Here is a 54,668-nt window from a genome sequence, read left to right as displayed (position 1 = left end):
AGCCGCTGGATGACTGGCGGCCAGTGGCGGCCGAAGCCTTGAAGAACCCTGAAGTGATTGCTGCCGCGCCGCTGACCGAGATGGAAGGCATGTTGTCCTACAAGGGCTCGATGCAGCCGATCCAGGTCAGCGGCATCGACCCGGCCGAGGAAGGCAAGGTCTCGATCGTGGCCCAGCATATCGTTCAGGGTCGCCTCGAAGACCTCAAGCCGGGCGAGTTCGGCGTGGTCATCGGCGAAATCACGGCACGGCGTTTTCGCCTCAACGTCGGCGACAAGCTGACCCTGATCGTGCCGGAAGTCAGCAGCGCGCCAGGTGGCATCACCCCGCGCATGCAGCGCCTGAACGTGGTCGGGGTGTTCAAGGTGGGCGCCGAACTGGACGGCTCGCTGGGCCTGATGCACATGGCCGACGCCGCGCAGATGCAGCGCTGGGCGCCGAACCAGGTGCAGGGCGTGCGCCTCAAGGTCAAGGACCTGTACGCCGCGCCGCAGGTGTCCAAGGCGATTACCGCGAGCCTTGGCGAGCAGTACCGCGCCGATGACTGGACCCATACCCAGGGCAGCCTGTTCAGCGCCATGAAGATGGAAAAGACCATGATTGGCCTGTTGTTGCTGCTGATCATCGCCGTGGCGGCGTTCAACATCATTGCCACGCTGATCATGGTGGTCAACGACAAGGGCGCCGACATCGCCATCTTGCGCACCATCGGCGCGACGCCGGCGCAGATCATGGGCACCTTCATGGTCCAGGGCAGCCTGATCGGTATCGTCGGTACCTTGATTGGCGGCGTGCTCGGGGTGATCGCGGCGCTGAACGTCAGCCAGATCGTCGGCTGGCTGGAGCGCGTCAGCGGCCAGCATATCTTCACCTCGGACGTGTACTTCATCAGCACCTTGCCGTCCGAGCTGCAGTGGGGCGACGTGGCGCTGATCTGCAGCGCCGGCTTGATCATGAGCTTCCTGGCGACGCTGTACCCGGCGTGGCGGGCATCGCAGGTGGAGCCGGCGTACGCCTTGCGTTACGAGTGATGACAGGTGCGGCCGCGCTGCGGCCGATCGCCGGCAAGGCCGGCTCCCACAAGCGCCATTGTGGGAGCCGGCCTTGCCGGCGATGAGGGCTACACTGTCGGCAAGTCGACCACGAATCTGGTCCAGCCCCCAGCCGATTCGCCATGAATACTCCCCCCGTGCGCCTGCACGATCGAGCGGGTAATCGCCAGTCCCAATCCCGCATGCTCACTGCTGCCTTCGCGCCGCGCCGGATCCGCCCGGTAGAAGCGGTCAAACAACTTCGGCAGCAGCGCCGGGTCAATCGGCTCGCCACGGTTGGCCACCTGTAGCCGCACCAGGCCTTCCCGTTGTTCAAGCGTGACGCGAATCTCGCCACCGGCCGGAGTAAAGCGCAAGGCATTGTCGAGCAGGTTGGACAGCGCCCGGCGCAACATATGCCGGTCGCCTGCCAGGGGCGCCTGCCCCTCGCGGCTCAACCTCACGTCGGCGTCCTCGGCCAACGGGGCGTAGTACTCGAGCAAGGCATCGGCCTCGTCCTCAAGCGCCAACTGTTGGCGGCTGGGCATCAGCAGGCCGTGGTCGGCCTTGGCCAGGTAAAGCATGTCGTTGACCAATTGCGCCATCCACTGCAGCTCTTCAAGGTTGCTGTGCAGCGCTTCGCGGTATTCGTCCAGGCTGCGCGGCCGGGTCAGGGTCACCTGGGTGTGGGTCAGCAGGTTGGACAGCGGCGTGCGCAGTTCGTGGGCAATATCGGCGGAGAACGCCGAGAGGCGCTGGAAGGCATCGTCCAGGCGTTCGAGCATGGCGTTGACGGTCTGCGCCAGTTCCGCCAGCTCCACCGGCATCTGCCCCTCCGGCAGGCGGGTGGTCAGCGACCGCGCCGACACCCCGGAGGCCACTTCCCCCATCTGCCGCAACGGCCGCAACCCGCTGCGCGCAGCCCAGGCGCCGAGCAGGGCGGTAGCCAGCGCCGAGAGGCCGACGGTAAGCCAGATCAGCTGCTGCATGCGCTGAAGAAAGTGCTGGTGGTGGGTGATGTCGAGAAACAGCGTCAGCTGAGCTTTGCCGTTGTTCAGGTTGACGCACAGGCTGCGGTAGTCACTGGCGCTGGTGTGCAAGGTGCTGAGCCCGACTTGCTGCGGTGAATCGGGCAGGCCTGGCTGGCTGTCGAACCAGATGCGCCCGTCACTGCCACGGATGCGCACGGCAAGGTCTGCCTGGTGGCTGAGTTCGGTCTGCAGGGCAGGCAGGCGCGGTGCGAGGCTGGCCGGGTCATCCGCGCCCTCGAGCATCTGGCGCAGCAGCGACAGGCGGCTGTTGAGCAATTGCTGGTCGAGTTCGATGAAATGGGTTTCGCTGGCACGGCTGAAAAGGATGCCGGCGGTCAGCGAGACCACCGCAGTGCACGCGGCAAACAACAGCGCCAGGCGGCTGCCAAGGGACAGGCGGCGCATCAAGCGCTGCGCTCTTCAAGCACATAACCCATGCCGCGCACGGTATGGATCAGCTTGTTGTCATGGGCGTCGTCGATCTTCAGGCGCAGGCGGCGGATTGCCACTTCGATGACGTTGGTGTCGCTGTCAAAGTTCATGTCCCACACCTGCGAGGCAATCAGCGACTTGGGCAGGACTTCACCCTGGCGGCGCAACAGCAATTCGAGCAGGGCGAATTCCTTGGCGGTCAGGTCGATGCGCTGGCCGGCGCGTTCGACCCGGCGCCGGATCAGGTCCAGGCGCAGGTCGGCCAGGCCCAGGGTGGTTTCCTGCGCGGGGCTGCTGCCGCGGCGCAGCAGGCTGCGCACCCGTGCCAGCAGTTCGGAGAAGGCGAAAGGCTTGACCAGGTAATCGTCGGCGCCCAGTTCCAGGCCATGCACGCGGTCTTCCACCGCGTCACGGGCGGTGAGGAACAGCACCGGGATATCCAGGCCGGCGGCGCGCACGGCTTGAAGGATCTGCCAGCCATCGCGGCCGGGCAGCATGACATCGAGGATCAGCAGGTCATAGTCGCCAGTCAGGGCCAGGTGCTGGCCGGTATTGCCGTCGCTGGCAAGCTCGGTGGCGAAGCCCGCTTCACTGAGGCCCTGGCACAGGTACTGGCCGGTCTTGGTCTGGTCTTCGACGATCAACAGTTTCATCGGCAGGCTCTTTAGCGTGGATTGCCGGAGGGTTATACCGCGCCGGGTGTGTCGGGTGGCCAAGCTGACAAAGTTGTAATCTTTTTGTCAGGTGACTGCCAGCGGCGGTTTTCTACAGTGAAGCCTGAATCGTCGCAACCCTGGAGTGGGCTTGAATGAAACACCTTTTTATCGTCGGCGCCCTGGCGCTGTTCAGCTTGCCAGCGCTGGCTTCACCGGCACATTCCTATGCTTTTGGTCAGCCGGCGGCAGCAGCAAAGGCTACCCGCACCGTCGAAGTGGTGATGGGCGACATGTACTACGCGCCGCGCAGCCTTGCGGTCAAGGCCGGGGAAACGGTGCGCTTCGTGCTGATCAACAAGGGCGCAGTGGCGCACGAGTTCAGCTTGGGCGATGCCGTGATGCACGCCAAGCACCAGAAAGAAATGCTCGCCATGCAGGGCCAGATGGACCATTCGGCCATGGGCCACGGTGGCATGGAGCATGGCGCAGCCATGCAGCATGACGACCCGAATACGGTGATGGTCGAACCTGGCAAGAGCGCAGAGCTGACCTGGACATTCAGTCAATCGACGCCGATCGAGTTCGCCTGCAACGTACCCGGTCACTACCAGGCGGGTATGGTCGGCAGGCTGACCATCGGCCAATAACAGCCGATTACCCAATGCATGGCCTAAAACCGATAAACTAGGCGCATTTGCTCCTACAGGTTTTAGCCATGCATCCTGCCGCCGAACATTCTCCGCTGGGTAAATCCAGCGAATACGTCGCCACCTACACACCTTCGCTGCTGTTCCCGATTCCGCGGGCGGCGAAATGGGCCGAGCTGGGTGTCAGCGCCGAGACCCTGCCATGGCTGGGTGTCGACTTCTGGAACTGCTTCGAGCTGTCCTGGTTGTTGCCGTCGGGCAAGCCGGTGGTGGCCATTGGCGAGTTCGCCATCCCGGCCGATTCGCCGAACATCATCGAGTCGAAGTCCTTCAAGCTTTACCTCAATTCGCTGAACCAGACCGTGTTCGAGTCGCCAGCGGCGTTGCAGGCGTGCCTGGTCAAGGACCTCTCCGCTGCTGCCGGCAAGCCGGTGGGCGTGCAGATTCGCAGCCTGGCCGAGGTCGAAGGGCAGGGTGTGGTCGGCTTGCCGGGGGTGTGCATCGATGAGCTGGATGTCAGTATCAGCAACTATGAGCAGCCGCAACCGGAGCTGCTGCGTTGCGACAGCAGCCACGTTGTCGAAGAAACCCTGCACAGCCATTTGCTCAAGTCCAACTGCCCGGTTACCGGTCAGCCTGATTGGGGCAGTGTGACGGTGCATTACCGTGGCGCGGCGCTGGATCACGCCAGCCTGCTGACCTACCTGATCAGCTTCCGCCAGCATGCCGACTTTCATGAACAGTGCGTCGAGCGTATCTACCTTGACCTCAAGCGCCTGCTCAACCCTGAGCACCTGACGGTCTATGCCCGTTACGTGCGCCGCGGTGGGCTGGATATCAACCCGTACCGCAGTACTTCACAGGTGACCCTGGAGAACCTGCGACTGGTTCGCCAGTAACGAAAAGCCCCGTTCGATGACGGGGCTTTTTTATTTGGATGGGCTTAGATGCCCATGCTGTGCAAGCTTACGGCAAGCCTGCGCAGGATGCCGGTCAAACTGGGGTGGTTGGCTTCGAAGGTTTCCACAGCCAGGTTGACGCTATCGATCAGATCGTTGTCAGGGCTTGCGGCTTCCAGTTCGAGCTTGGCCTCGATTTGCTGCATCAGCTCACGCAGGTGTACGCGCTCTTCTTCTGAAAGCGGCGGGTTTTGCTCCAGTTGCTCGCGCAGCTCGTTGAGTTGCTGTTGCAGTTCGCGGGCAGGCATGGGTGTTCTCCCTCTATGAATAGGCACAGTCATGGACCCCGGCAGTGGGTGAAAGGTCCATGCCCTGTCTACTAGAGTAATCCACCGGCCAGTGCTTTGCATGACCCTGATCAATGGCGCTGTTTCAGGGCTTTTCGCCTTTGCGCCGGCGTTGGCCGATATCCGCCAGGCAATCGGCCAGGGCTTCAAGGTGGTCGACCACTGAGTGCACGCCCAGGGCAAACAACTGCAACGTGGCCTGGCCGCGCTTGCGTTCCTGCTCCTTGGGGCTCAGGGCTTGCCACTGGCTGCTGGGCCCGCAGGACGCCAGACCGATGGTCCACAGCCCGGCATTGAGGCCCGATTGCAGCAGGCGCGGTTCGTCACTGACCAGCACACAACCCTCGAGTTTACCCGCCTGCAGGTGCATCAACGCCTGCCAGCAGGCATCTGGCGCAGGCCAGGGGGTGTTGCCGCCGGGGTAGCCATTGAGCCAGGCAGGCAGGGGGCGCGCCAGATGGTTGCCCTCGGCGGCCGGGAGCTCATCGAGCCAGGCGCAAGGAACCTTTTGTTGATGCAGCCAGTCAAGGGTGGGCAGCGCACCGGGAGTCGGGCAGGGAGTGCGGGCATCAGCGCCCGGGTTCACTTCGACAAGGCAGCCGCGCAAGCCGAACAGCAGGGCTGTGATGGCGGGGGAGTCTGGCATGGCAAGGTCCCTGAAATACCTTGCAGGCTACGCTTGGGTTGTTACCTTTTGGTGACGCTGCCGATACACAGTTATTCACTTTTTTGCGGCGCTGTTTATGCCAAGCTGCTTAACGGCAGCAGAGGCCTTATACTTGCTTCATTTTTCGGCGTAGGACGCGCAGCGTCTGCCCCAGTTCGAGGAGTAACTCTATGCGTAGGATCGGCCTGATCGATCGGATGACCCGGGCCTGTATCTGTGCCGGCGTGCTGTTGGCACCTGTAGTCGCGGCCCAGGCGGCGACCGAAGAAGATCCATGGGAAAGCATCAACCGGCCGATTTTCCGCTTCAACGACACGGTCGACACCTATGCCCTCAAGCCGCTGGCGCAGGGTTACCAGGCGGTCACCCCGCAGTTCCTCGAAGACGGCATCCACAACATGTTCCGTAACCTGGGCGACGTCACCAATCTGGCCAACAACGTCCTGCAGCTCAAGCCGCACGCGGCCGGTGTCGATACCGCACGGCTGATCGTCAACACCACCTTCGGCATCGGCGGCTTCTTCGACGTCGGCACCAAGATGGGCCTGCAGCGCAACGACGAAGACTTCGGCCAGACCCTCGGCTACTGGGGCGTGGGCAGTGGCCCGTACGTGATGCTGCCGTTGCTCGGCCCGAGCACCGTGCGTGATGCCATCGCCAAGTACCCGGACACCTACACCGAACCCTACCGCTACATCGACCATGTGCCGACCCGCAACACCGCCATGGCCGTCGATGTGGTCGATACCCGCGCAAGCCTGTTGTCGGCAGAAAAGCTGATCAAGGGCGACAAATACATCTTCATTCGCAATGCTTATCTGCAGAATCGCGAATTCAAGGTCAAGGATGGCGAAGTCGTCGACGACTTCTGATCCGCATAGGCAAACAAAAGGCGACCTTCGGGTCGCCTTTTTTGTGTCTGCATTTATTTCATGCTGAGGATACGCAGGCCAAGCTTCTGTTCGCCGCCAGGCTGGTCGGCGATCCACACCACCTCGGTGCTTGCTTCCAGGCCCTCCAGCGCCGGGTACTCGGAATCGATACGCACCTCGAGCCTATCGCCGACCTTGAACTGGCGTGGCGCCTGGACCTGCATGCCGCTGCTGGAGAGGTCCAGGCAGATGGCAGCGATGACTTGACCTGCGTGGATCAGGCTGACATCTGCATCCACCCGCATGCGAATGAAATCGCGCTTCTCGCTGTAGTCCGTGTGCACTGAACTCATGTCTGCATCCTTCCATTGCGTTGCGGTTGGAGGGGTTTTTATAACTCCCGGTGCTTTCAGCTGTAAAGAGCATCGGCGACCATCGGTGTGCCCTTGAAACGCCCGGCGGATGGGAGTACCGTCTGCGCCTTACAAGGCACCTCTGCTATTTGCCGGACAGGTTTTGATGTCCTACAACTCATAGAAGAGTAGCTCGAAGTGAATCCAGTACGTGGGCTCCGCTCACCTACGCCCAACCTATTCCTGGCGCCGTTTGCCCACATGCAGAAAACCAGTGCAACGCTGCTGATAATCGATGACGACGACGTCGTACGTGCGAGTCTTGCCGCCTACCTGGAAGACAGCGGTTTCAGCGTCCTGCAGGCAAGCAATGGCCAGCAGGGCCTACAGGTCTTCGAACAGGAACACCCTGATCTTGTGATCTGCGATCTGCGCATGCCGCAAATGGGCGGCCTGGAGCTGATTCGCCAGGTGACCGAGCGCGCGCCGGAGTTACCGGTGATCGTGGTATCGGGTGCCGGGGTGATGAACGACGCCGTCGAGGCCCTGCGCCTGGGCGCGGCCGATTACCTGATCAAGCCGCTGGAAGACCTCGCCGTACTCGAGCATTCGGTGCGCCGGGCACTGGATCGCGCACGGCTGGTGCTGGAAAACCAGCGCTACCGGGAAAAGCTCGAAACCGCCAACCGCGAACTGGAGGCCAGCCTGCACCTGCTGCAGGAGGACCAGACCGCAGGGCGTCAGGTGCAGATGAACATGCTGCCGGAAAGCCCCTGGGTGGCCGACGACCTGTCGTTCGAGCACCAGATCATTCCGTCGCTGTACCTGTCGGGCGACTTTGCCGACTATTTTCGCGTCGATGACAGGCGAATCGCGTTCTACCTGGCAGACGTTTCCGGGCATGGCGCCTCGTCAGCCTTCGTCACCGTGCTGCTGAAGTTCATGACTACCCGTTTGCTGTTCGAATTCAAGCGCGGCGGCACGTTGCGCGACTTCAAGCCCTCGGAGGTGCTCGGGCACATCAACCGGGGCCTGATCAACTGCAAGCTGGGCAAGCATGTGACCATGGTCGGCGGCGTAATCGACGAAGATACGGGTATCATGACCTACAGCATCGGCGGTCACCTGCCGTTGCCAGTGCTTTACACCCCGGGCCAGAGCCGTTACCTGGAAGGCCGTGGATTGCCGGTGGGGTTGTTCGAGGAGGCTGTCTACCAGGACCATATCCTGGAGTTGCCGCCGCAGTTCAGCCTGACCCTGCTATCTGATGGCATTCTGGACCTTTTGCCGGGTGAGACACTCAAAGATAAAGAGGCGGCCCTGCCTGAAATCATCAAGGCCGCAGGCGGTAGTCTGGATGGGCTGCGCCAACGATTCGGATTAGCTACGCTTGGGGAGATGCCGGATGATATCGCCCTATTGGTGTTGAGCAGGAACCTTCAATGAGTACGGGTAGAATCCAGTTCGCCGAGCAGAATGGCACCTTCGTGCTGAAGTTTGTCGGTGAAGTGCGCCTGACCTTATGTTCGGCGCTGGATGCGACGATTGAAAAAATCTTCACGGCGCTGAATTTCTCGGCGATCGTCATCGATCTGACGGAAACCAACAGCATCGACAGCACCACCCTGGGCTTGCTGGCCAAGCTCTCGATCCTGTCGCGGCAAAAAGTCGGGTTGCTGCCAACGGTGGTCACCACCCATGCCGATATCACCCGTTTGCTGCAGTCGATGGGTTTTGACCAGGTGTTCAACATCGTTGACCGGCCGATCCCGTGCCCGGAGTGCCTGACCGACCTGCCGTCCCAGGACCAGAACGAAGACGTGGTGCGCTCCAAGGTGCTCGAAGCGCACAAGATCCTCATGGGCCTGAACGACTCCAACCGCGAAGCCTTCCACGACCTGGTCAACGCCCTCGAACGTACCTGACCGTCGACCCGGGCGCCGTTCTGGCGCCGGTCAAACCTCTTTCAAGTCAGCTTCCCGTGGTGGAAACTCAGTCGCCTCGCTGCCATCGGCATTGAGCTGAAAAATCCGCGCCGGTTGCCCCTGTTCGTTGAAAAACACCTGGCCCAGGCCCGCGCTGTTCCACAGCCGCTCGCCGGCCTTGCTGTGGGCGGGTGTACGCGGGATCACTTGCATTTGCCGACGCTTGGTAAACCAGTTGAGCGGCGAGCGTGGCGAGTACAGCCAGCGGTTGAGGCGGTCGAAGGTATCCAGCAGGCGCTTGGGAAACTGGTTCTTGATGCCGCTGCTGGTGATCTGCCACAGGTGCGGGGCGCGCTGGCGGTGGCGGATCTGCACCTCGTAGACGAACGAATAGTGCACGTCACCGGAGAGGATCACGTAATGCCCCGGCGTGCGCGAGTGGCGGAAGATATTGAGGATGACCTGCGCGGCACCGCGATGGGCCATCCAGTTCTCGGCATCCACCAGCAGCGGATAACCCAGCCAGCTGAACACCCGCTGCACGGTTTCGATCAGCTTGACGCCGAAGATCGGCGCCGGCGAGACGATGATCGCCGAAGGATGGTCGAGCAGCGCTTGTTGCAGCTCGCTGAGGGCTTCCCAGTCGAGCAGGCCGGAGGGACGCTTGAAGTTGCTTTCACTGCGCCAGCGCCGGGTGCGGGTGTCCAGCACCAGCAGCGCCGGGCTGCTCGGCAGGACGAACTGCCAACCCTGAAAGCGCAGCAATTCGTTGATCAGCGAGTCCTGCAGCGGCGTGTCGAGGTAGTCATCGGCATCGGCGCTGTGGCTGCAAGCCTGGCAGTGCTCCAGCAGCCCGCTGAACGCCTCAGGGTTGTTGCCCCAGCCCTGGCAGAGCAGGTAACCGAGCAGGGCGTTGCCGATGATGCGCTTGGAGAACGGATGGCCATAGGCGGTTTCTTCCCATTGCGCCGACAGGTTCCAGTCATCGGTGATGTCGTGGTCGTCGAAGATCATCAGGCTCGGCAAGTGTGCCAATACCCGCGCAACCCCGCCCAGGCCGCTGGCAAAGCCGTTGATCAGCTGTTGTTCCTGGCGGTAGCGCACCTGGCGCTCGGTGGTGAGGCCCGCCGGCATCTGTGGCTCGATCAGGCTCCAGGGCACCGGCGACCAGACCAACAGGTACATGGCCATGACTTCGGCGAAGGTCACCAGGTGGTTGTCGGCGTTGCTGCTGGTGAAGATCGGCTTGCGCGTGCCACCAAAAAATCGCTCGCGCAGGGTTTCGTTGCTCTCCAGTGCTGGCAGCAAGTCTGCGCGATGGTAATAGCTGGCCGGGTGCCGGTAGAGCGCGGCGCTGTCATTGACCACCGCACCTTGCAGGTGCTCGCCAAACAGCCCCAGGCGCTCGATCAGCGCATGAATGGCGCGCAGCATCGGGCCAGCGACATCGTCGGCATAAACCTGGTCGCCGCTCATCATCAGCAGGGCAGGGCGCTGCAACGGCGCGGGGTGTTCCAGCAACAGGCGGTCGGCGCACAGCAGGCCGTCTGCTGCCGGGTGATGGGGTTTGCGGCATGAGCCGTGGAGCAGTTGCTCAAGGTGCGAGCGCAGGACGAAGTTCGGCCGTTGCGCGCCCGGGTAGAGCAGGTGCGGGGCGTACTGGGCGATGCTTTGGGTGTTGAGGATCAGGTCGTAGTCGATCTGCGCGTCGCACGGCAGCGGGCTGTCGAGGTTGATGTCGAGCAGGTGGACAAAGGCGTGGCGACCGATCGGGACAACCGTGCAGTTGATGTCGGCGCTAACGCCTGCGCAGCTCAGTTGCAGCTCGGCCTGTAGCGGCTCGGAGGCTACCAGCCAGAACACGATCCGCGTGGGTTCGAGGCGGCGCAGCAACGGGCCGGCCAGTACTGCGGGTAATTCGGAAGATTCAGACATCAACATCTCTGAAAGCAAAGTCGAAAGCATCGCGGGTCAAGCCCGCTCCCACTTGATGGGTGGGAGCGGGCTTGACCCGCGATGAGGCCGTGAAGGCCGATAAGATGCTCTACGCTGCGCCCCTCACTGGCAAACCCAGATTTGTATCAGGCCTTTGCCGCCAACAACGCCTCGAGCTTCTCCTGGTCCCGGGCAAACTGGCGAATCCCCTCGGCCAGCTTCTCGGTGGCCATGGCATCTTCGTTCGATGCCCAGCGGAACTGGCTCTCACTCAGGTGCTGACGCGCCTCGCCGTTTTTGCCAGGCTTGAGGATACGCGGCAACTCGCCCTGATCCTCGCTCAACTGCTGCAGCAGCTCCGGGCTGATGGTCAGCCGGTCACAGCCGGCCAGTTGTTCGATCTGGCCGATATTGCGAAAGCTCGCGCCCATGACCACGGTCTTGTAGTCATTGGTTTTGTAGTAGTCGTAAATGCGCGTTACCGACTGCACGCCCGGGTCTTCGGCGCCGACGTAGTCCTTGCCGGTGGACTTCTTGTACCAGTCGTAGATGCGCCCCACGAACGGCGAAATCAAAAACACTCCGGCGTCGGCACAGGCCTGGGCCTGGGCGAAGGAGAACAGCAGGGTCAGGTTGGTCTGGATGCCTTCCTTCTCCAGTACCTCGGCGGCGCGGATGCCTTCCCAGGTCGAGGCCAGCTTGATCAGCACCCGGTCGCGGCCGATACCGGCCTTGTCGTACAGCGCGATCAGTTGCCGGGCCTTGGCCAGCAACGCCGGTTGGTCGAAGGACAGGCGGGCGTCGACCTCGGTGGAGATACGCCCCGGAATCACCTTCAGAATGCCGGCGCCAACCGCCACGGCAAAGGCGTCACAGGCAAGGCCGACATCGCCCTTGCTGTGCTCGACCGATTGCTTGAGCAGCTCGGCATAGCCGGGCATGGCGGCGGCCTTGAGCAGCAGGGAAGGATTGGTGGTGGCATCGACCGGTTTCAGGCGGCTGATGGCATCGATGTCACCAGTGTCGGCAACCACGGTGGTGAACTGCTTGAGTTGTTCCAGCTTGGAAGTCATGGGCGTGCTCTGTCCTGTGCAATGGCTCGACATTACCCGAGCGCCGCCAGCCGCTCAAGGGCTGGCTGGCAGGCGGGGCGAAGGGGATAAGCCTTCGAGTGCCGAACCGGCCACAGGTTCCGGAACTAACGCCCCTGCAGCAGCTCGCCGGCCTGGTCGAGCAGGGCCAGCGGGTCCTTGCTCTTGTGGATATCCACCGACAGCAACTGGCGGAACTTGCGCGCCCCCGGGAAGCCCTGGCCAAGGCCGAGAATGTGCCGGGTGATGTGGTGCATGGCGCCACCGGATGCCAGGTGCGCGGCAATATAGGGGCGCAATTTGGCCAGCGCCGCACTGCGGCTGATCACCGGCGCGGTGCTGCCGAACAGCTGCTGATCGACCTCGGCCAGCAGGTACGGGTTGTGATAGGCCTCGCGGCCGAGCATCACCCCGTCGAAAATCTTCAAGTGTTCCTGGCATTCGGCCAGGGTCTTGATACCGCCGTTGAGCACCAGCTCCAGGTCGGGAAAGTCCGCCTTCAACTGCGCAGCGACGTCGTAACGCAGCGGTGGAATCTCGCGGTTCTCCTTCGGCGACAGACCTTCGAGAATCGCGATCCGGGCATGCACGGTAAAACTGCGGCAACCGGCGTCGCGCACCTGGCCGACGAAATCGCACAGCTCGGCATAGCTGTCGCGGCCATTGATGCCAATGCGGTGCTTGACCGTCACTGGGATCTGCACCGCATCCTGCATCGCCTTCACGCAATCGCCGACCAGCGCCGGATGGCCCATCAGGCAGGCGCCGATCATGTTGTTCTGCACCCGATCGCTCGGGCAGCCGACATTGAGGTTGACCTCGTCATAGCCTGCGGCCTCGGCCAGCTTGGCGCACGCGGCCAGATCAGCCGGCACACTGCCGCCCAATTGCAGGGCCAACGGATGTTCGGCCTCGTCATGGCGCAGGAAACGCTCGGCATCACCGTGCAGCAGCGCGCCGGTGGTGACCATTTCGGTGTAGAGCAGGGCGTTGCTGGAAAGCAGGCGCAGGAAGAACCGGCAATGGCGGTCGGTCCAGTCCATCATAGGTGCAACGCTGAACCGACGAGACGGCTCAGGGCGCGGGTTTACTGGGGTTGAGGCGAATTCTAGGGGCATTTTCGGTTACGTGTTTTGTACCATTAGCTGGGCGTTTTTTGATGGATCGTGGGTACGATGTACCACCTCGCCAGGATCCGTATCAAAAACAAAGGTGCCATAGTCTACCAAGAGTGCCAGGCATTCGCCCGCAAGCAGGCTGCCTAGGCCTGGGCAAAGCGACGAGAGACAAAGATGGCTGAACCTGGAATGCCAAGCTCAGCTATTCGACAGGTTACGCGCAAGTAGCTAGGCACAAGAACGCTTGGTAGGTTTTATAGGTGCCATATGCAAAGGCGGATATTGAAACCAAACCCAATGCGCCGCAGGTGGCGTGTAAGGTAGTGGCGACGTTGTTGTGCCACTTTACAGCGCTGTCAAAGGCCATCTGCGAAAGATACGTCAAGCAAGAGGTGATGCCGATAGCCAATGCCCCGATTACAAAGGCTGTTAGCGAATATGCGAAGTCTGGGATGGCGCTGCTGTTGTTGTCTGAGAGTTTGCCAATGAAGGCGAGCAGGGCAATCGCGGCTCCTCCATTCAGTAGCAGCATCGTCTTGAGTGCGTTTTGCCCTGATTGGATAATGCTTTTGAACATTTCCAAATTGGCTGACAGGTTGTGTTTGTGCGCGTCCAGGGAAAGCTGGAGTCTCGCCTTGAGTACTTCGCTGTTCTCCTCGGGGTTGTTGTCTGTTGAGGTGGCTTCGACAACCCTATCGATATACGTTATTAACTTGTCGCAATTGACTGTTTCATGACCCTGCGATTTAACCTCGCTAATAGAGGTCTTCAGTGCTTTCGCGAATGCGTTTGCGTCCATTACTCAATGCTCGCTTGTTTGACCAGTTGACTCAGTTTCCAAAAGGAGCACGCTGAGCGGATGCGTCAACATCCCATCCGCCCACCGAACCCGCAACCCCTCCCACGACGTGGACCCACCGTACTGGAGACAGTCGAGGTTTTTCAGGTGGTTTGTCCAGTGCGCTCTTATCTTTGGCTTGCATCCCCCATTTGGATGGATATTCTAGCGAGCCACCACGCAACGACAGGGACGGTCATTCATGCAATCCAGTTTTGGTAAAGGCGTTGTTTTTGCGCTTTCCGCCGCCGCGTTGAACGCGACAATCGGTGTGCTGAGCAAAGTGCTCATGGAAAACGGCTTCACCGCCAGCAGTGTCGCTGTGATCAAAACCATTCTAGGTTGCCTGCTGCTGTCGGCCTTGGTGCTGTTCATCAGGCGCCCGCAAACGACGGCGAAGTGGACCCAGGCTGCGATTTGCGCGTTTCTCGGAATCTTCGTGCTGTTCCACTTCGAAACATCGGCCTACCGCCATTACGCCGCCGCGGGCGTGGTGGTGATGCTGATGGCCAGTGCGTCTATTTCCTCGATCCTGTTGGGGCGGATTTTCCTGAAAGATCCCATTACCGCAAACGCTACCGTTGGCGCCGCCTTGGCCATCGCCGGCATTGCAGTGATCTTTGGTGCTGACCTGCAACAGGGGTTCACCCTGCAAGGCGCTACCCTGGCTGCCATGGCCGGCTGCGGATACGGGGCGTTTTCAGTGGCCATGAAGCATATGGGCGTCTCCGGGGGGCTGCACTTCACTCGGCAATTGTTGTTCTTCGGCAGCCTATACCTGCTGATGCCGGCTGCGGCCGATGGCTTTGTGATTGGCGAGCTGTCGCCCCTGGCGATTGCCGCATTGCTGGCGCTGGCCACGTTACCGACCATCCTGGGCTTCTTTTGCACCACCAAGGCCATCGAGTACCTGAAACCATCCCAGGTGCAGGCGCTGGAGCTGACCGAGCCCCTGTTCGCTGCGCTGCTGGCGTTCCTGGTCCTCAATGAGGTGCCGCGAGAAAGCCTGTACGTGGGTGCGGGGCTGATCATCACCGGCCTGTGTTTCTCCAACGAGTTGATTTCCCTGGGGCGCAAAGCACCGGCTCAATCCCATACATGATCCCCGGCGGGGCGGGGGCATGCCCGCCGGTTCAACCGCTAACTCGTGTGGCGTCGCAGTCGATCATCAACGCAGGCCCGCAACTGGGAAGCGCAGCGCGCCGCTCAGATCGAACGCTGGCCAACTCGCTTTGACAACGCCTCTGCCGATTCCTTGCGCTCGGAGTAGCGGTCCACCAGGTAATCGCTGCGCCCGCGCAGCAGCAGGGTGAACTTCACCAGCTCTTCCATCACGTCGACTACGCGGTCGTAGTAGGCCGACGGCTTCATCCGGTCGTTGCCGTCGAATTCCAGCCAGGCCTTGGGTACCGAGGACTGGTTGGGGATGGTGAACATGCGCATCCAGCGCCCCAGTACGCGGAGCTGGTTGACCACGTTGAACGACTGCGAGCCGCCGCACACCTGCATCACCGCCAGGGTCTTGCCCTGGGTCGGTCGCACTGCGCCCATGGCCAATGGCACCCAGTCGATCTGCGCCTTGAACACCGCCGACATCGCGCCATGACGCTCCGGCGAGCACCACACCTGGCCTTCGGACCATTGCATGAGTTCGCGCAACTCCACGACCTTGGGATGGTTGTCGGGCGCGTCGTCAGGCAGGGGCAGGCCGCTGGGGTTGAAGATCCGCGTTTCGGCGCCGAAGTGTTCGAGCAGGCGCGCGGCTTCCTCGGTCAGCAGGCGGCTGAACGAGCGTTCGCGGGTTGAGCCATAGAGCAGCAGGATGCGTGGTTTGTGTCCGTCATGTGCGGCGTTGGCCGGGATCAGGTCGAGATCGAGATTGGGTAGGTGGTCGCTCATGGGGGCTCCGTTTACAAAGTGCCGATGCGGTCGATTTCAGCCTGCAACTGGTCGCGGCTCAGGCGCTCGAAGGGCAGGGCAAGGAAGGTTTTGCAGCGCAGTGCTATGCGCGCCAGGGTGGCGTCAAAGGCGGCATCGATCTGTGTATCGCTGCCGTGGACCTCGGAAGGGTCTGCCAGGCCCCAGTGGGTTTTCAGCGCTGGGCCGAAGTACAGCGGGCAGGCTTCGCCAGCGGCGTTGTCGCAGACGGTGATGACGATGTCTGGCGGGTTGTCGGCGAAGGCGTCGTTGCCTTTGCTGGTCAGGCCGTGGATGGCGATGCCGGCGCGTTGCAGGGTCGACAGGCTGCGAGGATGCACCTGGCCCTTGGGAAAACTACCGGCACTGACCGCGTGGAAACCGGCCGGGGCCAGGTGATTGAACTGCGCTTCGCAGAGGATGCTGCGACAGCTGTTGGCAGTACACATGAACAAGACTCGCATGGGCTGATTCCTCAACAGCAGGTCGCACGGACAGGACGATCACCCATTGCCTCGAGGCGCTCGCTGACGTCGCTGAGCCACTGGCCATTGGCCTCAAGGGTCAGCTGCAGCACCTCGTTCACCCAGGCTGGCAGCTGCGGGTTGAGGCGGTAGTACACCCACTGACCCTGGCGGCGGTCGAGCAACAGGCCGCAGCTGCGCAGTTGGGCCAGATGGCGGGAGATCTTCGGCTGGCTGTCGTCGAGTGCGCACATCAGCTCGCACACGCACAGTTCGCCTTCGCGGACGATCAACAGCGTGGCGCGAACGCGGGTTTCGTCGGCCAGGCATTTGAACAGGGCGGCAGGGGTAAGCATCGAATCGGTCCGGGCTTGATATATGGAAATTCGAATATACGGATCTCCATATGTAAATGACAAGCCCGCTGTGCCAACCGGACTTCGAGAAGTTCCAGGGGTAGAATGTGCGCTCACCTGAAACGGACTTCATCATGAGCGCACCGCTGCACGCAGCCTTTCTCTCCCTGCTGGCCTTGCCCGGCGCTACCCAGGCCACGACGGCAGAACCGGTACCCTTGTACCGGCACCTCAAGGACTGGGTGGTGGGGTGTGACAACACCCGCCACTGTACGGCGCTGGCGGCCGATGAAAGCGTCGACGGCATGCCGTTGGGTATTCAGATCGTGCGTGGCGCGGGTCTGGAGGGGCCGTTGCAGGTAACGATTTACAGCCAGAGTTCGCTGGAGGGGCCATTGCAGCTCGATGGCAAGCCTCTGGCGCTGGCACTGCATGAAGAACAGCACAACGGCGTGGTGTCCTGGCGGGCGAGTGGCGAGCAGGCCGTGGCCCTGGTCAAGGCCTTGCGCAATGGCTCGCGGCTGACCTCGGCGAGCAATGATGGTGAGCTGGGGAGTTCGCTCAATGGCCTGAGCGCCTCATTGTTGCTGATCGATTCGGTGCAGGGGCGGCTGGGCCACCGCAGTGCCTTCATGCGTGCAGGTGATGCGCCAGACAGTGCCGTGCCGCCTGCGCCGGCGCTGCCGAAGCTGGCGCCCTTCGCACGGCCCGAGCCGCTGGGGGAAGCAGAGGCCAGGCACATTGTCGCCGCCGTGCATGCAGCCAGCGCTGATGCCTGGCAGGACGTGGGTGATGACTGGCAGCCCGATACTGCCCAAGCCTATGCGTTGAGTGGCAAGCGTGCGCTGGTCAGCTTTCGCTATGGCTGTGGCGCCTACAACTGCGAGTACGCCTTGTTCACCACTTCACGGGCGCATCCGCAGCAGGCGCAGGCCCTGCAGTTCGCGGAGTTTCCCGGGCTGGAGCAGTGGGGCGACTTTGGTGGCTCGGTCGAGTACAACGCAGACACCGGAGTGCTCAGTAGCTTTACCAAGGGGCGCGGCATAGGTGATTGCGGTGTCGATCAGAGCTGGCGTTTTGATGGGCAGCGCATGCAACTGCGCTCGCTGGCGCGGATGGGCAGTTGCAGTGGGAGCTGGTCGCAGATGTGGCCGGTGCTGTGGCGCACGCAGGATTGAACCTTGGGGCTACGGCGTAGCCCATCGCCGGCAAGGCCGGCTCCCACAGGGCTTGATGTCGCCTGCTACCCCTGTGGGAGCTGGCCTTGCCAGCGATCGAGTGCGTAGCACTCGTAGATCAAGCGACACACTCAGAACGCCAGTTTGTAGCCGATCATCAGCAGCATGCCTGCCAGGCACGGGCGCAGGATGCTGTCAGAAATCCGTCCGGTCAGGTGGCTGCCCATGTAGATGCCCGGCAGCGAGCCCAGCAGCAGGTAGCCAAGCAGCGACCAGTCCATGTTGCCCATGCTTGCATGGCCCAGGCCGGCGACCAGGGTCAGCGGCACGGCGTGGGCGATTTCGGTGCCGACCAGGCGGCGGGTGACCAGGTAGGGGTAGAGCAGGAACAGCGCCACGGTACCCAGGGCGCCAGCGCCGATGGACGTCAGCGAAACCATGACGCCGAGCATCACACCGGTGACTACGGTCAGCAGGTTGAGGCTGGTACCGCTCAGGTGATAGCGGTCGCCGGCGTGTTTGCTGGCGAATGCCTGGAGTTTGCTTTTGAACAGGATGGCCAGGGCGGTCAGCACCAGCACCACGGCCAGGCCTTGCTTGATGATGGTGTTGGCGGCCTGGGTGTCGGCATCGAGGCTGGCGAGGAACCACAGGGTCAGGGCCGCGGCCGGGACGCTGCCGAGGGTCAGCCAGCCGGTGATTTTCCAGTCGATATTGTTGTTTTTGCCGTGGACCCAGACGCCGCTGGCTTTGGTGATGGCGGCGTAAAGCAGGTCGGTGCCTACGGCGGTGGCGGGGTTGATACCGAACCACAGCAGGATCGGGGTCATCAGGGAGCCGCCGCCGACGCCGGTCATGCCGACGATGAAACCTACTACCAGGCCTGCAATGGTAAAACCGAAAGAACCTACATCCATAAGTAACCTAAACGCCCAACGTGCCCGTGATCGGATGGCAGCCAGCATAAAGGTTTTTTTATAGCCAAATAGACTAGTTCGTTATTAGGTTATAACCGGTGGTGGCTGTGAGAGGAGGGGCTTATCCGGTTGTGATGGTGGCGCGGAGTCACCTTTCCGCCCTTACGGCGGGTTACTTTGGCAGTCGCCCCAAAGTAACCAAAGGGCTTGCCCCACCAGGGGCCCTACGCTGCGCTTCGGGTTCCCTCGCTACGGTGTCGCTACGGGGCATTGCGAACTACGAGTTGCAAGCAACTCTACGTTTCGCAACTTCGGCTAACGCCGAAGGTGCTGCGCACTAGCCCCTTCGCAACACCTGCACTCGGCCCTTCTGGTTAACGGGGCCGGTAGATCAAGATCAAGAGCACAATTCGCTTCGCTCTTGCTGAGCGCGTGGCGCTGTGGGAGCGGGCTTGACCCGCGATGCGGTGTTACAGACAACGCTGTTACCGATCCGTCATCACCACCATCACATGCGCATCCCCGCCATCTTCCGTCTCGGAAAGATAAATATGCCCGACATTGCTGTTGAAGTACGCCGTCTCCTGCGGGCCGATACTCACGGCTTCACCGGTTTCAAACACAATCCGCACGCGCCCGCTGAGCACCAGGGCAAATTCCTGCCCCGGGTGGCGGATGAATTCATCGAACTGTTGCCGCTCGCGGGCGATGATCCGCGCATACATTGGCGTCATCAGCCGCTCGGGAAATTCCCCGGCGATCGGGTGGTAGTCGTAGGTCCCAGTGCTGTAGCCGGGCGCTGTGGGCAGGGAGTTGACCACCACCGTGGTCGGCACCGGGATATCGCTCACGCCTGAAGCGCGAAACAGCTGGGCGATATCAACCTTCAGTGCCCGCGCCGCCGCCGCCAGTTTCTCGTAGCTCACCGAGACCTGGGCCAGTTCCATTTTCGACAGGGTCGACACCGGTACCCCGGACAGCGCCGACAGTTGCTTGAGCGTCAGTTGCTGGGCCTTGCGCACGCTACGCAGGCGCGCTCCGACTTCGGCGCGGTCAATCAGTGGCAGCGCACCAGGGCGGTCGTCGGCAGGGGAGCGGTCGGCACTCATCAAGCATCTCGGTCAGACAAAACGGACCCGCATCTTACCGTGGCCGCTTGCATAATCCGAAATTCTCATATATTAGAATTCTCACAAATGATAATTACACCTCGCAAGCGAGTGCATGGCTATGACAGAGACCTTCGACATCGTAATCATCGGCGCCGGTATTGCTGGCGCATCGCTGGGTTATCGCCTGGCGCAAGGGCGGCAGGTGCTGATGCTTGAACGCGAAGCCCAGGCTGGTTATCACGCCACCGGTCGCTCGGCAGCGATGTTCATGGAGGCCTACGGCACGCCGCAGATCCAGGCGCTGACCCGCGCCAGCCGTGCATTCTATGCGTCGCCGCCACCGGGCTTCTGTGAGCATGCGTTGCTCGAGCCGCGTGGTTGCCTGTATGTGGCAACGCTGGAGCAGCAGGCACTGCTCGACAGTACCTATGCGCAAAGCCTGGCCAACGGCACCGACGTCACCTTGCTCGACCGTGACGCGGCGTTGGCGCTGGTGCCGAGCCTGCGTGCCGAGGTATTGGCCGGAGCAGTGCTGGAGCCCGGTGCCATGGACCTGGATGTGCATGCGCTGCACCAGGGGTTCCTGCGCGGTTACCGCCAGGCCGGTGGCCAGTTGCGTTGCAATGCCGAGGTGGTTGAAGGCGGCTACCACGAGGGTCACTGGCAGTTGAGCCTGGCCGATGGCAGTCGTATTCAGGCGCGCCAACTGGTCAACGCCGCGGGCGCCTGGGCCGACCACGTCGCGGCGGTCTGTGGTATCCAACCCGTCGGCCTGCAGCCATGCCGACGCTCGGCCTTTACCTTCGAAGGCCCGCAAGACCAGGACTTCAGTCGCTGGCCCGCAGTGATCGGCGTCGATGAGAGTTTCTATTTCAAACCCGACGCCGGGCAGTTGCTCGGCTCGCCGGCCAACGCCGACCCGGTCGAGCCCCAGGACGTGATGCCCGAAGAGCTCGACGTGGCCATCGGCATCTACAACATTGAAGCCATCACCACCCTGGCGATTCGCCGCCCCAGCCATACCTGGGCGGGCTTGCGTTCGTTCGTCGCCGACGGCGACTTGGTGATCGGCCACGACCCGCAAAATCCCGCGTTTTTCTGGCTGGCGGCGCAGGGTGGTTACGGTATCCAGTCCGCCGCTGGCGCTTCGCAACTGGCGTGCGCGCTGCTGCTTGAGCAGCCGCTTGCAGCAACCTTGAGCGCCGAAGGGGTCGAGCCGCAACGCTTGTCCCCGGCGCGCTTTCGTTAACTCCCCAAGGAGATTTCCCATGAGCTCGACTATCCAGCGTATCCCCAGCCACCTGCCGTATCCGTTCTCCAAGGCGGTGAAGGTCGGCGGCTTTCTGTTCCTTTCCGGGCAGATCCCCATGCGCGCCGACGGCGAAGTGGTGCGTGGCGACATTCAGGTTCAGACCCGGGCCGCTCTGGAACGCATCGGCGAAACCCTGGCCGAATGCGGCGTGGGTTTCGATCAGGTGATCAAGGCCACTGTGTGGTTGTCCGACATGGCCCATTTCGCTGGTTTCAACGAGGTGTACAAAAGCGTCTTCGCCAACGGCTACCCGGTGCGCTCCACCGTCAGTGCCGGCCTGGCCCTGGGCGTGGATGTCGAGATCGAAGTACAGGCCTGGATCGGCAACGACTGAGGCACCACAGCAACACTGGGTAAAAACAACAACAAGGCCCGGGCAGGGCCATCGATACCAGAGGGTTGAAAATGAAAGAGCAGCTGAAAATTGCAGGCGCCTTTATCGGCGTGATCGTCGGCGCGGGTTTCGCCTCGGGGCGGGAGCTGTTGCTGTTCTTTGTCGACTTCGGCCTCTGGGGCCTGCTCGGGGCGCTGGTCAGCGCGGCCTTGTTCACTTTTCTCGGCATGGCCCTGGCCGGGCTGGGCAACCGCTTGCAGGCCGCCTCGCACAAGGATGTGGTGTATGCCATTTGTGGGCGCTACCTGGGCTTGTTCGTTGACCTGCTGATCACCTTCTTCATGTTTGCGGTCACCGTGGTGATGCTTGCCGGCGGTGGGGCATTGCTTGAACAGCAGTTCGCCATTCCGGCGCTGACCGGTAGTGTACTGGTGACCCTGCTGGTGGTGGCGGTGGTGTGTCTGGATGTGCAAAAGGTGATCCTGCTGATCGGGGCGGTCACGCCGTTCCTGATCCTCATCGCCACGGCCATCGCCTTGTACGCGGTGTTCACCCGCGAGCTGAGCTTTGCCGCGCTGAATCAGGTGGCCAGCCAGCAGCAGGCGGGTACCAGCCACTGGCTGCTCGGCGCGTTCCTGTATGTGTCGTACAACATTGTCGCCGGTGCGCCGATCCTGGCGATTCTCGGTGGCTCGGCACGCCTGGAGAAGACTGCGATCTGGGGCGGGGTTCTCGGCGGTGCGGCCCTGGGCGGCCTGATGCTGGTGATGAGCGCAGGCTTGTTGTCGCGCCTGGATACCGTCGCCGATCTGCCGATGCCGATGCTGTCGATTGCCAGCGAAATCTCTCCGGCCTTGGGCGTGATCATGTGCGTGATCATCTTCGGCATGATCGTCAACACTGCGGTGGGCACGCTGTATTCGTTCCTGGCGCGGCTGTTGCCGGCAGGTACCCGCAGTTTTCGCCTGGGCTCGGTGGCGGCGGGGGTGGCGGCATTTATCTGCAGCCTGATCGGCTTTATCAGCCTGGTCGGCCAGGTCTATCCGTTCTTCGGCTACCTGGGCTTCGTGCTGATGCTGGCGGTTTTGATCGGCTGGTTGCGCCTGGGGCGGGCCAAGCGGGTGCTGGCGGTGCAGCGGGAGGTGTAAAAGCAAGGGGCCTGAGCGGCCCCTTGCTTGTTTACGCGTCAGATCTTGAAGCTGTCGACCAGTTGCTTGAGGCGCCCGGCCTGCTGGGCCAGGGCATCGCAATGACGCAGGGTGTCGTTGAGGTTGGCCACGCCTTGCTGGTTCAGCACGTTGATCTGGGTGATGTCCAGGTTCAGGCTTTCGACCACGGCGGTCTGCTCTTCGGTGGCGGCGGCCACCGACTGGTTCATGCCGTCGATCTCGCCGATGCGCTGGGTCACGCTGCTCAGGCGCTCGCCGGCCTGGTTGGCGACCAGCACGCTTTCTTCGCTGGAAACCTGGCTGGCGTTCATGTTGTGTACCGCCTCGCGCGAACCGACCTGCAGGGTGGTGATCATCTTGTGGATCTCTTCGGCCGACTCCTGGGTGCGGTGCGCCAGGTTGCGTACCTCGTCGGCAACCACGGCAAAACCACGCCCGGCTTCACCGGCACGGGCCGCTTCGATGGCGGCGTTGAGCGCCAGCAGGTTGGTCTGCTGGGAGATGCCCTTGATCACGTCGAGGATCTGGCCGATGTCATCGGTGCTGGCATTGAGGGTTTCGATCTGCTCGCAGGATTCGCTGATCTTCTGCGACAGCGCGGTCATCGCCGAAATGGTTTCCTGCACCACCTGACGACCGTCATTGGCCTGCTCGCTGGCACCGCTGGCGTGTTGCGAGGCGTCGGCGGCGTTGCGGGCGATTTCCTGGGTGGCGGCGCCCAGCTCGTTGATTGCCGCGGCGACGCTGTTGGTGCGCATGCTCTGCTCTTCAGAGCCGATGATCGAGGCATTGGAGGCGCTCATCACCCGCTCGGACAGGTCATGGACCTGGCGAGTGGCCGAGGACACTTCGGCAATCGAGGCATGGATACGCTCGACGAACTGGTTGAAGGCACCGGCCAGTTCACCGAACTCGTCCTTGTTCTCCACCACCAGGCGGCGGGTCAGGTCGCCTTCGCCCTGGGCAATGTCCTGCATGGCGCGGCCCATGGTGGTCAGCGGACGCATCAGCACCGGAATCAGCAGGCTCAGCAGGCCAGCAATGGCGGCCACGGCAATGAGCATGGCGATGATCGCCGAGGTACGGAACTGGCTGAGGCCGGCGTAGGCTTTGTCGCGGTCGATCGACAGGCCGATGTACCAGTCAGCCGTCGGCAGGCCGCTGACCGGGGCGAAGGAGATGATCCGCTCCTGCTTGTTCAGGGTCACCTCGTGGGTGCCTGGCGCGATATGCAGGTTGCTGCCCGGGTAGATGTCCTTGAGGTTCTTCATCACCTGGTCTTTGTCCGGGCTTACGATCACCTGACCGTTACGGTCGACCAAAAACGCGTGGCCAATACCGCCGAAGTCCACGGCGTTGATGATATCGACCAGGGTGGCCAGGCTCAGGTCGCCGCCGACCACGCCGAGCAGCTCGCCGTTGGCCTTGCTTTTCACCGGCATGCCAATGGTAACCACCAGGCCGCCGACCGCGGCCATGTAGGGCGGGGTCAGCATGGTCTGGTTGGCGGCGACGGCGGCGGTGTACCACGGACGCTGGCGCGGGTCGTAGCCGTCAGGCATCTTCGCGTCCGGGCGCTGGGTGAACACGCCGTTGGACTGGCCGACGTAGGTGAACTGGAAGTTGTTGGTGAACGATGGCTGGTCGACCAACCCCGGGAAGTCGGCATTGGCGCCTTGGTGGGCGACGTCCTGGGCGAGGTTTTCCAGGACCAGAATGCGTCCGCTCATCCAGTTCTGCACACTGCTGGCGGCCAGTGCGCCGGCCTGTTTGACCGACGAGTCGATGTTCTGTCGGATGGTGTTGCGTTGCAGGTAATCGTTGTAGAGGGTGAACAGTGCAAATGCCAGAACCACGACGCCGCAGGCGCACAGCAGGATCTTGTGGCGAAATTTCAGGTTCATGTTCCGAGACCTTGTGCCAGTAAAGAGGAGTGCCGAGCGGCGCTTTTGGCGTGTGCTCGTACCTATCCAGACGGGTATCGGCCGCGAAACGGAAAAATTGATAGGTAGTTTTGCCGCAGGGGCTGACAGGATTTTCCTACAGCCTGCTCTGGCGTGCGTGTTTCAGCCAGGCGCTTTACTGCACCCCGAGCAAACGCACCAGCTCCTGGGCAGCTTTTTGCAGCGGCTGATGCTGGCGCCAGAAGGCATGCACCGGCAGCTGCAATTCGTTGCGGGTGTTGCTGAAATCCAGGCGCACCAGGCGTCCGGCGTCCAGTAGAGGCGCCACCCGCGACAACGGGAAGTCGCCCCAGCCAAGGCCGGCTTCGACCATCTCGATGGCCATGGCCAGGCTGTCGGTGCGCCAGTGCGCCTTGCCGATCAGGGCGCGGGTGTCGCTCAGCGGCAGGTCACGGCTGGCCACCAGGATCTGCCGCACGTTGGCCAGGTCTTCGAGGTAGACGATCTGCCGCGGGCGCTGCTGCAGGGCCGGGTGCTGCGGGCCGATGCAGGCCACCAGCGATTCCATGCCGATGTTCTGAAAGCGCTGGCGGGCGTCCACTGCCAGCCCGGCAAAGGCCAGGCACAGGCTGACGCGACCGTCGTGCAGCAGTTGCAGGGCGTCTTCCTGCGGGGCCGTCAGCACCTCGACATTCAGTAACGGGTGACGCTCGCTGAGGGTTCTGATCGCTGCCAGCAGGTGCCTGTGCTCGATGTCCGGCACCACGCTGATGCTCAGGGTGCTTTCCAGCCCTTGGGACAACTCCAGGGCGTGCACCTGCAACTGCCCCAGTTGATGGGCGATCATCCGCGCATGCGGCTCCAGCGCCTGGGCCATGGCGGTGGGGCGGGTTTCCCGGTGAGTGCGATCGAACAGGCTGAAGCCGAGCTCCGCTTCAAGGTTGCCGATGGCCATGCTCACCGCTGAAGGCACTCGGCCCAGAGCGCGTGCGGCGGCCGAAAACGAGCCGCGGTCGAGCACGGCGAGAAACAGTTCGATGTTGTCGCTGGAAAAATTCATGGCACTCTCCTATCAGTAAATCTGATAGCTGTTGACTTTGGTTGTCAACAGGATTGACGCATGCTTGCCCGCCTCAGCCGTGCCAAAAGGCGGCGTTTCAGTGCAAAACCGAGGTTAGCAACGTGCAAGGTGTCAAACGCAAACTGGTCTACGTGACCGCCTATGAACTGATCGGCCTGTGCATGTCGACCCTGGGCCTGGCCTACCTGGCCGACAGCGCGCCGAGCAATACCGGGCCGCTGGCGGTGATGATCACCACCATCGCCATGGCCTGGAACTTCATCTACAACACCCTGTTTGAGTATTGGGAAAGCCGCCAGGCCAAGCGCGGGCGCAGTGTTGCCCGGCGGGTGGCGCATGCCATCGGTTTCCAGCTGACGTTGGTGGTGTACCTGATCCCGCTGATTGCCTGGTGGCTGAACATGAGCCTGGTCGAAGCCGTGCTGGTGGACCTGGCCTTTATCATTCTCATCCCTTGCTACACCTTCATCTACAACGGGTTGTTCGACCGCATCTTTGGCCTGCCGATTTCGGCCCAGGCGCAGCCGGCATGAACAAGACCCTTACTGGGCGGGCAGGGTAATCACTTGGGCGGCGGGCTGCGGCTCGTGCTCGGGGCCTTCGGCGGCTAGCAGGCTGTCTTCGATTTCCCCCGACAGGTAATAGACGCCGGCCATGGCGCCGGTCTTGCGATTCTCCATCAGATCGCGCCACTCCTCGTTCAGCGCCACGTTGAGGATCACCCGCAGTTGTTCGATCATCGCCGGTTGCTCGCGGTTGTGGCTCACGACCCCAATACCGGTCGCCGCCAGGGAAATCACCGTGCCCGCGGCGCGCCCGACCGCCGCCGCCACGGCGCTGGCAATACCCCGTGGCGCCAGGGTGGCGCCGAGCTTTTCGCTGGCTTGCTGGGCGACCGATGACAAGCCGATGTCCGAGCGCTGGGTGCCGGCGCGCACGGCGCTGTGCAGACGTTTGACCAGGGCTGCATAGGCGGGCTGCTGTTCCAGCGGTTTGCTGAACAGCAGTTGATGCAGCGATGCGTTGTTGTTGGCTGGCGGCCCGAGGCCAATGGCCTGGATGCGTGTCAGGTGCAGGTTGAACTGCTCCGTTGGTGCGCGGTAGCGCTGGGCGATCTGCTGCAGTTGCTGGCCGAGCAGCTGGATATACAACTCCATGGCCCGGTCGCGAATGGCTTCGGGGTCGATTTCCTTGGCCACCGGGTCGAGCACCCGCTCGTGGTACTGCTCTTGCAGGTACAGGGCCAGGCGTTTTTCCGGTGTTTCACGGCCTTCGCCACTGTTCATCTTGTACCAGGCCACTTTCATGGTCAGCCATTGCTGGGTCCAGTAGCCGGTGAACCAGGGGATGAAGTCGCTTTCGGTGTACTGCTGCACGCGCTCCTTCCACACCCGCATGGAGCGCCGGGCATAGTCGTTGACCGAACTGGTGGTGGCCAGCGAGGCGTCGATGATGTCGCGGTCGATCTGCTGCCAGGTCGCCGCGCTGACCGGGATGGGCGGCGGCTCGCTGACCTTTTGCCGCGAGCCGCAGCCAGCCAGCACCAGGAACAAGGCGAGCAGCAGCACGGTAAGCGGGGAACGCGGCATAAAATCGCAGCCCCCTGTGGTTAGGGAAGGTCGAGCACGGTGGTTATTTGAGTATAGGTGCCGTCACTCGGGCTGCTGTTCGGCCTCGGCCTGATCCAGCGCCTCGACGATCTCTGCCCAGATTTCCTTGCAGAAAAACCACACCCAGGTGGCATTCAGAAAGCGGTCAATCTGGCGCCGCCACCAGCTGTCGCGGCGTGCCTGGAGACTTTCTTCGATCTCTTCCTGCAGCCAGGTTTCGTCGAAACCGGTCCAGATCGGCGGTACCGGCGTCATGATGTTGCCGTAGCAGGCGGGGGCGACTTCGCTGTAGAAGATTTCTTTCAGCAGCTCGCGGTCAAACCCTACCAGGTGGCGGGCGATCCAGAGGAACTCGATGTGGGTGTCGACGAAGGCATCGGACATCGCCACGCGCACCTGGTGGCGCTGTTCAGGCGTCATTTGCGGCGCAGGTGCAGCAGCGGGCTCGGGTTTAACCGAGGTGATCCTTTCGTTCATCAGCGTGCCCTCCAAGGCGATCGAGGCCCATGGTAAAGCGGGCGGACAACAGCTGTCGCCAGGATTGCGAGCGCTGGCAAGGCCAGCCCCACATGTCCGGCATACCCAGATCCACTGTGGGGGCGGCAGTGCGACGACGCGACTTGACCCGCGATGAGGCCAGTACAACCAGCATATCAGGCGGCGTCTGGATTACGACCGCTTCGCGGTCGATCGCAGGCAAGCCAGCTCCCACAGGTTCGGCGTAGACAAACCCACTGTGGAGGCATTGCCGGCGATGAGGCCCTTCGGTCAATCCTCCAGGTCGAGCTTGGCTTCAATATGGTCCAGATGCTCATGCATCAACGCCAACGCCGCCTCGCCATCACCGTCCTCCAGCGCATCGATGATCGCCGCATGCTCCTGCCAGGCGCAATGACTGCATGGCCGCGCTTCGTACTGGGCAATGATCAGCGAGGTTTGCGGCACCAGGCCATTGAGAAAACGCGCCAAGGGTACGTTGTCGGCCATTTCCGCAAGTTTGAGGTGAAACTCGCCACCCAGGCGGATCGCCGTGCAGCGCTGGCCCTGTTCATGGTGCTGGCGCTCACGGGCCACCAGCTCGCGCAACTGGCGGATCTTGGCCGGCCGTGAGCGCTTGGCCGCCAGGCTGATCAAGGTGGTTTCGGCCAGGCGCCGGGCGCTGAGGATCTGCCGTGCATGTTGTGGGTCGGGCGCGGCCAGGCGTGCGGTGTGGCTGGGGCGCTGGACGATGACCTGTTGGTCGGACAGGCGCCCGAGTACCCGGCGGATCACCGTGCGGCTGACCCCGAAGGCATCGCCCAGGGCTTGCTCGGTCAGGGCGCTGCCAGGGGCCAGGCGCTGTTCGAGGATGGCATCGAACAGCCGCGGGTAGATCTGCTCGGCCGACAACCGGCGTTCACCCTGGGCGAGCAGTGGCGGCAGGGCGGTGGCATGGGCGTGGGCGCTGGCGTTCATGGTCGCACTCCTGGGGTCAGTTGCCCGGATGATCGTCCGGGATGTTCAGTTCGATACCCATGCGCAGGCCTTCCTGGAGGATGTGGTGGCGCATCTGCGCGCTGGCCTGGGCGCTGTTCTTGTTGCGGATGGCACGTACCACCGCTTCGTTTTCTTCAAGCCTTGCCGCCAAATGCTCGGGCGAGTTGCGCAGCACTGCGGCGCTTTGCTTGAGGGCATTGCTGGTCTGCTGCACCACGCTCTGGAAGATCGGGTTGGCGGTCAGGGTGAACAGCTCTTCGTGAAAGGCGATGTAGGCGTTGACGCCGGCTTCGCTGTCTTGGGCCTCGAGGGCTTCGCGCATGTCCATCAGGGTCAGGCGCAACTGGCCGATTTCCTTGCTGCTGATCGACTGCGCCACCAGGCCGACAATGAACGGTTCGAGGGTATAGCGCAGCTGCAGCACGTCTTCCAGGCTGGCCTCGGCGACGCCGCTCTGGGGCAGGGTGGTTGGTACTGTATCGGCATCAAGCACCAGCACGCCTTTGCCCGGCATCGAACGCACCAGGCCGAGGGTTTCCAGCACCGTCACCGCTTCACGCAGGCTCGGGCGGCTGATGCCCAGTTGCTCGGCCAGTTCGCGCTGGCCCGGGAGCATGTCGCCGGAGCGCCACTGGCCACGGGCCAGAGCCTGGCGGAGTTTTTCTACCACCGAGTTCACGACGGTCGATGAAGTAATCATTGTTCACTCCATGAGAACACTTGCATGGTTTGCTCCTGTGGCCGGCAGTGGGACTGCCGGCCATGTTACTCAGAACTCTTGTTGATGGGCGTTCGGGGTCTTGCGCTGGGCAAAGCCGAAGCCCTGTTTACCCGACAGCACATTGTTGGCCCGCTCCATGTCGATATCGCCTTCCCAGCGGCCAATGGCGACGGTAGCCACGCAGTTGCCGATCAGGTTGGTCAGCGCCCGGCCGATGCCCATGAACCAGTCCACCGCCAGCACCAGCACCAGGCCGACCACCGGTATCGCCGGGATGGCGGTCAGGGTTGCGGCCAGGATGACCAGGGCGGAGCCGGGGATGCCGTGGGCGCCTTTGGAGGTAATCAGCGACACCAGCAGGATGGTCAGCAGGTCGGTCATGGCCAGCGGTGTGCCGGTGGCATTGGCGATGAACACGATAGCCAGGGTCAGGTAGATCGAGAAACCGTCGAGGTTGAACGAGTAACCCGTGGGGATGACCAGGCCGACCGTGGAGCTGCCCACGCCCAGGTGCTCAAGCTTGCGCATGATCTGCGGCAGCACGGCGTCGGAGGAGGCGGTGCCGAGGACGATGGTCAGCTCTTCGCGCAGGTACTTGATGAAGGGCAGGATCTTCAGCCCCGACAGGCGCATCACGGTGCCCAGAATCAGCAGCACGAAGCCGGTGCAGGTCAGGTAGAACAAGGCCACCAGGCCGCCCAGGTGCTGCAGCGATTCCAGGCCGTATTTGCTGGTGGTGAAGGCGATGGCACCGAACACGCCAATCGGCGCCAGGCGCACAATCATGCCCATGATGCGGAAGATCACATGGCTCAGTTCGTTGATCAGCCGCGAGATGCCCGAGGCCGCTTCACCCACCAGGTTCAGGGCGCTGCCGAACAGCACCGAAAACAGCAGGACCTGGAGGATATTGTTGTCGGCAAACGCTCCAATCACCGAGGTCGGGATCAGGTCCATGAGGAAGGCGGCGGTGCCGTGGATGTGTTGGCCGCGTTCGGCCAGGTTGCTGGCTTCGCTGCTGGCCAATTGGTCCAGGTGAATGTTGGCGCCGCTGCCGATGCCGGAGGTAAAGGCGAACACCAGGCCGATCACCAGGGCGATGGTGGTCAGGATTTCGAAGTAGATCACCGATTTCAGGCCGATGCGCCCGACTTTCTTCAGGTCGCCGGCACCGGAGATGCCGCTGACCACCACGCAAAACACGATCAGCCCGATCAACATCTTGATCAGCTTGATGAAGCCGTCACCGAGGGGTTTGAGTTGCAGGGAAACTTCAGGAAAGCTCAGGCCGCAGGCTATGCCTAGCACAAGGCCCAACACCACTTGGAGGAAGATCGAACGCGAGCACCATTTGAGCATGGGAGGGATCTCTGGTCGGTGTCCCTGCTTCGATGCCACGGGGGCGAAAGAGCGGAGGACTTAATTATTGTGGTCTTACCGGTATGTCCAGTGCGTGGGCAGTGTAAGCGCGGTTTTTTCGACTTGGCAAGGGGTTTTCGGTTGGGTGGGGGAGAATTGGCTTTACCGGTCTGACCAGTTAGTGCGATACCCAGGCAAAAAAAAGTTCTTCACGACATTTCGGGGACTATGAGCCTTGGGGTGGGGTTGGTTGCGAGCTTATCCATTCGGTGTGGCGCCGCTGCTGGCAGCGGCGCCACAGCAAATGGATAAGCTCGCAGCCGGAACAAGCCAAGCCAAGCCAAGGATCCTAGCCCCCCAGGATTCCGTGAAGAACCAAAAAAAAGCGGCAGGTTCAACCTGCCGCTTTTTCCGTGTTGCCGGGACTAAGGCTTGGACAAGGCCAGGTCTACCGCCGCGATCAGCTTTCCCAGGTCCTGGGAAGGGGCCTTATGGATGACGCCGAAGAGGTAGGCACGTTGCTCATCTTCGTCGTCCTCGTCTGCGAAGAAGGCTTTGAGTTTGATCCCCAGCGCCTCGGAGAAGGTCGACAGGGCTTCCACGCTGGGGGTGTAGGTGCCGGTTTCGAAGCGACTGATGGTCTTGGGGTCAAAACCGGTTTTCTCGCCAAGTTCAGCCTGAGTGAGCCCGGCTACCTTGCGGTAACGTCTGATGGCCGAACCCAAACTTGAATTTGTCATCGCTTAATTCCCATTTAGAATCAAGAACTTAACGATATCTATGCGCATTAGGCAACGCCACGATTCATCACCTTTATTTGCATAATGTGATGTAATTCGTAGAATTACCGGTTTGGACAGGCCAAAAGCCATCGAGTTTCAACCGGGGGCAGCAGGCTGAGAGTATTCAGCAAAGCACCTCGGCAGAAGGCTGATCTCGATGTCGGACGAATGGTTCGTGCGCTGCACAGGACAACCTGGCAGACCACAGCAAATGGAGTTTTATCGTGCGTCTCAACATGCCGGTCACCTCGGTCGAACAGACTTTCGGCGAGGACCAGCGGCTTATTTCCGCTACCGACACCGCCAGTAATATCACCTACTGCAACGCCGAATTCGCCGCCATGAGCGGTTTCAGCCAGGCCGAGCTGATCGGCAGCCCGCACAATCTGGTCCGCCACCCGGACATGCCGCCAGCGGTGTTCGCGCTGATGTGGCAGTACCTCAAGGCTGGCCAGAGCTGGATGGGGATCGTCAAGAACCGCTGCAAGAACGGTAACTTCTACTGGGTCAGCGCCTATGTCACGCCGATCCTCGAAGACGGCCACCTGGTCGGCTACGAATCGGTGCGGGTCAAGCCGACCCGCGAGCAGGTGCGCCGGGCCGAGGAACTGTATGCGCGGTTGCGTGAAGGCAAGCCTGCGGTGTCGGCCGGCCGCCGCCTGGCCCAACTGAGCCAGGTGATGAGCCTGCCATTGGCGGCCGGTGCAGTGGCGGTGGCCGCCAACCAGGCGCTGCCGGGCTGGCCGGGCCAGGGCATTACCCTTGGCCTGTTCGGGCTGATCGGCCTTTGGGCCCACAGCCGCTTGGGCCGCCAGCTTGGGCAGATCGTGGCGTGCTCGAATCACACCTTTGCCGACCCGATCAGCGCCCTGACCTACAGCGATCAACTGGGCTCGGCAGCACAATTGCAGATGATCCTGATCAGCGAAGAAGCGCGGCTCAAGACCGCGCTCACCCGCCTGAGCGACCTGGCCACGCAGATGGCCGAAGCCGCCAGCGACTCCAGTCGTCTGTCCAGGAACACCGAAACCGCGTTGCTGGAACAGCGCGCGGAAACCGACATGACCGCCACCGCCATGACCGAAATGGCTGCGTCCATCGGCGAGGTGGCCGAGCATGTGCAGCAAACCGCAGTCCAGGCGCAGACCGCCAACCAACTGGCCGAGCAGGGCAGCCAGGTCGCTGGCACCAGCCGCGAGGCCATCCAGTTGCTGGCCAATACCGTCAGCCAGATCAACCAGGCGGTCACCCACCTGGCCGGGCAGACCCAGGACATCATGCTCGCCGCTGAAGTGATCCGCGCGATTGCCGAGCAAACCAACCTGCTGGCGCTCAACGCCGCCATCGAAGCGGCCCGCGCGGGCGAGCAGGGCCGTGGTTTTGCCGTGGTCGCCGACGAGGTTCGCGCCCTGGCGGCCAAGACCCGGCAGTCGACCGTGCAGATCCAGGGCATCATCGAGAACCTGCGCAGCGGTGCCGACGAGGCGGTGAGTATCGCCAGCCTCGGTATCAACGAGGCCGAGCAGGGCGTGGCCCAGGTGCTGGAGGCGCAACGCGCCTTGCAGGGCATTCGTGCCGCCGTCGAGCGCATCAGCGACATGAGCCAGCAGATGGCCGCTGCCTCGCAAGAACAATCCTCGGTGGCCGAAGAAGTCAGCGAGCAGATCAACAACGTTGCCAGCACGGTGCAGGCCACCGCGCGCAACGCCAATGCCGCGGCCAGCCGCGGCGCCGAGCTGCAAAGCATTTCTTCGGGCCTGCGGGCCCTGGTCGAGCGCTTCAACCGCTAGCCACCAGGGCGCAGAGGAATTCATGGACGATAACTACCGCACGGCCGTCGATGCCGCCGCGATCTTTTCCGAAACCGACCTCAGTGGCCGGATCACTTACGTCAACGAGCAGTTCTGCAGCATCTCCGGCTACAGCCGCGAGGAACTGCTTGGGGCCAATCACCGGATCCTAAACTCCGGCCTGCACGGGCCGGAATTTTTCGTCGACATGTGGCGCGCGCTGGTCGCCGGCAGGGTCTGGAAGGGCGAGATCTGCAACCGTGCCAAGGACGGCTCGTTGTACTGGGTCGACAGCACCATGGTGCCGCTGATCGACCCGGCCAGCGGCCAGGTGCGCAAGTACGTTTCGATCCGCTTCGATGTCACCGAGAAGCGCCAGTTGTTGCATACCCTGCAATGGCGCGTGGGCCACGATGTGCTCACCGGCCTGCCCAATCGCGCTTATCTGTCCGACCTGCTCAACCAGGCCCTGGAGTACTCGCGCAACGAGGACATTCCGCTGGCGGTGTGCATGCTCGATCTGGATGGCTTCAAGGCGGTCAACGACGGCTACGGGCATGCCAGCGGCGATCTTCTGCTGGTCGAAGTGGCCACGCGCCTGAAGGGCATCTTGCGCGGCGGCGATGCCGTGGCGCGGTTGTCGGGCGACGAGTTCGTGCTGATCCTGCGCCATGTGCAGAACCCTGCGCATTTGCAGGCGGCGCTCGACCGGGTGCTGATCGCGATAGCAGCGCCGTACCAGATCCGCGACCAGGAGATCCGCGTCAGCGCCAGTATCGGCGTGACCTTGTTCCCTCAGGACAACGAGGACACCGACACCCTGGTGCGCCACGCCGACCAGGCCCTGTACGTGGCCAAGCAGAGTGGGCGCAATCGCTTCCACCTGTTCGACGTGTCGCTCGACCGGGAGGTCAAGGCCACCCACCAGACCGTGGCGCGCCTGCGCCAGGCCTTGTACATGGGCGAGCTGTGCCTGCATTACCAACCCAAGGTCAACATGCACAACGGCGCGGTGATCGGCTTTGAAGCGCTGCTGCGTTGGCAGCACCCGGGCAAGGGGCTGGTGATGCCCGCTGACTTCCTGCCGCAGGTCGAACAGACCGACCTGATCGTCGAGATCGGCGAATGGGTCATCGACCAGGCCATGAACCAGATGCAGCGTTGGCAAGCGCTGGGGTATCAATGGCCGGTCAGCGTCAATATTGCCGCCCGCCATGTGCAGCGTGACGACTTTGTCGAGCGCCTGCAGTTGTCGCTGAACCGTCATCCGGCCGTGGCGCCGGCGATGCTCGACCTGGAGATCGTCGAGTCGGTGGCGATTGAAAATATCCAGCGCGTCAGCCAGTGCCTGGAGGCCTGCCAGCGCCTGGGCGTGCAATTCTCGCTGGATGATTTTGGCACCGGCTATTCGTCGCTCAGTTACCTCAAGCGCCTGCCGACGCGCACCATCAAGATCGACAAGTCGTTCGTCCGCGACATCCTCCACGACCAGGACGACCTGGCCCTGACCCGTGCCGTGATCGGCCTGGCCCGGGCCTTTGGCCGCCAGGTGATTGCCGAGGGCCTGGAGACGGTCGAGCATGGTCAGTTGCTGATGGGCCTGGGTTGCGACATCGCCCAGGGCTACTGCATCGCCCGGCCAATGCCGGCCGAGCAGGTGGTCGACTGGGTTGCCAATTACCAGCAGCCTCTTGAGTGGAGACCCCTGTAGGCGCAGGCCTTCTGTGGGAGCGGGCCTTGCCCCGCGATCGAGCGCGCAGCGGTCGCAACCCAGGCGACGCCGGATCTACTGACAGTACTGGCCTCATCGCGGTGCAAGCCCGCTCCTACAGGTGGGCGGCGTTATTTACGCATTCTTTATGCCCGCCCCGGGCTCTTGGTCTCGTCCCTTTACAGCCACTCTGCCGACAATGACCGTCAGCGGCGCGTGCCGTAAGGACGGAGAGTTTTCATGAGCATTCTGGACGGGGTGTCACTGCTGTTGGCAGTGGCCTTGATGATCTACCTGCTGGTCGCGCTGCTGCGCGCCGATCGGGGCTAGGAGCGACCATGCACAGTTACGATTACGTGTTGCTGCTGGCGTTCTTTGCGCTGGTACTGCTCCCGGCACCCTTGCTCGGGCGTTTCTATTTCAAGGTGATGGAGGGCCAGCGTACCTGGCTGTCGACACTGCTCGGGCCGCTCGAGCGTGGCTGCTACCGGCTGGCCGGGGTCGACGCGAACAAGGAGCAGAGCTGGCAGCAATACACTCTGGCCCTGCTGGCCTTCAACCTCGCCGGCTTCGTGTTGGTGTTCACGGTGCTGCAGTTGCAAGGCTACCTGCCGCTCAACCCGCAGCACCTGGCGGGGCAGGAGTGGTCGCTGGCATTCAACACCGCGGTGAGCTTTGTCACCAACACCAACTGGCAGTCCTACAGCGGTGAGGCTTCGGTCAGTTACCTGAGCCAGATGCTCGGCCTGACCGTGCAGAACTTTGTCAGCGCCGCCACCGGCCTGGCGGTGCTGGTCGCGCTGTGCCGCGGCATCGCCCGTCGCTCGGCCAAGACCCTGGGCAACTTCTGGGTCGACATGACCCGCGCCACGATTTACGGCCTGTTGCCGCTGTGCCTGGTGCTGGCCTTGCTGCTGGTATGGCAGGGCGTGCCGCAGACCTTCGCCGATTACGTGCATGCACTGACCTTGCAGGGCGCCGACCAGACCATCCCGCTGGGCCCGGCCGCCAGCCAGATCGCGATCAAGCAACTGGGCACCAACGGCGGCGGCTTCTTCGGCGTCAACTCGGCGCACCCGTTCGAGAACCCGACGGCCTGGAGCAACCTGTTCGAGGTGGCTTCGATCATCCTCATCCCGGTGGCCCTGGTGTTCACCTTTGGCCATTACGTCAAGGACATGCGCCAGAGCCGGGCGATCATCGCCGGCATGCTCGCGTTGTTCTTGATCGGTGGCGGCACCGCGCTGTGGAGCGAGCACCAGGCCAACCCGGCGCTGAGCAGCCCGCTGGTTGAACAGAGCGCGCCGCTGGAAGGCAAGGAAAGCCGTTTCGGCACCACTGCCAGCGTGCTCTGGACGGTGACTACCACCGCCGCCTCCAACGGTTCGGTGAACAACATGCACGACAGCCTCAACCCGCTCAGTGGCATGGTTGCGCTGGTCAACATGATGGTCGGCGAGGTGATCTTCGGCGGCGTTGGTGCCGGGCTCTACGGCATGCTGCTCAACGTGTTGGTCGCCGTGTTCCTCGCCGGCCTGATGATTGGCCGCACCCCGGAATACCTGGGCAAGAAACTGCAGGCGCGGGAAGTGCAATTGCTGGTGGCGACCTTGCTGGTGATGCCGGTCGGCGTGCTGGTGCTCGGCGCCCTGGCAGCCAGCCTGCCGGGACCTGCGGCAGCGATCAGCAACCCCGGTGCCCATGGCTTCAGCCAACTGCTGTATGCCTACACCTCGGCCAGCGCCAACAACGGTTCGGCATTCGCCGGCCTGGGTGCCAACACCACCTTCCACAACGTGATGATCGGCCTGGGCATGCTGATCGGCCGCTTCGGCTACATCCTGCCGGTGCTGGCCCTGGCTGGCAGCCTGGCACTGAAAAAGTCCGCACCGGTGGGGCAGAACAGCTTCCCGACCCACGGCTCGCTGTTCGTCACCTTGCTGGTGGTGACCATCCTGCTGGTCGGTGGCCTGACCTTCCTGCCGGCCCTGGCCCTGGGGCCGGTGACCGAATACCTGAGCCTGGGCTTGTGAGGAACAACTGATGAATATGCCGATTCCCGAAGTAAAGGTGCAGGCCGCCGAAGCTGCGCGCACCACCGTTGCCGCCCTGTGGCGCCCGGCGCTGGTACAGGCCTTCGTCAAGCTCGACCCGCGCCAGCTCAAGCGCTCGCCGGTGATGCTGGTGGTGGAACTGACCGCGATCTTCACCACCTTGCTGTGTTTGCTGCCTGACAGCCGCGTGCCCACTGGCGTGGCGTTGCAGATCGCCCTGTGGCTGTGGTTCACGGTGCTGTTTGCCAACTTCGCCGAAGCCCTCGCCGAGGGCCGTGGCAAGGCCCGCGCCGACAGCCTCAAGGCCGGCAGCCAGGGCCTCAGTGCCCGTCGCCGTACGGCCTCGGGCAGCTTCGAGATTGTCCCGGCCACCAGCCTGCGCAAGGGTGATGTGGTCAAGGTCTCGGCCGGGGAGATGATCCCTGGCGACGGCGAGGTGCTTGAAGGTATCGCCGCGGTCAACGAGGCGGCGATTACCGGTGAATCCGCGCCGGTAATCCGCGAGTCCGGCGGTGATCGTTCGGCGGTCACCGGCAACACCCGGCTGGTCTCCGACTGGTTGCTGATCAGCATCACCAGCAACCCCGGCGAGTCGACCCTGGACCGCATGATCGCCCTGGTCGAAGGCGCCAAACGGCAGAAGACTCCCAACGAGATCGCCCTGGACATCCTGCTGATCGGCCTGACCCTGATCTTTCTGGTGGTCGTGGTGACCCTGCAGCCGTTCGCCCATTTTGCCGGTGGCAGCATCCCGCTGGTGTTCCTGGTGGCGCTGCTGGTGACCTTGATCCCGACCACCATCGGCGGCCTGTTGTCGGCCATCGGTATCGCGGGCATGGACCGCCTGGTGCGCCTGAATGTGATCGCCCGCTCCGGTCGTGCGGTAGAGGCTGCCGGTGATGTGCATGTGCTGATGCTCGACAAGACCGGCACCATCACCTTCGGCAACCGCCGCTGCAGCGCCCTGCATGCGGCGCCCGGCGTTACCGCGCGGGAGTTGGGCGAGGGCGCCTTGCTGGCGTCGCTGGCCGACGACACTGCCGAAGGCAAGTCGATTGTCGAGTACCTGCGCCAGTTGCATGATTTCACCGAACCGACTGCCGATCAGCTCACGCCCGTGGCCTTCAGCGCCGAAACCCGGCTGTCCGGCATCGACTATCAGCAACGTCGCTATCGCAAGGGCGCGGTGGACTCGGTGCTGGCCTTCGTCGGCATGCAACGCCTGGAAATGCCGGCGTCATTGGCCCGGGAAGTGGACAAGATTGCCCAGAGCGGTGGCACGCCGCTGCTGGTGTGCCTCGACAAGCGCCTGCTCGGCGTGATCCACCTCAAGGACGTGGTCAAGCCGGGCATCCGCGAGCGCTTTGCCGAGCTGCGCAAGCTGGGCATCCGCACGGTGATGGTCACCGGCGACAACCCGCTGACCGCTGCGGCGATTGCCGCCGAAGCCGGGGTCGATGACGTGCTCGCCGAAGCCACCCCGGAGAAGAAGCTGGCGCGCATCCGCCAGGAACAGAACGACGGCCGTCTGGTGGCCATGTGCGGTGACGGCGCCAACGATGCCCCGGCGCTGGCCCAGGCCGATGTCGGCATGGCCATGAACGACGGCACCCAGGCAGCCCGCGAGGCAGCCAACATGGTCGACCTGGACAGCGACCCGACCAAGCTGCTGGATGTGGTCCAGGTCGGCAAGGAGTTGCTGGTGACCCGTGGTGCGTTGACCACCTTCTCGATTGCCAACGACGTAGCCAAGTACTTCGCCATCCTCCCGGCCTTGTTCGCGGCGATCTACCCGCAACTGGGCGTGCTCAACCTGATGCACCTGAGCAGCCCGCAGAGTGCGATCCTCTCGGCAATCGTCTTCAATGCCCTGATCATCGTCGTGCTGATCCCGCTGGCCCTGCGCGGGGTGCGGGTGCAGGCCGCCAGCGCCGCCCACCTGCTGCGTCGCAACCTGCTGATCTATGGCCTGGGCGGGCTGATCGTGCCGTTCGCCGGGATCAAGCTGATCGACCTGTTGCTCACCGCCCTGAAGCTGGTCTGAACCAAGGAGATGACCATGACTACCCATATTCGTCCGGCCCTGAGCCTGATCCTGTTGATGACCCTGATCACCGGCGCGGTGTACCCGCTGGTGGTCACCGGCATCGCCCAAGTGGCCTTCCCCGACCAGGCCAATGGCAGCCTGCTGCGCGACGGGCAGGGCCAGGTGCGCGGCTCGCAGTTGATCGCGCAACGCTTCGAGGGCGACGCCTGGTTCCAGTCGCGGCCTTCGGCGGGCGACTACGCCACGGTAGCCAGTAGCGCCAGCAACCTGGCACCGAGCAATCCGGCGTTGGCCGAGCGGGTCAAGAGCAGCGCCGCGCAGCTGTACATCGAAGCGCAGGGGCCCGTGCCGCTGGCCTTGCTGACCACCTCCGGCAGCGGCCTGGACCCGCACCTGTCGCCTGCGGCGGTGGCCTACCAGCTGCCGCGGGTGGCGGCGGCGCGCAAGGTTGCGCCCGAGGCCTTGCAACTGCTGGTCGAGCAGTCCACCCTGCATCCCTTGATCGGCCCGCCGGTGGTCAATGTGCTGGCCCTGAACAGCGCCCTTGAGCGGCTGGCACCGGCGTCGAAATAAGGACAGGCAGTGAGCATGAGCAATTCCGAACGCGCAGATGCGTTGTTGGCTGGGCTGCCGCGCGAAGGGCGCGGCCGGCTCAAGGTGTTTCTGGGCGCGGCGCCCGGGGTAGGCAAGACCTACGCCATGCTCCAGGCCGCCCATGCCCAGTTGCGCCAGGGGGTGGCGCTGCTGGCCGCAGTGGTCGAGACCCATGGCCGCGCCGAGACCGAAGCGCTGCTCGGCGGCTTGCCCCAGCAGCCACTGCTGCGCAGCGAATACCGCGGCATGCTGCTGGAAGAAATGGACCTCGACAGCCTGCTCAAGGCCCGCCCGCAACTGGTGCTGGTCGACGAGCTGGCCCACAGTAACGCTCCTGGCAGCCGCCACGCCAAGCGCTGGCAGGATGTCCAGGAGTTGCTCGCCGCCGGCATCGACGTCTACACCACGGTCAACGTCCAGCACCTGGAAAGCCTCAACGACCAGGTGCGCGGCATCACGGGCGTGCAGGTGCGTGAAACCCTGCCGGACTGGGTGCTGCAGGAAGCCTTCGAACTGGTGCTGATCGACCTGCCGCCGCGCGAGCTGCTTGAGCGCCTGCGCGAAGGCAAGGTGTATGTGCCGGAGCAGGCGCGGGCGGCGATCGATGCGTTTTTTTCCCAAACCAACCTGACCGCCTTGCGCGAGTTGGCCATGCAGACAGCGGCGGCCCAGGTCGATGCGGACCTGGCCCACGGTTACCGCCAGCTTGGCCAGGACGCCCCGGCCTTGCGCGGTCGCTTGCTGGTCGGCGTCGATGGCGATGCCCAGGCCGAGCGCCTGGTGCGGCATGCCAGCCGTGTCGCCCAGCGCCGCCATCTGCCTTGGACCCTGGTGCACGTCGACAACGGCCGGCTGCGCGACGAAACCGCACGTCAGCGCTTGCAGGCGGCCCAGCAACTGGCCGAACGCCTGGGTGGCGAAGTGGTGCTGTTGCGCGCCGGCGAGGTGGCCAGGACCCTGATCCAGCATGCCCTGGAACGGCGCGCGAGCCTGGTGCTGGTCGGCCAGTCACGCGATCGCCTGCGCCGGCGGCTGTTCGGCGCCGGGGTGGCGACGCGCTTGCTGCGTGATGCCCATGGCCTGGAAATCAACGTGCTCGACCGCGACACCCAGCCCGAACCGCCCAGTGCAGCGGTGAAAAAGGTCTGGGTCTGGCGCCATTACCTGTTGGCCCTGGCCGCCACCCTGTTGGCGTCCGGCCTGGCCTGGGCGGTGGCCAGCGTGCTGGCCTTGCCGAACATCTCCCTGGTGTTTCTCGCCGCGGTGTTGCTGGTGGCGGTACGCAGTAGCCTGGGCCCGGCGCTGGCCTGTGCGGTGATGTCGTTCCTGGCCTACGACTTTTTGTTCATTCCGCCGACGTTCTCTTTCAGCATCCAACGTGAAGAAGACGTACTGACCTCGCTGTTCTTCCTGTTGATGGCAGCGCTCACCGGTAACCTCGCCGCACGCCAGCGCCGGCAGTTGCAGGCCCTGCGCGAAACCCAGGAGCAGACCAGCCAGTTGCTTGAGCTGTCGCGCAAGCTCACCGCCGCCACCGACCGCCAGGCGGTGTTCACCGCCGCCGGCCAACACCTGGATGGCTGGCAGGACCTGCAGGTGTGCCTGCTCGAACGCGATGCCGAGGGTCGACTGCAGGTGGCCAGTGGCGGCGACCTGCAGTTCAGCGACAATGAGCGTGCCGCCGCCGACTGGGCCTGGCAGCACGACCAGGCGGCGGGCCAGGGCAGCGATACCTTGCCCAATGGCCGCTGGTGGTGGTGGCCGCTGTCGGTGGACGAGGCACGCCTGGCGCTGCTCGGCGTGCGACCGCGCAAGGGCCAGCAACTGACGGCCCAGCATTGCCGCCTGCTCAAGGCCCTGAGCCAGCCGCTGGCCCAGGCCCTGGCCCGGGCGCGATTGGCCGAGCAGCTTGAGTCGGCCCGTTTGCATGGCGAAACCGAACAGCTGCGCAGCGCCTTGCTGGCCTCGGTGTCCCACGACCTGCGCACGCCGCTGACCGCCATGCGCGGCAGCATCGACAGCCTGCTGGCCCTCGGTGAGGCGATCCCCAAGGCCGATCGCCAGGAGTTGCTCGAAGGCACCCGCAACGAAGCCGAACGCCTGGATCGCTACATCCAGAACCTGCTCGACATGACCCGCCTGGGCCATGGCGGCTTGAAGCTGGCGCGCGACTGGGTGGCGCCCACCGACATTGTCGGCAGTGCCCTGAACCGCCTGCGGGTGGTGCTGGCGCCGTTGCAACTGCGCACCGAGGTGCCGGCCGACTTGCCGTTGTTGTTCGTTCACGCCGCGTTGATCGAGCAGGCGCTGATCAATGTGCTGGAGAACGCTGCACGTTTTTCTCCGGCGGCTGGGCGGCTGGCGCTTCAGGTCAGCACTGAGGGCGAGTTGTTGTGCTTTGCCGTCAGCGATGAAGGGCCGGGTATTCCCGAGGCCGATCGCGAGCGGATTTTCGACATGTTCTACACCGCTGCCCGCGGTGACCGGGGCGGGCAGGGCACGGGGCTGGGCCTGGCGATCTGCCAGGGCATGATCGGCGCCCATGGCGGGCATATCCGCGTGGGCGATGGTATCGATGGCAAGGGCACCTGCATCACTCTATGCTTGCCGCTGCCGACCCAACCCGAGCCTGAAAGCGAAGCCCCATGAGCCAAAGCGCGACCCTGCTGGTCATCGATGACGAGCCGCAAATCCGCAAGTTCCTGCGTATCAGCCTGAGTTCCCAGGGCTACAAGGTGGTGGAGGCCGCTACCGGTGCCGAAGGTTTGACCCAGGCGGCATTGGCGCGCCCCGACCTGGTGGTGCTCGATCTTGGCCTGCCGGACATGGACGGCCAGCAGGTGCTGCGTGAACTGCGCGAGTGGAGTGCGGTGCCGGTACTGGTGCTGTCGGTGCGGGCCAGTGAAATCCAGAAGGTCGAGGCGCTGGACAGCGGTGCCAACGACTACGTGACCAAGCCCTTCGGCATCCAGGAGTTTCTTGCCCGGGTGCGGGCCTTGCTGCGCCAGGCGCCGCAGGCGACAGCCACCGTATCGGCGCTGAGCTTCGGGCCCTTGACCGTCGACCTGGCGTTTCGCCGGGTGACCCTGGACGGCATCGAGGTGGCGCTGACCCGCAAGGAATATGCGCTATTGGCGCAGCTGGCCAGCCATCCGGGGCGGGTGATCACCCAGCAGCAACTGCTCAAGGATATCTGGGGGCCGACCCACGTCGATGACAGCCACTACCTGCGCATCGTCGTCGCCCATGTGCGCCAGAAGCTCGGCGATGACCCCACGGCGCCGCGGTTTATCGTGACTGAGCCTGGGGTGGGGTACAGGCTGATCGGTCCGGAGCAGAATTAAGGGCCCTATCGCGGGGCAAGCCCGCTCCCACAGCAAATGTAGGAGCGGGCTTGCCCCGCGATGCTGTTAGCCGTCAACGCCGCTCCGCCTCATAGTTATCCAGCGTATCGCGGGCAATTTCCCGGCCCAGGGCAATCAGCTCCGGCGCCTTGTAGAACTCGAAGAACCGGCACACTCGCTTGGGCACGTTGATCAGCACGTCCGGCGGATACCCGGCAATCTTGTACTGGGCAAGTGACGTCTGCATCACCTCGAAGCTCTGGTTGATCAAGTCCAGCAGGGAGGCAGGCCCGACGTTGTCGATGATGAACGAGCCGGTCGCCGATTTCGGCGCGCCGTCAGCCTCCGGCGCCGCGGCCGGTTGCTGGGCCTCGGGGGCGGCCGCGTCGCTGAGCCAGGGGTTGGGAATCTGCGCCGCCTCAGGTTGCAGCTCCTGCTCGATGCGCATCAATTGCTCGGCCGGTTTGCGCCGGAACGGCAGGTGCGAGCCCAGCGAGTTGATCAGGCTGTCAAAGCGCAACTTGAACGCTGCCGGGCGTTCGATCACCGGTAACTGGTAATGCCTCTGGTTGGTCGAGTTGAGGTTCACGGCGATGATCAGGTCGCAGTGGCTGGAGACCACCGGGATGATCGGCAAAGGGTTGAGGATGCCGCCATCGACCAGCATGCGGTTGCCTTGCACCACCGGCGTGAACAGGCTGGGAATCGCCGCCGAGGCACGCATGGCCTGGTGCAGGCAGCCCTCCTGGAACCAGATTTCCTGCTGGTTGGTCAGGTCGGTGGCGACTGCCGTGTAGGGGATGCGCAGGTCTTCGATATTGACCTCGCCGACGATCTTGCGAATCTGCCCGAAGACTTTCTCACCGCGTATCGCCCCCAGGCGAAAGCTCACGTCCACCAGGCGCAGCACGTCCAGGTAGTCCAGGCTCTCGATCCAGTTGCGGTATTGATCGAGTTTGCCGGCGGCGTAAATACCGCCGATTACCGCACCCATGGAGCACCCGGCGATGCAGGCGATGTCGTAGCCGCGACGCTCGATTTCCTCGATCACGCCGATGTGTGCATAGCCCCGAGCCCCGCCTGAACCCAGAACCAGTGCGACGCGCTTTTTCATGATGCTTCCCCGGTGTTCTGCTTCCATGGTCTAACAATGCGCCCAATTGTGTCTGTGCTTCAATCGTCAGCGGCGCTGCGCTACGCTGAATAGGGCACTTTTCTCACTGTTTGCCGTCGAAGTCGCCACCCTGAACTTTTTCTTTTGAGGAATTGCCGATGAAAGCCTGGATTTGCCTGCCCTTGATTGCCCTGGTCCTGACCGGTTGCGCTGGCAAGACGGCCTACCGCGACAGCTGCGCCAATCAGCTGGACGCGGCCTGGAAGGAGCTCGACCTGGCCAAGGCCGAAGGCTTCGCCGGTACCGTCAGCTACTCCAAGGCGTTGTCGCTGTTGACCGGGGCCAAGACCCAGCAGCAGTTCGAAGCGTTCGAAGGCTGCAGCAGGAAGGCTCAGAAAGCCCGCTTCTACATTCGCGAATCCCGCGCCGGGCGCTGATACAGGAGTAGACCATGTCGTCGGCCATGCTTGACCATGTCATTGCCCAGGTACTGAGCCTGCAGGTGCGTCTGCTGGCGTGCCAGGCACGTCTGGCTGCCGATACCGACAGCGAGGCGCTGCACGACCTGCGCATCGGCGTGCGGCGCTTGCGCAGCCTGCTGCGGCCGCTGCGCGAATTGCCTGGCGTCGACCAGCTGGAAGCGGCTGCCCAGGCGCTGGGTACCCTGACCACACCACTGCGTGACCGTGAGGTGCTGGCCGCGCAGTTGTTCGAGCGACAGCAGACGGCCGCTGCGCAATCGCGCCTGGCGCACCGCAGGCAAACCTTCGCCAATGTCGCCGCCAGCCCCGAGCTGGCGCGCCTGCTGGCAATCGTCGACGCTTTCCCGGTGTTCTTGCGCGCAGCGCAGCGCCAGGGCCTGATCCGGCGCCTGCAACAGCGCATCGACAGACGCCTGGGAAAACAGTGGAAGCAACTGCGTGAGGCCCTTGACGATCCCGCCCACGACCGCCATCGCCTGCGCCTGCTGATCAAGCGGGTGCGCTACGCGGCTGAAGCCTATCCGCAGTTGCAGCACTCCAACCCCCGCCTGCAAAAGGCCCTCAAGCGTGCCCAGGGTGACCTGGGCACCTGGCACGACCTGCTGCAGTGGCTGCTGCAAGCCGAGCAGCAACCCGACCTGGCCCCGTGTGTCAGCCACTGGCAAACGCAGCAGACCATGGCCGAGCAACGCGCCGATGCCACCCTGGAACGCCTGCAGGTGCGGCTTGCGCAGCGATAGCCCGCTGAAATGGCCGAAATGCGTGCTGTAGACCGGCTGCTGTCTGGTTAAGATCAATTTTTTTCTGATCGCTGAGGTCGTCATGAACTTTTCGCAATTGCTCACGGCGGTCCGCCAGCATCCCCAGGCGGTGACCATCGATTCAAGCTGGGCCCAGGGCCGTGCCTGTTTTGGCGGGCTGATGGCTGCCCTGGTGTACGAGGCCATGCTGGCCAAGACTTCGCCGGGGCGTCCAGTGCGTTCCCTGGCCATTACCTTTGTCGGCCCGGCCGAGCCCGAAGTGCCGATCAGCTTCGACGTCGAGCTGCTGCGCGAGGGCAAGGCCGTCAGTTCGCTGTTAGGCCGGGCCACTCAGAACGGTCAAGTGGTGACGCTGATCCAGGGCAGCTTTGGTGCCGGGCGTGACTCGGTCATCGATGTTCCGGCCTTGCCGGCGGTCGAAATGAAAAGCCTGCAGGAGGCCGCGCCCGAGCTGCCTTACATCAAGGGGATCACGCCGGAGTTCATGCGCCACCTGGCCCTGCGCTGGGCGGTGGGCGGCTTGCCGTTCAGCAACACGCCATCGCGCAGCATGGGCGGTTGGGTACGCCTGCGCGGTGACGTCAAGGATGAGCCGGTCAGTGAGGCGCACCTGCTGGCGCTGGTCGATGCCTGGCCGCCGACCTTGTTGCCTTACCTGAGCAAACCGGCGGCGGGCAGCACCCTGACCTGGACCATCGAGTTCGTGCAGCCGGTGCCGAGCCTGAGCACCCTGGACTGGTGCCGGTACTGTGCGCAGATCGACCACGCCCGCGATGGTTACGGGCATGCCTCGGCCGCGCTATGGAGCGCTTCTGGCGAGTTGCTGGCAATCAGTCGCCAGACGGTGTCGGTGTTCGCTTAACGGCGATGACGCTGGCGCCAGGCACGCCACCAGGCACCGCTGAGCACGAAGCGCGGAAAGGTGATGAACTGCTCGACCAGCAGGCGGCCAATGGCATCCTTGCGGTCGGCGAACGGCTCGGGTTGTTCGGCTTCCAGGCGGTGCCCCTGGCGCTGTAGACCGAGCCCGGCGATCAGGGCGATGATGCCCACGGCCAGTTGCCCAAGGTCCAGCGAGAACAGCCCCGAGAGCACCAGCAACACGCCGAGGATGAACAGCGGCACGGCAATCAGGTGCAGCACCAGGTTGGTCGGGTTGCGGTGGTTGTGGTGGTAGCCACGCCATTGCCAGGCGGGCAGGTTGGGCAGGCGTTTACTCATGGAAATGTTCCTCAGGGGCTTGCCTGAAGAATAGTGCGGCCCCGGCAAAGGGGCCAATCGATGGCGGCTATGACGCCTATAGCTTGAGCTGGCCGATGGCCTTGTTCAACTCGCCGGCCAGGGTCGCCAGTTCGCTGCTGGTGGTGGCCGAGTCAACGGTCTGCTGCACGGTCTCTTCGGTGACGTCGCGGATGCTCACCACCGCCCGGTTCATTTCCTCGGCCACCTGGCTCTGCTGCTCGGCGGCCACGGCAATCTGCGTATTGCTCTCACGCATCTGCGCCACCGCGCTGGTGATCTCCGCCAGGGCGGCGCCGGCTTCCTGGGCCTGTTGCACACAGTCGTCGGCCTTGAACGAGCTTTCCTGCATGAAATCCACGGCGTCGCGGGTACCGGCCTGCAGGGCCGAGACCATGGTGGTGATTTCGTCGGTAGAGGCCTGTACCCGTTTGGCCAGGTTGCGCACCTCGTCGGCGACCACCGCAAAGCCACGGCCCAGATCGCCGGCCCGGGCCGCCTCGATGGCGGCGTTGAGTGCCAGCAGGTTGGTCTGCTCGGCGATGCTGTGAATCACCCCGACCACGCCGTTGATCTTCTGGCTGTCGTCGGCCAGCTGGCGGATCATTTCGGCGGTCTGTTGTACGCCGCTGGACAGCCCGGCAATCGAGGTCTGTACCCGGCTGACCACTTCCTGGCCGCTGCCGGCCAGGGTGTCGGCGCTCTGCGACAGGTCGCGGGTGGCGCCGGCGTGCTGGGCGATGTGATAGACCGTGGCGGTCATTTCGTTGATGGCGGTGGCGGCCTGGTCGGTTTCGCTCTGCTGGCCGAGCATGCCGTGACGCACGTCGTTCATGCTCGCGGCCAGGCGCGCGGCGCCGGAATCCAGTTGCGCGGCGGTGCGCGCCACGGTGTTGACCACCCGGTGGTAGGTGGTCTGCATGGCATTGAAGGCGCTGGCCATCTGTCCGACTTCATCACCACAGGCCAGGGGCACGCGGGCTGACAGGTCGCCGGTTTTTTCCACGTGCAGCATCACGTCCTTGAGGGTGTTGAGCTGGCTGAGCAGGAAGCGGATCAGCAGTTGCGAGGCGCAGAGCATCGCCAACATCAGAATCAGTACGCACACGGCGTAATTGGTGAAGCGGTCGGTGAATACCTGGATCAGGCTGGGGGAGGGCGCGAGCACGGCGATCTGCTGATCGCCGTGGCTGATGACCTGGGCACCGGCCAGCGGATTGTCACCCAGCAACGGCATGCCTTCGAGCTCGACCCAGCCTTGGGCCGAGGCCAGCGCATCGAGGCTGTGCCCTTCGAACTGCGGCGCCTGGCCGGTGGTGTACGTCAGCCACAGCGCGTTGCTCGGCAGGGGTTGCCCGGCTGGCCAGGCCGCCAGTAGCTGCGCCTGGGCCTGGGCTTTGCTTTGTGCACTCTGGGCCCGGGCCTGCTGTTCAAGGTGCACGGCATACAGCACCAGAAACAGCGTGGTGACAAAGGCAACCGCATTCACGGCCCAGAACTTGTACTTCAGGGAGATATTGCTAAGCCAGGCACCCATGGTAGGTCTTCTCTGATTGAGCGGAAACATTGTTGGCAAGGTGCCATCATTGTGCCCAGTCGATCATCAAGACGTTTTGATATGCGTCAAATAATCGCGGGCAGGTTAAAGAAGGCGCGGGCAGTGGCGGTGCTGTGGGCTGCCAGCTGCTCGGCGCTTTCGCCACGGTGCAGGGCCACTTCCCGCAGCACTTCGGTCAGGAACGCCGGTTCGTTGCGCCCGCTTTTCGGCTTGGGCCGCAGGCTGCGTGGCAGCAGGTAGGGCGCGTCGCTTTCGAGCATCAGCCGGCCCTGGGGGATGCTGCTGACCAGCGGGTGCAGGTGGGTGCCGCGCCGCTCGTCGCAGATCCAGCCGGTGATGCCGATGTGCAGGTCCAGGTCGAGGTAGCCGAACAGTGCCGCACGCTCGCCGGTAAAGCAGTGCACCACCGCCGCTGGCAGGCGGTCACGAAAATCCTTGAGGATCGCCAGCAGGCGTTCGCTGGCGTCACGTTCGTGAAGAAACACCGGCATCTGCAGTTCCACCGCCAGGGCCAGCTGTTCTTCCAGGGCTTTTTCCTGTTGCGGGCGCGGCGAGAAATCGCGGTTGAAATCCAGCCCGCATTCACCCACGGCCTGCACCCGCGGCTGCTCAAGCAAGGCGCGCAGCTGGCGGTTGCTGTCGGTGCTCCAACTGCTGGCGTCATGGGGGTGAACCCCGGCGGTGCTGAACAGGCGCTGGGCGCCTTCATCCAACTGCTGGCACAGCTCAAGGGCCTGTTCGCTGCCCGCAAGGCTGGTGCCGGTGACCATCATCTGCACCACCCCGGCGGCCTCGGCGCGTTCGAGAATTGCCGGGTGTTTGTCGGCAAAACTTGGGTTGGTCAGATTGACGCCGATGTCGATGAGTTGCATGGTGCTACCTCAGGCCGGGGGCCGGCCAGCATAACAAAGCTCGACGAAAATCGATAAAGCCAAGAACTTCAACGAGTTGTCGTGGTCTTTTGCGGTCAACTGTCATGGAACGACTGCAAACTATGGCGCCAACCCCACACGCGCGGACCTCGCAACGGATGACCCGAGCGCTGTTTTTGTTGATCGTGCTGAGCTTCTCGCTGCTGACGGCAGGGCCGGCCAGCGCGCGTCTGGCCGGCCCGCAACAGGCGGTGCCCAAGACCCCGGTGCGCGACCTGGCGCAGATTCGCAGCAGCCGGGTGCTGAAAGTGCTGGTCAACCAGAGCCGCAACAGCTCCGGCGAAGTCAAGGGCGAACCGGTGGGCGTCGAGCACCACCGCCTGCGTGCTTTTGAGCACTACCTCAACGCCCGCGCCCGCGATGGCGAGGAAATCCGCCTGAAGATCATCCCCCGCGCCAAGGAACAGCTGCTGGCCGCCTTGCAGCGCGGCGAAGCCGACCTGGTGGCACCGGGCGAACTGGTCGATCCAACCTCCACCCGCGGCCTCAGTGCCAGTGATCCGGTGGTCGACAAGGTGCCCCTGGTGCTGGTCGGGCGCAAGGGCGAGCGCAGTTTCCAGCGCGTCGAGCAACTGTCCGGGCGCACCTTGGCACTGACCAGCTCAAGTGCCGCCGGCGACACCCTGCATGAGATCAACCAGAAGCTGGCCCTGCGTAAGCTGGCGCCGATCAAGGTCGAGTGGGTCGACCCGACGCTGGCGGTCGAAGATGTGCTGGAGATGGTCCAGGCCGGGATTTTTCACCTGACCGTGGTCGAGCAGCCGATTGCCGAACGCTGGGCCAAGGTCATGCCCAAGCTGCGGGTCGAGCGCAAACTGCATGTGGCCAGCCCCGAGGCCATGCGCTGGTACGTGCGCCGTGACGCGGTAATGCTGCACGCCAGCGTCGATCGCTTTCTTCAGGGCTACAAGGCGCCGGCCAATCAGGATGCAGCGTTTGAGCGGATCTACCGGCGTCTGTACCGGGTCCACAATCCCCTGGCACGCACTGATCGCAAGCGCCTGGAGGCATTGCGTCCGGTGCTGCAGCGCCACGCCCGCGAACAGAAGATCGACTGGTTGAACCTGGCTGCGGTGGCCTTCAAGGAGTCCTCCCTTGACCCGACTGCCCGCGGGGCAGGGGGCGCCCACGGGCTGATGCAGATCACTCCCAGCGCCGCTCAGCGGGTGGGGGTGAGCAATATTGCCAATGTCGATGGCAATGTTCAGGCCAGCGCCCGCTACATGGCGCTGATCCGGCGCAAGTTCTTTTCCAGCAACCAGCTTAACGAGCGTGAACGCATGGCGTTCACCCTGGCGGCCTATAACCTGGGCCCGGAGCGGGTTCAGGCGATGCGTGCCGAAGCGCGGCGGCGTGGGCTCAATGGCAACCAGTGGTTCTTCCAGACCGAGCGCATCGCCATGGAACAGGTGGGCATGGGGCCGGTGAGCTATGTGAACAGCGTCAACAAGTACTTCCTGGCCTTCGACCGTGAGCGCGCATCCCTGGAGCCGAAAGGGGGTAAAGGTGTGGGGCAAAAATAATCGAATAATTCGATTTTAATGTCGTAAATTTTGCGATTTTACTATTGGTTGATTCGATTAATATGGCGCCCAACACCACACATCACACCCCTTAAGGAACACTCATGAACAACAACATCCTCAACGCCGTAGTTGCCAGCCGTGCCAGCTGGGGCCTGAGCATCATCCGTATTCTGGTCGGTATCATCTTCATGGCCCATGGCGCGCAGAAGCTCTTCGGCCTGTTTGGCGGCGGCGGCCTGGCGGGGACCGCGCAGTTCATGGAAAGCCTCGGCCTGGCGCCTGGCCTGCTGATGGCGCTGCTGTCCGGCGGTGCCGAGTTCTTCGGCGGCCTGGCCCTGGTGATCGGCTTGCTGGTACGGCCAGCGGCACTGGCGCTGACCGTGACGCTGATCGTGGCGATCTTCTCGGTGCATATCGGCAATGGGTTGTTCATGGCCAACAATGGCTATGAGTTTGCCCTGGCGTTGATGGCGGGGACGCTGGCGGTGCTGGTTGAGGGGGCGGGGAAACTGTCGTTGGATCGATTGATTGTGCGCTGATCCGGATGGGGCGGTGATGCCGCCTGACTCGACTTGCCCCGCGATGCGATCTGGCAGACAGAACGCTATCGCGGGGCAACCCCGCTCCTACCGTTTGATGTCGGATTTCCGGGGCTTTTTAGTCGCCAGGCCGTTGACATTCCACCCGCGGCTTCTCTAGGATGCTGACTTGCGCCGATTTAAACAGCTACTTGCGGGGCGCAGGGTTACCTCTTCGGAGGTTTCACCAAATACCGCTAAAACGCTGGTTCGGTGACGCCTCCCACCGCAGCCCAGCGGGTTTTGCGAGGCGGAGATCTAACCCCATGAGTTGTCCACGTTCCAGCGTTTGCCTGACCCCGTTGCCCGCCAGCCAGGGCACGCGCACGCCGCGTATTCTTCTGGGCGGCAGCCATCAGCCAACCCTTCTGCGTTACCTCGACGGCTGGCCGCGTCGCAACAGCCGCAACTCCGCCTTCCTGATCCAGTTCGCCGATAGCCGCGACTCCCTTGGCCAGTTCGCCAACGACCGTTTCGACCTCGCCGTGATCCAGTCGCCCAGCGCCGACGACGCTGCCGAAGTCATCGGCCACCTGACCCGCGTCGCCCGCCAGGGGTTGATCACCCGGGCTTGAAGCGCCCGGGCCGGTACGTCAATGCGCCTTGGCTTTCCTGATCCGTAGCAGGATCACCAGCATGATCAGCATCACCACCGGCGCCATGCCCAACAACGCCTCGCGTGCGCTGATCTGCGCGCCCAGGGTATGCAGGCCGGCATAGAAGAGCTTGAACAGGCTCAGCAGGTAGTAGCTGATGGCGATGATCGAAAGCCCTTCGACCGCCCGCTGGATCTTGATCTGAGTGTCGGCGCGGGCGTTGAGGCTGCGCAAGATCTCGGCGTTCTGTTCCTCCATCTCGACCTGCACCCGTGCCTGCAGCAGGTCGCCAAGGTTGGCCACGCTCTCGGCCAGGTGCTCAAGGCGTTGTTCGGTGACCGCGCAGTAACGCACGGTGGGCTTGAACCGCCGCTCGATGAACACCCCCAGGCGCTGGCAATCACCGACATGGCTTTCACGCAGTTCGCCCAGGCGCTCGAATACCAGTTGCGCATAGGCCTGGGTGGCGCTGAAGCGATGGCGGTGCTTGACCGTGCTGCCGACCACCTGGCGCGACAGTTGGGCGATATCGGCCAGCAGCGCCTTGGCATTGCCGCCGTCACTGCTGACGTTGCGTTCCGACAGGCTGACCAGCTTGCGGTCATAGGCGTCAAGTTGCGGGCTCAGGGCCTTGGCAACGGTCAACGACAATGAGGCCATCATCCGGTAGGTCTCGATCTCCAGCAGGCGGCGGATCATTCGCCCCTGACGGTAGGCATTGAGCCGGCGGTTGATGAACAGGAAGCGGTTGGTGCCATCTGCAGTCAGGCGAAAATCGCTCCACACCACGGCATCGCCGCCGCCCACGCAGGAGCCGCAAGGGTCCTTGAACGCGTAGCGGCTCAGGTCCAGATCCTGTTCGTCGCGCACCAGTACCTGCACCGCGTTGATCATCTGCTCGCGGTAAGGCTCGACACCTGCGGCCAGGGCCGGCGGCAGGGTGGTCCAGTTCAGCTCGCGGCTGGCGGCGGGTACCACCATCGTCAGGGTGAAGAACTCGGCATGGCGTTCCCATTTGAACGGATGGCCGTCCAGCTGGGTGATGCCCTGCGCGGCGTCCGGCTCGAACGCATCCGCGCAGCAGCGCTGCAGCAGAGCGTTGCAATCGGCATCGGTGCCGAGAAACGCCAGGTGGAAAACATGCGCCGGCTCATCGAAGTACAGCGACGGGCGGGCGTGCAACTCGTTGTGCAAGGCGGTGCGTTGGGCGTGCATGCGGGTCAGACCGTATTGTTGTGGTTGTCTGCGGATTCCCTTTGGGACTGGAGCCGCCAGGCACAAGTCACGTGCAGTTGCGCCGCGCGTCGGCAGGGTTGATGATCAGGCCCTGCAAGCCACTAAGTCAGCCTGTAAGCGAGAATTTTTGTTGAGTACGCAAATCATCACGAAGGAAGGTCACGAAGCGCTCAAGCAGGAGCTGGACCATCTGTGGCGGGTAAAGCGTCCCGATATCACCCAGAAAGTCACCTGGGCGGCGTCTTTGGGCGATCGTAGCGAAAACGCCGATTACCAGTACAACAAGAAACTGCTGCGTGAGATCGACCGCCGCGTGCGCTACCTGCGCAAGCGTCTGGAAGACATGCGCGTGGTCGAGTACTCGCCGGAGCAGGAAGGCCGGGTGTTCTTCGGCGCCTGGGTCGAGATCGAGAACGAGGAGGGCGAGACCAAGCGTTTTCGCATCGTCGGTTACGACGAGATCTACGGGCGCATGGACTACATCTCGATCGACTCGCCCATGGCCCGCGCCTTGCTGAAAAAAGAGGTCGGCGATGAAGTCATCGTCCAGACCCCTTCCGGCGAGATGTGCTGGTGGGTCAACGCCATCGACTACGTCAAACCCTGATCAGCCCTCGCGCAGCACCGCCAGCGGGCTGGCATTGAGCGCCCGGCGCGTACCGTAGACCCCGGCGCCGCCGACCAGCAGGGCGCCGATGACCGGCAGCAACAGCAGCCACGGGTGCGGGCTCCAGTGCAGGTCGAAGGCATAGCGGTACAGCACCAGGGTGATCAGCTCGCAGCCGATTGCCGCCAGCAGGCCGCTGGCCGCCCCGAGCAAGCCGAACTCGATGCGCCGGGCCTTGACCAGCAAGCCGCGCCCGGCGCCCAGGGCACGCAGCAGGGCGCCCTGGCGGATGCGTTCATCAAGGGTCGCCTGCAAGCCGGCGAACAGCACTGCCAGGCCCGCCGCCAGCACGAACAACAGCACGTACTCCACCGCCAGGGTGACCTGGGCGAGGATGCTGCGCAGCTGTTCGAGCAGGGCGTCGACCTGGAGGATGGTCACCGCCGGAAACGCCCGCGACAGCGCCACCACCTGCGGGTCATGGCCGGGTGCCAGGTAGAAGCTGGTCAGGTAGGTGGTCGGCAGGTCCTGCAGGGTTTCAGGCTGGAAGATCATGTAGAAGTTGGGCTGGAAGCTGTCCCAGTTGACTGTGCGCAGGCTGCTGACCTGTACCTGGCGTTGCAGGCCGCCAATGGTGAAGGTCAGTTGGTCGCCCAGCTTGAGCTTGAGGCTCAGGGCCAGTTCGGCTTCCACCGAAACACCGGGCAAGGCCTCGGCGGCAGGTTTGGCTTGCCACCACTGGCCGGCGATCAGGCTGTTGCCCTGGGGCAGGTCGGCGGCCCAGGTCAGGCTCAGGTCGCGCTGCACGGCGCGGTCGCCGGTGGTTTCCTTGCTGACGATCTGTTGCACCGGCTCGCCGTTGATTGCCGTCAGGCGTCCGGGAATCACCGGGTACAACGGTGCGGCTTGGGCAGAGAACTCGGTCAGGCGCTGGGCAAAGCTGTTCTTGTCGTCGGGCAGGATGT

At 63.3% G+C, this 54,668-nt stretch carries 55 protein-coding genes and 2 pseudogenes (2 of these 57 cut by a window edge); 28 read left to right on the top strand and 29 right to left on the bottom strand.

Annotation, left to right across the window (positions count from 1 at the left end):
• Positions 1–1,031 carry the 3' portion of a lipoprotein-releasing ABC transporter permease subunit gene (locus tag BV82_RS18390; RefSeq protein ID WP_010226940.1) on the top strand. Its footprint begins 214 nt before the window's first position, so the window shows 1,031 of its 1,245 coding nt (coding positions 215–1,245); its start codon lies off the left edge, out of view; its stop codon occupies positions 1,029–1,031.
• A gap of 89 nt (positions 1,032–1,120) precedes the next feature.
• Here the strand turns inward: BV82_RS18390 and BV82_RS18385 are convergent, their stop codons facing one another.
• Both BV82_RS18385 and BV82_RS18380 read right to left on the bottom strand, forming a co-directional pair.
• On the bottom strand, positions 1,121–2,470 hold the full coding sequence (locus tag BV82_RS18385) for a heavy metal sensor histidine kinase (protein WP_036996403.1): 1,350 nt from the start codon (positions 2,468–2,470) through the stop codon (positions 1,121–1,123).
• Complete coding sequence (locus tag BV82_RS18380; RefSeq protein WP_036996402.1) at positions 2,467–3,147, bottom strand: heavy metal response regulator transcription factor; 681 nt, start codon at positions 3,145–3,147, stop codon at positions 2,467–2,469. The genes BV82_RS18385 and BV82_RS18380 overlap by 4 nt, the downstream gene beginning before the upstream one ends.
• Before the next feature lie 155 nt (positions 3,148–3,302).
• Here BV82_RS18380 and BV82_RS18375 point away from each other — a divergent pair, with 155 nt between their 5' ends.
• Together BV82_RS18375 and queF are read left to right on the top strand one after the other, a co-directional pair.
• Positions 3,303–3,797 (top strand): cupredoxin domain-containing protein, encoded by a 495-nt coding sequence (locus BV82_RS18375; RefSeq protein ID WP_010227130.1) that lies wholly within the window; start codon positions 3,303–3,305, stop codon positions 3,795–3,797.
• 68 nt (positions 3,798–3,865) lie between these two features.
• Entirely contained in the window at positions 3,866–4,696 is an 831-nt protein-coding gene (queF, locus tag BV82_RS18370) for an NADPH-dependent 7-cyano-7-deazaguanine reductase QueF (RefSeq protein WP_010227131.1), read from the top strand.
• A 44-nt stretch (positions 4,697–4,740) separates the two neighbouring features.
• Here the strand turns inward: queF and BV82_RS18365 are convergent, their stop codons facing one another.
• Both BV82_RS18365 and BV82_RS18360 read right to left on the bottom strand, forming a co-directional pair.
• Positions 4,741–5,004 carry a DUF4404 family protein gene (locus BV82_RS18365; protein ID WP_036996401.1) on the bottom strand — a complete coding sequence of 88 codons (264 nt, stop codon included), beginning with the start codon at positions 5,002–5,004 and terminating at the stop codon, positions 4,741–4,743.
• A 124-nt stretch (positions 5,005–5,128) separates the two neighbouring features.
• Positions 5,129–5,689, bottom strand: a complete 561-nt coding sequence (locus BV82_RS18360; RefSeq protein ID WP_036996400.1) for an HAD superfamily inactivated hydrolase PcrP — start codon at positions 5,687–5,689, stop codon at positions 5,129–5,131.
• A 191-nt stretch (positions 5,690–5,880) separates the two neighbouring features.
• Between BV82_RS18360 and BV82_RS18355 the strand changes: the two genes are divergently transcribed.
• Positions 5,881–6,582, top strand: a complete 702-nt coding sequence (locus BV82_RS18355; RefSeq protein ID WP_036996398.1) for an MlaA family lipoprotein — start codon at positions 5,881–5,883, stop codon at positions 6,580–6,582.
• Between the two features lie 53 nt (positions 6,583–6,635).
• On the opposite strand, the gene BV82_RS18350 is transcribed toward BV82_RS18355, so the two are convergent.
• Positions 6,636–6,935: a PilZ domain-containing protein gene (locus BV82_RS18350; protein ID WP_010227136.1), complete on the bottom strand. Its 300-nt coding sequence runs from the start codon at positions 6,933–6,935 to the stop codon at positions 6,636–6,638.
• A 261-nt stretch (positions 6,936–7,196) separates the two neighbouring features.
• On the opposite strand from BV82_RS18350, the gene rssB reads away from it, so the two are divergent.
• Entirely contained in the window at positions 7,197–8,381 is a 1,185-nt protein-coding gene (gene rssB / locus BV82_RS18345; RefSeq protein ID WP_010227138.1) for a two-component system response regulator RssB, read from the top strand.
• Positions 8,378–8,860, top strand: coding sequence for an anti-sigma factor antagonist RssC (gene rssC / locus BV82_RS18340; protein WP_010227140.1), 483 nt, complete (start codon positions 8,378–8,380; stop codon positions 8,858–8,860). The genes rssB and rssC overlap by 4 nt, the downstream gene beginning before the upstream one ends.
• 30 nt (positions 8,861–8,890) lie before the next feature.
• Here rssC and BV82_RS18335 read toward each other — a convergent pair whose 3' ends face one another.
• The 4 genes from BV82_RS18335 to BV82_RS18320 form a co-directional block, all read right to left on the bottom strand.
• The gene (locus BV82_RS18335) at positions 8,891–10,795 is read right to left on the bottom strand and encodes an alkaline phosphatase D family protein (RefSeq protein ID WP_036996411.1); all 1,905 of its coding nucleotides are present in this window, start codon (positions 10,793–10,795) and stop codon (positions 8,891–8,893) included.
• Positions 10,796–10,941: 146 nt separating this feature from the next.
• On the bottom strand, positions 10,942–11,868 hold the full coding sequence (gene tal, locus BV82_RS18330) for a transaldolase (RefSeq protein WP_010227059.1): 927 nt from the start codon (positions 11,866–11,868) through the stop codon (positions 10,942–10,944).
• Positions 11,869–11,993: 125 nt separating this feature from the next.
• Complete coding sequence (gene dusA / locus BV82_RS18325; RefSeq protein WP_036996396.1) at positions 11,994–13,004, bottom strand: tRNA dihydrouridine(20/20a) synthase DusA; 1,011 nt, start codon at positions 13,002–13,004, stop codon at positions 11,994–11,996.
• A gap of 214 nt (positions 13,005–13,218) precedes the next feature.
• Complete coding sequence (locus tag BV82_RS18320) at positions 13,219–13,803, bottom strand: hypothetical protein (RefSeq protein ID WP_010227057.1); 585 nt, start codon at positions 13,801–13,803, stop codon at positions 13,219–13,221.
• Between the two features lie 241 nt (positions 13,804–14,044).
• On the opposite strand from BV82_RS18320, the gene BV82_RS18315 reads away from it, so the two are divergent.
• Positions 14,045–14,944: a DMT family transporter gene (locus BV82_RS18315; protein ID WP_010227056.1), complete on the top strand. Its 900-nt coding sequence runs from the start codon at positions 14,045–14,047 to the stop codon at positions 14,942–14,944.
• Between the two features lie 104 nt (positions 14,945–15,048).
• Here BV82_RS18315 and arsH read toward each other — a convergent pair whose 3' ends face one another.
• The 3 genes from arsH to BV82_RS18300 are packed head-to-tail and all read right to left on the bottom strand — an operon-like array spanning position 15,049 to position 16,579.
• The gene (gene arsH, locus BV82_RS18310) at positions 15,049–15,741 is read right to left on the bottom strand and encodes an arsenical resistance protein ArsH (protein WP_036996395.1); all 693 of its coding nucleotides are present in this window, start codon (positions 15,739–15,741) and stop codon (positions 15,049–15,051) included.
• Positions 15,742–15,752: 11 nt separating this feature from the next.
• On the bottom strand, positions 15,753–16,223 hold the full coding sequence (locus tag BV82_RS18305) for an arsenate reductase ArsC (protein WP_010227054.1): 471 nt from the start codon (positions 16,221–16,223) through the stop codon (positions 15,753–15,755).
• Between the two features lie 11 nt (positions 16,224–16,234).
• Entirely contained in the window at positions 16,235–16,579 is a 345-nt protein-coding gene (locus tag BV82_RS18300; protein WP_036996394.1) for a metalloregulator ArsR/SmtB family transcription factor, read from the bottom strand.
• Between the two features lie 134 nt (positions 16,580–16,713).
• On the opposite strand from BV82_RS18300, the gene BV82_RS18295 reads away from it, so the two are divergent.
• Positions 16,714–17,757: a DUF1176 domain-containing protein gene (locus BV82_RS18295; RefSeq protein WP_036996393.1), complete on the top strand. Its 1,044-nt coding sequence runs from the start codon at positions 16,714–16,716 to the stop codon at positions 17,755–17,757.
• Positions 17,758–17,888: 131 nt separating this feature from the next.
• Here the strand turns inward: BV82_RS18295 and BV82_RS18290 are convergent, their stop codons facing one another.
• Both BV82_RS18290 and BV82_RS18285 read right to left on the bottom strand, forming a co-directional pair.
• Entirely contained in the window at positions 17,889–18,674 is a 786-nt protein-coding gene (locus BV82_RS18290; protein WP_010227049.1) for a sulfite exporter TauE/SafE family protein, read from the bottom strand.
• Between the two features lie 485 nt (positions 18,675–19,159).
• A complete protein-coding gene (locus tag BV82_RS18285; protein WP_036996392.1) occupies positions 19,160–19,783 on the bottom strand; it encodes a helix-turn-helix domain-containing protein in 624 nt (207 codons plus the stop codon).
• Positions 19,784–19,904: 121 nt separating this feature from the next.
• On the opposite strand from BV82_RS18285, the gene BV82_RS18280 reads away from it, so the two are divergent.
• The 3 genes from BV82_RS18280 (at position 19,905) to BV82_RS18270 (ending at position 22,580) form a co-directional block, all read left to right on the top strand.
• Positions 19,905–21,035, top strand: a complete 1,131-nt coding sequence (locus BV82_RS18280; protein WP_010227047.1) for an NAD(P)/FAD-dependent oxidoreductase — start codon at positions 19,905–19,907, stop codon at positions 21,033–21,035.
• A 19-nt stretch (positions 21,036–21,054) separates the two neighbouring features.
• Positions 21,055–21,432 carry a RidA family protein gene (locus tag BV82_RS18275; protein WP_036996391.1) on the top strand — a complete coding sequence of 126 codons (378 nt, stop codon included), beginning with the start codon at positions 21,055–21,057 and terminating at the stop codon, positions 21,430–21,432.
• A 71-nt stretch (positions 21,433–21,503) separates the two neighbouring features.
• Positions 21,504–22,580 carry a YkvI family membrane protein gene (locus BV82_RS18270; protein WP_036996390.1) on the top strand — a complete coding sequence of 359 codons (1,077 nt, stop codon included), beginning with the start codon at positions 21,504–21,506 and terminating at the stop codon, positions 22,578–22,580.
• A gap of 38 nt (positions 22,581–22,618) precedes the next feature.
• Here BV82_RS18270 and BV82_RS26770 read toward each other — a convergent pair whose 3' ends face one another.
• From BV82_RS26770 to BV82_RS18260, 3 genes and pseudogenes are all read right to left on the bottom strand, one after another.
• Complete coding sequence (locus BV82_RS26770; protein ID WP_374045279.1) at positions 22,619–23,359, bottom strand: methyl-accepting chemotaxis protein; 741 nt, start codon at positions 23,357–23,359, stop codon at positions 22,619–22,621.
• 162 nt (positions 23,360–23,521) lie between these two features.
• Positions 23,522–24,505 (bottom strand): annotated as a pseudogene (locus tag BV82_RS26765) (cache domain-containing protein); the annotation flags it as partial.
• 175 nt (positions 24,506–24,680) lie between these two features.
• Positions 24,681–25,565: a LysR family transcriptional regulator gene (locus tag BV82_RS18260; RefSeq protein WP_010227043.1), complete on the bottom strand. Its 885-nt coding sequence runs from the start codon at positions 25,563–25,565 to the stop codon at positions 24,681–24,683.
• A 122-nt stretch (positions 25,566–25,687) separates the two neighbouring features.
• Between BV82_RS18260 and BV82_RS18255 the strand changes: the two genes are divergently transcribed.
• The gene (locus tag BV82_RS18255; protein ID WP_010227041.1) at positions 25,688–26,119 is read left to right on the top strand and encodes a PACE efflux transporter; all 432 of its coding nucleotides are present in this window, start codon (positions 25,688–25,690) and stop codon (positions 26,117–26,119) included.
• Between the two features lie 9 nt (positions 26,120–26,128).
• On the opposite strand, the gene BV82_RS18250 is transcribed toward BV82_RS18255, so the two are convergent.
• The 6 genes from BV82_RS18250 to BV82_RS18225 all read right to left on the bottom strand — a co-directional run bounded on the left by BV82_RS18250 (position 26,129) and on the right by BV82_RS18225 (position 31,492).
• Positions 26,129–27,175, bottom strand: a complete 1,047-nt coding sequence (locus BV82_RS18250) for a hypothetical protein (protein WP_010227038.1) — start codon at positions 27,173–27,175, stop codon at positions 26,129–26,131.
• 63 nt (positions 27,176–27,238) lie between these two features.
• Positions 27,239–27,673, bottom strand: a complete 435-nt coding sequence (locus tag BV82_RS18245; RefSeq protein ID WP_010227036.1) for a DUF7079 family protein — start codon at positions 27,671–27,673, stop codon at positions 27,239–27,241.
• Positions 27,674–27,964: 291 nt separating this feature from the next.
• Positions 27,965–28,651, bottom strand: a complete 687-nt coding sequence (locus BV82_RS18240; RefSeq protein ID WP_010227034.1) for a GntR family transcriptional regulator — start codon at positions 28,649–28,651, stop codon at positions 27,965–27,967.
• A gap of 16 nt (positions 28,652–28,667) precedes the next feature.
• Complete coding sequence (locus BV82_RS18235; RefSeq protein WP_010227033.1) at positions 28,668–29,372, bottom strand: FadR/GntR family transcriptional regulator; 705 nt, start codon at positions 29,370–29,372, stop codon at positions 28,668–28,670.
• A 69-nt stretch (positions 29,373–29,441) separates the two neighbouring features.
• A complete protein-coding gene (locus tag BV82_RS18230) occupies positions 29,442–30,752 on the bottom strand; it encodes a C4-dicarboxylate transporter DctA (RefSeq protein WP_010227031.1) in 1,311 nt (436 codons plus the stop codon).
• 425 nt (positions 30,753–31,177) lie between these two features.
• Positions 31,178–31,492, bottom strand: coding sequence for a helix-turn-helix domain-containing protein (locus BV82_RS18225; RefSeq protein ID WP_010222571.1), 315 nt, complete (start codon positions 31,490–31,492; stop codon positions 31,178–31,180).
• A gap of 278 nt (positions 31,493–31,770) precedes the next feature.
• On the opposite strand from BV82_RS18225, the pseudogene BV82_RS26760 reads away from it, so the two are divergent.
• From BV82_RS26760 to BV82_RS18185, 9 genes and pseudogenes are all read left to right on the top strand, one after another.
• Positions 31,771–32,037, top strand: a pseudogene (locus tag BV82_RS26760) (PAS domain-containing protein); the annotation flags it as partial.
• 177 nt (positions 32,038–32,214) lie between these two features.
• Positions 32,215–33,324 carry a methyl-accepting chemotaxis protein gene (locus BV82_RS18220; RefSeq protein WP_414867358.1) on the top strand — a complete coding sequence of 370 codons (1,110 nt, stop codon included), beginning with the start codon at positions 32,215–32,217 and terminating at the stop codon, positions 33,322–33,324.
• A 22-nt stretch (positions 33,325–33,346) separates the two neighbouring features.
• Complete coding sequence (locus BV82_RS18215; protein ID WP_036996388.1) at positions 33,347–35,035, top strand: putative bifunctional diguanylate cyclase/phosphodiesterase; 1,689 nt, start codon at positions 33,347–33,349, stop codon at positions 35,033–35,035.
• Positions 35,036–35,275: 240 nt separating this feature from the next.
• A complete protein-coding gene (gene kdpF / locus BV82_RS18210; RefSeq protein WP_036996387.1) occupies positions 35,276–35,365 on the top strand; it encodes a K(+)-transporting ATPase subunit F in 90 nt (29 codons plus the stop codon).
• Positions 35,366–35,373: 8 nt separating this feature from the next.
• On the top strand, positions 35,374–37,068 hold the full coding sequence (gene kdpA / locus BV82_RS18205; protein ID WP_036996385.1) for a potassium-transporting ATPase subunit KdpA: 1,695 nt from the start codon (positions 35,374–35,376) through the stop codon (positions 37,066–37,068).
• A gap of 10 nt (positions 37,069–37,078) precedes the next feature.
• Positions 37,079–39,133, top strand: a complete 2,055-nt coding sequence (kdpB, locus tag BV82_RS18200) for a potassium-transporting ATPase subunit KdpB (protein ID WP_010222567.1) — start codon at positions 37,079–37,081, stop codon at positions 39,131–39,133.
• A 15-nt stretch (positions 39,134–39,148) separates the two neighbouring features.
• Positions 39,149–39,709, top strand: coding sequence for a potassium-transporting ATPase subunit KdpC (gene kdpC / locus BV82_RS18195; RefSeq protein ID WP_010222566.1), 561 nt, complete (start codon positions 39,149–39,151; stop codon positions 39,707–39,709).
• A gap of 15 nt (positions 39,710–39,724) precedes the next feature.
• Complete coding sequence (locus tag BV82_RS18190; RefSeq protein WP_010222565.1) at positions 39,725–42,379, top strand: sensor histidine kinase; 2,655 nt, start codon at positions 39,725–39,727, stop codon at positions 42,377–42,379.
• A complete protein-coding gene (locus tag BV82_RS18185; RefSeq protein ID WP_036996383.1) occupies positions 42,376–43,074 on the top strand; it encodes a response regulator in 699 nt (232 codons plus the stop codon). The genes BV82_RS18190 and BV82_RS18185 overlap by 4 nt, the downstream gene beginning before the upstream one ends.
• A gap of 73 nt (positions 43,075–43,147) precedes the next feature.
• Here the strand turns inward: BV82_RS18185 and BV82_RS18180 are convergent, their stop codons facing one another.
• Positions 43,148–44,188 carry a patatin-like phospholipase family protein gene (locus tag BV82_RS18180; RefSeq protein WP_159388946.1) on the bottom strand — a complete coding sequence of 347 codons (1,041 nt, stop codon included), beginning with the start codon at positions 44,186–44,188 and terminating at the stop codon, positions 43,148–43,150.
• A 158-nt stretch (positions 44,189–44,346) separates the two neighbouring features.
• Between BV82_RS18180 and BV82_RS18175 the strand changes: the two genes are divergently transcribed.
• From BV82_RS18175 to BV82_RS18165, 3 genes are all read left to right on the top strand, one after another.
• A complete protein-coding gene (locus BV82_RS18175) occupies positions 44,347–44,625 on the top strand; it encodes a hypothetical protein (protein WP_010222562.1) in 279 nt (92 codons plus the stop codon).
• Positions 44,626–44,639: 14 nt separating this feature from the next.
• The gene (locus tag BV82_RS18170) at positions 44,640–45,410 is read left to right on the top strand and encodes a CHAD domain-containing protein (RefSeq protein ID WP_010222561.1); all 771 of its coding nucleotides are present in this window, start codon (positions 44,640–44,642) and stop codon (positions 45,408–45,410) included.
• Positions 45,411–45,492: 82 nt separating this feature from the next.
• Positions 45,493–46,293, top strand: a complete 801-nt coding sequence (locus BV82_RS18165; RefSeq protein ID WP_036996371.1) for an acyl-CoA thioesterase — start codon at positions 45,493–45,495, stop codon at positions 46,291–46,293.
• On the opposite strand, the gene BV82_RS18160 is transcribed toward BV82_RS18165, so the two are convergent.
• The 3 genes from BV82_RS18160 to BV82_RS18150 all read right to left on the bottom strand — a co-directional run bounded on the left by BV82_RS18160 (position 46,290) and on the right by BV82_RS18150 (position 49,100).
• Entirely contained in the window at positions 46,290–46,652 is a 363-nt protein-coding gene (locus BV82_RS18160) for an Mpo1-like protein (RefSeq protein ID WP_010222559.1), read from the bottom strand. The two genes, BV82_RS18165 and BV82_RS18160, sit on opposite strands and share 4 nt — an antisense overlap.
• 76 nt (positions 46,653–46,728) lie before the next feature.
• Positions 46,729–48,207 (bottom strand): methyl-accepting chemotaxis protein, encoded by a 1,479-nt coding sequence (locus BV82_RS18155; protein WP_036996370.1) that lies wholly within the window; start codon positions 48,205–48,207, stop codon positions 46,729–46,731.
• A gap of 86 nt (positions 48,208–48,293) precedes the next feature.
• Positions 48,294–49,100 carry a TatD family hydrolase gene (locus BV82_RS18150; protein ID WP_010222557.1) on the bottom strand — a complete coding sequence of 269 codons (807 nt, stop codon included), beginning with the start codon at positions 49,098–49,100 and terminating at the stop codon, positions 48,294–48,296.
• A 158-nt stretch (positions 49,101–49,258) separates the two neighbouring features.
• Between BV82_RS18150 and BV82_RS18145 the strand changes: the two genes are divergently transcribed.
• From BV82_RS18145 to BV82_RS18135, 3 genes are all read left to right on the top strand, one after another.
• Complete coding sequence (locus BV82_RS18145; protein ID WP_036996369.1) at positions 49,259–50,683, top strand: MltF family protein; 1,425 nt, start codon at positions 49,259–49,261, stop codon at positions 50,681–50,683.
• A 104-nt stretch (positions 50,684–50,787) separates the two neighbouring features.
• Positions 50,788–51,225 (top strand): DoxX family protein, encoded by a 438-nt coding sequence (locus tag BV82_RS18140; protein ID WP_010222555.1) that lies wholly within the window; start codon positions 50,788–50,790, stop codon positions 51,223–51,225.
• Positions 51,226–51,530: 305 nt separating this feature from the next.
• Entirely contained in the window at positions 51,531–51,839 is a 309-nt protein-coding gene (locus BV82_RS18135) for a hypothetical protein (RefSeq protein WP_010222554.1), read from the top strand.
• Between the two features lie 18 nt (positions 51,840–51,857).
• On the opposite strand, the gene BV82_RS18130 is transcribed toward BV82_RS18135, so the two are convergent.
• Positions 51,858–53,075 (bottom strand): DUF3422 domain-containing protein, encoded by a 1,218-nt coding sequence (locus BV82_RS18130; RefSeq protein WP_036996368.1) that lies wholly within the window; start codon positions 53,073–53,075, stop codon positions 51,858–51,860.
• A gap of 151 nt (positions 53,076–53,226) precedes the next feature.
• Between BV82_RS18130 and greB the strand changes: the two genes are divergently transcribed.
• Complete coding sequence (greB, locus tag BV82_RS18125) at positions 53,227–53,703, top strand: transcription elongation factor GreB (protein ID WP_010222552.1); 477 nt, start codon at positions 53,227–53,229, stop codon at positions 53,701–53,703.
• Here the strand turns inward: greB and BV82_RS18120 are convergent, their stop codons facing one another.
• Positions 53,704–54,668 carry the 3' portion of an ABC transporter permease gene (locus tag BV82_RS18120; protein WP_010222551.1) on the bottom strand. Its footprint extends 1,534 nt past the window's final position, so only the last 965 of its 2,499 coding nucleotides appear in the window; the start codon falls outside the window, past its right edge; the stop codon is at positions 53,704–53,706.

This window comes from Pseudomonas donghuensis (genome assembly GCF_000696345.2).
Taxonomy (GTDB): Bacteria; Pseudomonadota; Gammaproteobacteria; order Pseudomonadales; family Pseudomonadaceae; genus Aquipseudomonas; species Aquipseudomonas donghuensis.
Note: the sequence above shows the minus strand (reverse complement) of the source record. Positions and strands in the feature narration are given on the sequence as shown.

What these genes read in the sequence shown, in the direction of transcription:
- BV82_RS18380 (WP_036996402.1), bottom strand. Translation starts at nt 3,147, where the DNA reads ATGAAACTGTTGATCGTCGAAGACCAGACCAAGACCGGCCAGTACCTG.
- BV82_RS18375 (WP_010227130.1), top strand. Translation starts at nt 3,303, where the DNA reads ATGAAACACCTTTTTATCGTCGGCGCCCTGGCGCTGTTCAGCTTGCCA.
- queF (WP_010227131.1), top strand. Translation starts at nt 3,866, where the DNA reads ATGCATCCTGCCGCCGAACATTCTCCGCTGGGTAAATCCAGCGAATAC.
- BV82_RS18365 (WP_036996401.1), bottom strand. Translation starts at nt 5,004, where the DNA reads ATGCCTGCCCGCGAACTGCAACAGCAACTCAACGAGCTGCGCGAGCAA.
- BV82_RS18360 (WP_036996400.1), bottom strand. Translation starts at nt 5,689, where the DNA reads ATGCCAGACTCCCCCGCCATCACAGCCCTGCTGTTCGGCTTGCGCGGC.
- BV82_RS18355 (WP_036996398.1), top strand. Translation starts at nt 5,881, where the DNA reads ATGCGTAGGATCGGCCTGATCGATCGGATGACCCGGGCCTGTATCTGT.
- BV82_RS18350 (WP_010227136.1), bottom strand. Translation starts at nt 6,935, where the DNA reads ATGAGTTCAGTGCACACGGACTACAGCGAGAAGCGCGATTTCATTCGC.
- rssB (WP_010227138.1), top strand. Translation starts at nt 7,197, where the DNA reads ATGCAGAAAACCAGTGCAACGCTGCTGATAATCGATGACGACGACGTC.
- rssC (WP_010227140.1), top strand. Translation starts at nt 8,378, where the DNA reads ATGAGTACGGGTAGAATCCAGTTCGCCGAGCAGAATGGCACCTTCGTG.
- BV82_RS18335 (WP_036996411.1), bottom strand. Translation starts at nt 10,795, where the DNA reads ATGTCTGAATCTTCCGAATTACCCGCAGTACTGGCCGGCCCGTTGCTG.
- tal (WP_010227059.1), bottom strand. Translation starts at nt 11,868, where the DNA reads ATGACTTCCAAGCTGGAACAACTCAAGCAGTTCACCACCGTGGTTGCC.
- dusA (WP_036996396.1), bottom strand. Translation starts at nt 13,004, where the DNA reads ATGCCCCTAGAATTCGCCTCAACCCCAGTAAACCCGCGCCCTGAGCCG.
- BV82_RS18320 (WP_010227057.1), bottom strand. Translation starts at nt 13,803, where the DNA reads ATGGACGCAAACGCATTCGCGAAAGCACTGAAGACCTCTATTAGCGAG.
- BV82_RS18315 (WP_010227056.1), top strand. Translation starts at nt 14,045, where the DNA reads ATGCAATCCAGTTTTGGTAAAGGCGTTGTTTTTGCGCTTTCCGCCGCC.
- arsH (WP_036996395.1), bottom strand. Translation starts at nt 15,741, where the DNA reads ATGAGCGACCACCTACCCAATCTCGATCTCGACCTGATCCCGGCCAAC.
- BV82_RS18305 (WP_010227054.1), bottom strand. Translation starts at nt 16,223, where the DNA reads ATGCGAGTCTTGTTCATGTGTACTGCCAACAGCTGTCGCAGCATCCTC.
- BV82_RS18300 (WP_036996394.1), bottom strand. Translation starts at nt 16,579, where the DNA reads ATGCTTACCCCTGCCGCCCTGTTCAAATGCCTGGCCGACGAAACCCGC.
- BV82_RS18295 (WP_036996393.1), top strand. Translation starts at nt 16,714, where the DNA reads ATGAGCGCACCGCTGCACGCAGCCTTTCTCTCCCTGCTGGCCTTGCCC.
- BV82_RS18290 (WP_010227049.1), bottom strand. Translation starts at nt 18,674, where the DNA reads ATGGATGTAGGTTCTTTCGGTTTTACCATTGCAGGCCTGGTAGTAGGT.
- BV82_RS18285 (WP_036996392.1), bottom strand. Translation starts at nt 19,783, where the DNA reads ATGAGTGCCGACCGCTCCCCTGCCGACGACCGCCCTGGTGCGCTGCCA.
- BV82_RS18280 (WP_010227047.1), top strand. Translation starts at nt 19,905, where the DNA reads ATGACAGAGACCTTCGACATCGTAATCATCGGCGCCGGTATTGCTGGC.
- BV82_RS18275 (WP_036996391.1), top strand. Translation starts at nt 21,055, where the DNA reads ATGAGCTCGACTATCCAGCGTATCCCCAGCCACCTGCCGTATCCGTTC.
- BV82_RS18270 (WP_036996390.1), top strand. Translation starts at nt 21,504, where the DNA reads ATGAAAGAGCAGCTGAAAATTGCAGGCGCCTTTATCGGCGTGATCGTC.
- BV82_RS26770 (WP_374045279.1), bottom strand. Translation starts at nt 23,359, where the DNA reads ATGCGCACCAACAGCGTCGCCGCGGCAATCAACGAGCTGGGCGCCGCC.
- BV82_RS18260 (WP_010227043.1), bottom strand. Translation starts at nt 25,565, where the DNA reads ATGAATTTTTCCAGCGACAACATCGAACTGTTTCTCGCCGTGCTCGAC.
- BV82_RS18250 (WP_010227038.1), bottom strand. Translation starts at nt 27,175, where the DNA reads ATGCCGCGTTCCCCGCTTACCGTGCTGCTGCTCGCCTTGTTCCTGGTG.
- BV82_RS18245 (WP_010227036.1), bottom strand. Translation starts at nt 27,673, where the DNA reads ATGAACGAAAGGATCACCTCGGTTAAACCCGAGCCCGCTGCTGCACCT.
- BV82_RS18240 (WP_010227034.1), bottom strand. Translation starts at nt 28,651, where the DNA reads ATGAACGCCAGCGCCCACGCCCATGCCACCGCCCTGCCGCCACTGCTC.
- BV82_RS18235 (WP_010227033.1), bottom strand. Translation starts at nt 29,372, where the DNA reads ATGATTACTTCATCGACCGTCGTGAACTCGGTGGTAGAAAAACTCCGC.
- BV82_RS18230 (WP_010227031.1), bottom strand. Translation starts at nt 30,752, where the DNA reads ATGCTCAAATGGTGCTCGCGTTCGATCTTCCTCCAAGTGGTGTTGGGC.
- BV82_RS18225 (WP_010222571.1), bottom strand. Translation starts at nt 31,492, where the DNA reads ATGACAAATTCAAGTTTGGGTTCGGCCATCAGACGTTACCGCAAGGTA.
- BV82_RS18220 (WP_414867358.1), top strand. Translation starts at nt 32,215, where the DNA reads ATGAGCCTGCCATTGGCGGCCGGTGCAGTGGCGGTGGCCGCCAACCAG.
- BV82_RS18215 (WP_036996388.1), top strand. Translation starts at nt 33,347, where the DNA reads ATGGACGATAACTACCGCACGGCCGTCGATGCCGCCGCGATCTTTTCC.
- kdpF (WP_036996387.1), top strand. Translation starts at nt 35,276, where the DNA reads ATGAGCATTCTGGACGGGGTGTCACTGCTGTTGGCAGTGGCCTTGATG.
- kdpA (WP_036996385.1), top strand. Translation starts at nt 35,374, where the DNA reads ATGCACAGTTACGATTACGTGTTGCTGCTGGCGTTCTTTGCGCTGGTA.
- kdpB (WP_010222567.1), top strand. Translation starts at nt 37,079, where the DNA reads ATGAATATGCCGATTCCCGAAGTAAAGGTGCAGGCCGCCGAAGCTGCG.
- kdpC (WP_010222566.1), top strand. Translation starts at nt 39,149, where the DNA reads ATGACTACCCATATTCGTCCGGCCCTGAGCCTGATCCTGTTGATGACC.
- BV82_RS18190 (WP_010222565.1), top strand. Translation starts at nt 39,725, where the DNA reads ATGAGCAATTCCGAACGCGCAGATGCGTTGTTGGCTGGGCTGCCGCGC.
- BV82_RS18185 (WP_036996383.1), top strand. Translation starts at nt 42,376, where the DNA reads ATGAGCCAAAGCGCGACCCTGCTGGTCATCGATGACGAGCCGCAAATC.
- BV82_RS18180 (WP_159388946.1), bottom strand. Translation starts at nt 44,188, where the DNA reads ATGAAAAAGCGCGTCGCACTGGTTCTGGGTTCAGGCGGGGCTCGGGGC.
- BV82_RS18175 (WP_010222562.1), top strand. Translation starts at nt 44,347, where the DNA reads ATGAAAGCCTGGATTTGCCTGCCCTTGATTGCCCTGGTCCTGACCGGT.
- BV82_RS18170 (WP_010222561.1), top strand. Translation starts at nt 44,640, where the DNA reads ATGTCGTCGGCCATGCTTGACCATGTCATTGCCCAGGTACTGAGCCTG.
- BV82_RS18165 (WP_036996371.1), top strand. Translation starts at nt 45,493, where the DNA reads ATGAACTTTTCGCAATTGCTCACGGCGGTCCGCCAGCATCCCCAGGCG.
- BV82_RS18160 (WP_010222559.1), bottom strand. Translation starts at nt 46,652, where the DNA reads ATGAGTAAACGCCTGCCCAACCTGCCCGCCTGGCAATGGCGTGGCTAC.
- BV82_RS18155 (WP_036996370.1), bottom strand. Translation starts at nt 48,207, where the DNA reads ATGGGTGCCTGGCTTAGCAATATCTCCCTGAAGTACAAGTTCTGGGCC.
- BV82_RS18150 (WP_010222557.1), bottom strand. Translation starts at nt 49,100, where the DNA reads ATGCAACTCATCGACATCGGCGTCAATCTGACCAACCCAAGTTTTGCC.
- BV82_RS18145 (WP_036996369.1), top strand. Translation starts at nt 49,259, where the DNA reads ATGACCCGAGCGCTGTTTTTGTTGATCGTGCTGAGCTTCTCGCTGCTG.
- BV82_RS18140 (WP_010222555.1), top strand. Translation starts at nt 50,788, where the DNA reads ATGAACAACAACATCCTCAACGCCGTAGTTGCCAGCCGTGCCAGCTGG.
- BV82_RS18135 (WP_010222554.1), top strand. Translation starts at nt 51,531, where the DNA reads ATGAGTTGTCCACGTTCCAGCGTTTGCCTGACCCCGTTGCCCGCCAGC.
- BV82_RS18130 (WP_036996368.1), bottom strand. Translation starts at nt 53,075, where the DNA reads ATGCACGCCCAACGCACCGCCTTGCACAACGAGTTGCACGCCCGCCCG.